The organism is Leptolyngbya sp. AN10, from assembly GCF_050565645.1.
GTDB lineage: Bacteria > Cyanobacteriota > Cyanobacteriia > Leptolyngbyales > Leptolyngbyaceae > Leptolyngbya.
This window is the reverse complement of the sequence record NZ_JBNXVP010000001.1, coordinates 341,253-397,199: the sequence shown is the minus strand read 5'-3', so window position 1 is coordinate 397,199 and position 55,947 is coordinate 341,253. Positions and strand designations below refer to the sequence as shown.

Genomic DNA, 55,947 nt, shown 5'->3' with positions numbered 1-55,947 from the left:
ACCCGTCCTAGAATCTGGAATCATCTTCAGTTCAATATGCCCTCGTCCACCGTGCTTGCCCAACGGTGTACCATCCTCACGAGTCTCCTGGTTCTCCTCTGCCTCCTCCCGCCGTGACTCCAATAGCCCCTGTTTGACAATGAATATGACTTAGCTCTTGCTGTGATGGATGGTATGGAATCACGAAGTGAACAAGGTGGATATACACTAGAGTGTTTTAAGTTTAAATCATCCTAGCTACTTATTGCCTTCGTTACTCCATCCGAACCGTATCTCTTAATCCCAACCAGTGGCGTTGTTGCATAAAGAGGGGTTGCGGAAGGGTAAGGACATGATAAGTTTCAGTTACCACACAAAAACCACGCCATGAGACCTCAATACCGCATCCGCAACTGGTCTGAGTATAACGCTGGACTCAAGCAGAGGGGAAGCCTCACCTTCTGGGTCGAGGAATGCATCCTGGAGCAGTGGGTGGTCGAAGATTTGAGTGGCAAACCCGGTGCATCCATCCTCTACAGTGACCTTGCCATTCAAACGATGGCGACAGTCAAAGCCGTCTATCGTCTGGCGGGACGGCAATGTCAAGGATTTCTTGAATCGATTTTCGAGTTGATGGAGATTGACTTACCTGTACCCGACCACAGTACGCTCTCACGCAGAGTCGGGAAACTTTCCATTGACTTACCCGTGCTGCCGAAGGAGGGCGCTCGTCATGTCGTGGTGGATTCAACTGGGGTGAAAGTTTACGGGGAAGGGGAATGGAAAACTCGCCAACATGGGGTGAGTAAGCGGCGCACGTGGCGCAAGTTGCACCTGGGAGTGGATGAGGCAACGGGGGAGATTTTGGCAGCGGTCGTGACGACCAATAATGTGGCAGATGGTGAAGTGCTTGAAGATATCTTGGAGCAGATTGAGGATGAGATTGAACAGGTTTCAACCGATGGTGCTTATGACCATCGGCATTGCTATGACGAGATTGATGCCAGAGGAGCTAAAGCCGTAATCCCCCCGCGCAAGGATGCCAAAATCTGGCAGCATGGCAATCGTAAAGGCAAGCCACACCAACGAGATGAGAACCTGCGCTCGATTCGTAAGCATGGACGCAAGCGTTGGAAGCGTGACTCTGGTTATCATCGTCGCTCGATTGCTGAAACCACCATGTTTCGTTTCAAAACGATCTTTGGAGGCAATCTCAGTGCGCGTCAATTTGACAATCAAGCAGTAGAACTATTCATCAAATGTGCTGCGCTCAATCGGATGATTCAGATCGCTAAACCCGATAGCTACAAGGTTGAAGCTTAATACCAAAACGACCTTAAGTGGATCTGACCGTTTCTCTAATCATGCAACAAAGCCGCTGCTTTCGATAACTTGACAACAGTACCTCTAACTGAGGAGCAATCTCTTGAAGTTCCTCATTGGTGACCCAAATTGGATGTGCTTGAACTCCTGCTAAATAACTGTTGATTCGATTGTGTTGTTGTAGCTTAAAGGCAACAAATCGCTCAAATGCGCGTGCAAATCGCTCACTCGCCTTACGAAAGTAGATTTCCCGTGCTTCTGAGATCTCTCGATTGATCCGTTTTTCTCGGAGCAATTTGCGTAATCGGTCGTTATACCCGCTGCTTTGTAGCGCTGTCATCGCAGCTTGCATTGCTGCAAAAACTTCGGGATCAACCTTGAATGGCATCTGTGTGTGATCTAGATTGCGATCGCAAAACTCTGAGAGAAAGAGCGCCCTTGGTTTTTCTGTTGTTTCAATAATCGTGCGTTTGGTCAGACTGTGATCCCACGCATGACCCCATTCATGTGCCAGCGCCCCAATTCCACCCGTTCTCGATAGGTTAGTAACGTGTAGGTTGGGTTCATAGTGAGCAAGAGCTTGTCTTCCTCTGGCTCCGATTGCGAGTCCCATCTGGTTTAGCGATACTTGTTGGTCGCTTAATCCAGTAACATCAGCTAAATCCGCAAATGCGTCGGCAGCTTCTTTAAGATGAAGCCGACGCTCCCGGTCAGGAACTGAGTTGCCAAATTGAATGCCCCTCAGCCCAAAGTGATTTAGTAAAAGCTCAACGTCGTAGTTTGCAAAACTTCGCCCTCCTTGTCGTTTAGCCATCGTGACGTATTGTTCAGTTTCGTTGAATTTTGGAATTGGGGGTTTGGACGAATTTGTCGCTTTGCCAGCTAAGATTGCGAGTACTTGGGATTGAATTGAACTATCGGCAGACATTTGTTCAAGAAATGTGTTGATCTTTGCTCCAACATCGGTTGACCGATAGTGCCGATGACTAAGTTTGACCTGAACTTTTTTCTGAAAGGGCACAAGTGTATTGGCGACCGGATTAAACACATCACCGATCCGGAGTGTGACGATTTTTTGCCCAATCCAGAAACACGCAGTTTGGAGAACTTGCCAAGCATTGCTTTGTTGAGCTTGTGCTTCGAGTAGCATTTTGAGTTGGCAATACGTGGAATAATACTGGTGGCGATACTCTGCGGGCGTTTTTGGGGCGGGGGAATCTGGGTCTCGCTGTTGTCGCCGAAGCGCCGCTCGCTGTGCTATTGCGATATTGCGATCACTACAAGGTTTGGGCGGAAAGCTTTTGAGAACAAGAAATGCAGCAAGATGAGAGAGCGCAGTGTCTTCGGTCAAGGTTTGCTCAAACTGTGGCGGTTCGTACTTGAGCAGGTTATCGCGGGTAATCAAATGTTCGGCAATGCCGTCTGCTTCTGCTTGTTGCAGCGATCTCCAAGCATTGTGGCGATGACGTGCGGCATTCGCAAAATCCTCGCCAGCATTTGGAACTGTAGAAGAGCGAGCAAATTCATAATGAGATGTGGACATTCGATTAGGGCTGGGGTGGAAGGTTTATAGGTCTAAGGAAGGACTGTATGGATGTAGTGAAGTCGTTCCACAAGCTGGTTGGGTTCAGGTTCTAAATCAGTAGGTTTTGCAAATTATCTCAAGCTTTTCTAACCATCCCCGTATTCCAACTGATAAGGCAATTATCGTGCATTGGAAAGTTCGATCGAACTTTTCATTGCTGTGTGTTTGAGGAACTGGTGATTGAAGCTCAAACAATCGAACCATTCTGTTGCTGAGTCAATCGAACTACAGGAAGTCCGAACTAGGAAACCGTGCCGATGTGCTTTACATCGGCACGGTCTTTCTTAAAGATCCGGGTTATGTTTCGTTTATCGGGCAATTTCAGAGACACAGATTTTTAGAATTGAGATTACTCTTCCTTTCCGTAGTGGACGTAAAGTAAACCTTTTGCTTTTCGGGTTAGGAAGTAAGTTTTCTCTTTTCCTTCGACTTTTGTTAGTAGTCCTGCTGTACAGAGATGATCTTCGTTGGTTTGAGTTTCTAGGGCTATCCAGTCTCCGGCTTCGATACACTTGATCAAGAGTCCTGCTAGAAAAGCCTCTGTTTCTGAGACGTTGTTTAAGTTGAGCGTTGTGAGCATCCCCCAGGGATGGCTTGTCGGGCGGTTAAAATCTGATGGTTTCATGACAATATACAGTTCTATAGGTATGTTAGTCGAACAATGCTGCTAGCGATTCTTGCTGAAGAATTCCGATTGTTGCTGCTGACTTTGCGTCAATCAAACAAATACACATTTGCTTATTGTTCTCGATTGTGACCAGTTTTCGGCGATCTCTGCTAGATTCTACTATCTGTTGACATAACATTCGACGATCTAGTCCACCTTTGTACATTTTCTTGCAATCTGGCTCTGTGAGATAATTCGTGTTTGAGCTGGATTGCTTTGTAGATTTTGACTTCAATGAGAAGCAATCGATAGTGATAGATTGAAAAGATAGAAGGACAGGGTTGAACCTGCATGACAGCTTTGTTACGTTTTCCCATTCTCCGAAATATCCTCGTAACGACTTTTTTTCGGGTTCGCAGCCGTTATCTGCGTGTTACTCCACCATGACGTAGTTTACTCTAGCCTGGGAGACAGAGCAGAGCCTACAAACTCAAGCGCTTCTGGAGATGCCAGATATTGTTAATTTTTTGGAGCGCCAACCTTCTGTAGTACTGGGAACGTATCTGTCGCGACCTTACGCTGCGTCTAATTCCGCCACCTTCTATCTTTCGCGGAGTTCAGATGTCGTTAGAACTCACTGCTACTTAGAATGTCTCGGTCGAGACATTTTACCAATGCAGCAATTCGCTGCATTGGTTGTGAAATCCCAGTGTAGATTTGCGTTTGGAACAACCAGTTGCCAAGACCTCGTCTTGCGCTATGCGGTTAGAGGCTTTTGACTTGCTAGCGGAATTCTGTGCCATTCTTGCGCAGTAAATAACTATCACTGATGCTTTTTAGAATGACTCTGCCTAATTCCATTGTTTCCCGTTCGATTTGGGGACGAACAACGACTCCTTCACGCAGATGAAGTCCTTTTCCTGAAATCGTTTCCGTTCCGGTTGTGTAGTATTGGAGAATATCATTGCTAAACTTGCCTCGATACAAGACCGGAACTCTTTCAAGCTTTAGTTTTTGGCATTCTGCTTCAAGCTCATGATCATCTAAAAAACGACTTCGGTTTCGCTCCCCCAGGTAGACATCAAATACTCGGAATCCGATTTCTGCTTGATTGGTATTTGCCCCGTAGCCAAGGTCTTGGATCTTTCTTCCGAAGACTTCACCCAGGATAATGTAGGGTGTGTTTCTCCTCGGATAGATGGCTTTGACTTTTTCTGCAATTTGGTACTGGTTTACGACTTCCATGTAATAGTTGCCGTCGTTGCCTTCTAATTCAAACGCGAGTCCTTTGTGAGCTAACTCTTTTGACGAAACGATTACCCTATCATCTGGTAGAATAGCGACCTGCATCCAGATCCCGTGAACTTTTTCAGTCATAACGACGGGTTCCCCTTCCCAAAGGGTATTAGGATGACTCTTGATGTTTTCGATATCATATTTTAAGCAAGCTTCGATGCCTGCATTAAAGATCTTTCCTTTGAGTTCTGGGGGAATCGGGGGACTAAATTTTGTAATTCCTAGTAGCTCGGTCACGTCTTCGCCCTCGCTCACTGAGAAGATCCCGCTACGATCGCTGCATCCTTCGGGAACATAAAGTTGCCATTGATTGTGACACTTCGTTAATGGATAGACGATTCCCTGACTCACAATTCCTCTTAGTCGAACCGCTGAGACTCGGTTTGCTTCTTTTCCTCCGAGTTTTCCACTTAGATCAAGCTGTTCGATCAGGGGGTCTGGCAAAACCGACTGTTCAGGAATGTAAACCGCAAGATCTCCCGTTTGGTATTGCCCCTTTTTCACGCACGAGCGGTAATCGTTGATTCGTGCAAGCTGCAAAGCGGTTGCCTGTGGATGGTCTTCGATGGTAATTCTTTGAATTTTGACAGCAAAGGTACTCATTGGTGATTGTTGAATGGATAAAATGGGTGTGATCGGGGTAGGTTGAACTAATTCATCCGTTTCGCAAGGCTGAGAAGGTGCTGATGCTCTTCTTGAGAAAAGCCCTCAGGAAAATGTTCGTGAATAAATAGTAGTAATACTGGAATTTGTTGAGCCACGTCTTCTTCGTCCGAGATGACGAGTCCGGGACTAGCATCAAGTTGCTCGACAAAATCATCAATAAAGCTTTTCAGTTCATACTCGGTGTCGTAGGACTGAAGTTGTTTTGCAAGATGCGGTCGATGCTTTTTGATCCAGTTGCATGCAGCATCAGGATCGATTGAGACTTCAAACCCAATCTTTTTTGTTTTTCTACCTGACTTATTGATATTTGCCAGATAGTCGAATAGTCCTTTGATCTGAGGATTTCTTTCTTTGAAAAAGGTTGCAACTTGGTCTACATCTGGACAATAGTCATCGCCCCAAGAGCAGCGATCGAGAGCAAGAATTGCCTTATCGCTGGCTTGTTCGAACCATTGAGCAGCATCAAACTCGACGCTTTGTCCGTAATCATCGGTGCGGCATTCTGCTTTAATTGTTAGATTCATCTTTGTGTATGGTCAATTTTTGCGTGTGCTGGGTTTTAGCTTGCGATAACTTGAGCAACCCGGATTCTTCAAATATTTAGAGCTAGCAACGACGCAGCGTCGTCTGTAGCGTTTGGGTGAGCTAAAACTGATCGAGTGCAAGTTGAATAACGGTTGCTACAACGGTGCTAGTACAAAGTTATGTCTTTACTCAAGAAGCGGCGGTCGCCGTGATAGCAGCAACAGTGTGAAAATTTCATCACCGTCGTCTTTATTCGTTTGAGTTTCGTTTGAGCGATATTTTGGTCCCGGTTGCTGCCATAATGATAGTTGTTGCAGCAACTCCAGGTTTCTCCCAGGGATTGCCAAAGAACCAACCAGCAGAAATACTGGCGATTCCGCCAATTAATCCAATTAGAAAAATAGCAGTCTGTGCGCTGGTGCTAGTTCGAAGTTTGATCTCTAATCTCATTGCATTTCCTCTAACATTTCTCGAAGTTATCTACCTTACTGCTACGGCATTCTTTTCCATTCAGTCCTTGAATTGTTGTTCAAAAAGAAAAGGCTGAAACCACGTCTCTGTTGATTCAATTTCAGCAGGTAGTCTGTTTGTGGTGATGTACGCTGCAATCCAGACCCGGTGATGACTTGGTTTAGGAGCAAGCAGTTGGTGACGCTGTAAATGATCGAGCACAATGATCGTGTTGCAAGGTTGAGGTTGATCCTCTTTTTTTCCTTGAACAGCAAAGCCTTCTCCATCGATAACCCAGAGAATCGTAAAGTTCTTTTTAATGTTTGGGTCGGTGTGCCAGCCCAGTGATCTTGATCGAACAAAGTGAATCAAATGCCGTTTCCTTCCAAGGTAGAAGTGCGAAGAATCGACAGCAGCATTAACGAGAGCATCTTTGTTATATTGTTCGCTGCTTACTGCGGTCAGTTCGTTGACAGGTAGCTGCGTCGAAGCTGCCCACTGGCAAATAATTGCGCTCATCCCTTTGTTTGTACGAAGTTGAATAAAAAAAGTCTAGGTTTTGCGGGTATGAATCAGATCTGCTTCTAGATCAAGATTCGAGAGTTTCTCGATCCAGAAGTCTGTTTGATTCATGCGTAAGCAGTCGGAAATGTGTTTTACTTGGTGTTCCACCTGATATTCAATCCCCGTTTCCTGGAAGCCTTTGCCGCCAGACCGATAAGCCCGCGCGAAATATTTTCGCGCTTGATACATTGACTCACATCGGATTTTGGCAGTTGGTTTTGTGCAGCCTTCTTCTACGTCCCATGCAAACAAGAAATAAATTGGGCGATCGCTCAAACGGTTGACGTGAAACTGAATGTCTTCGTAACGTTCGTAGCTTTGCCCTCCAAAATAACCACTTTCAAGAAACTGGTCCCTTAAATTCCAGGCATCGCGGCTTGTTAGTTTAAGAACATCACGAAAGCCTAAGTCCTCCGCGCTTTCAATTCGCCTCCATCCGCGTTGCTTGCTGCACCAAACCAGCTTTTGAACGACTCGTTCAGGACTTTCGATCCACATTTCAACGTAGCTATTGATATCTTCTGGTTTCATGGTTGTTGATTTTGGTTATCTCGATTTTCTTTTCCAGTAATGCAGAACGCTGTTGCAGTAGCTTAAGAACTTCTTCGAGTGCAAATTCTAGGTCAGCGTCGTCTTGCTTGTAATTTCGACGTTCATCTGTCGCATGCTTTCCTCCTGAAAATGGGGCGATGAATTAGGCGAGTTAGTACCAACGTTCATCTTCCTGCCAAATTCTTCCCAAAAACTCCACCAAGCTTCCGAAAACAGAAGAGGGAGAGCTTTTGCATAGCCAGGTGGCACAAATGCGCCTAAGCTATATTCTTCTTCCAAATTTGCCTCAACTTCTGCTGCCTCAAACGGTTCAATTCGAAGATGTCCTTGGTGTAGATAAGTTTGACTAACTTCTTCGGTGGTTAATCCTTTTCCGTTTGCGTCAATTATTTCGCCTGCTTGATTGCGGCAAGCGAAATGGCAGACATTTCCGGCTTCATCGATAAAGCCGATCAGTTCATATCCTTTAGCACGGTGAAGCTCGATCGCAAAAATGGCACAACAGCCGGTTAAGGCTAAGTGGATGATGCCTGTGAAGAGCTTGACATCAACAGGACTATTCGGCAGCGATGACGCATTGGTGTTCATAATTTTATTTCACAGCGATTGAGTCTATACCTCGTTATGCCATAGCTGATGACTAATCGAGTTCCCATTATTATCTAACACGCTGATTTTTTCTTCAGGTCGCCCTTTTTGGTAAACCAGTTGTTTTGCTTCAGCCCAAGTGGTAGCAGATTGTTGATGTTCTGGAGTAGATTGATACCGACTTGCTCGCCAAATGACGATAAACGGAGGACGCAACGGTGAGCCTGAGTGCTGCCAGTTGAGTTCTGGGAAGTCATGAATGACGTGTGGATTATCGCAGTTCAGTTCAAAAATGACATCAGAATCGCGATCGCAAATAACTTTGGTGTCGGCAAATCGCCCGTCCACCTGCAGATCCGACAAGGGTCGTTCGCAGACTCGGTCTAAAATGTCGTCGAGTGTTTCATTGGAGTGGTATAAGACTGAAATTAAGCCTTGTTCTGGGTGGTTTGTGACTGAAATGAGAATGGGTTTTGATTCTGGCTGCATACAAATTTCAACCGATTTGTGGCGTTTTGCTGGTTTAACAAAGCGATTGCTCCTAGCGCTAGATTCCTCCAGACCAAGCTTCAAAGGCAATTTTAAGATCTCCCTTGCGAATCAACCGCTTTCACCACTTTGCCAAGCTTTCAAGCGCCGAATTTCACCAGTAAGTCTTTTTTAGAGGTAGCTTACACTTCACTTTTTCGCCCATTTATCCAGATCTGAACTAGTTCAATAGCGGCTTTCAGATCTGTTCGTTTTTCCGATCGAGGAGCGATGTTTGATCCTTTTGCTCCTGCGGTTATTTCATAAGTGATCTCGTCTGTTTGTTCAATTCGGCATTGCCAGACTCCAACTTGAAATGGAGCGATTTCTGCAAATTCAATCTTGTTTCTTCCATACACCTGCTCAAATAGCTTTTGCAGTAAAGATAGCCGTGAGTTTTCTGCTAAAGCCATTGTTCCACGGCGTTTCTCATCAATGCATTCTAGGTTGCCCACCCAGTATTCTTTTTGATCTAGAGCTTCTGCTGTAATTTGCCATCTGTCTGACTCGAGGACATGAATTAGTAGAAATTCTTTCCAGGTTGGTTCGGGTCCAGCAATTTGATGCGCTATTTTGCTGGTGGTTAAAGATTCGATTGGCAGCCAAAGGTCTTTCCAGTTCTCTATTTCAGATGCTGGAATACAGACGTGTAGCCCAGAATAGTAGCGATTAATCTGCCAATTATTTGCGATCGCCATGGGTGGAATGAATACTTTTCGAAGCCGATTTTGCTTGCCGCGCAGCGTAAAGTCAAGAACTTCGACAGTTTTAGTTCCAAAGCCGTCATAATTTGAGGGTGCGTCTGTAATGAACTGGTTGGAGATTTTCATTTTAAGCCTCTGGGTTTAGCTGATCTTTCCGTGTTCAAAAGCTCTATCGTGCTACTGATAGCTGTGATGAATCTAGATAAATGTGCTGCCTTTTGATAGCAGAAAGACAGAAGACAATGGCGAGATAGATTGGGGCATTTCAGCTTAAGTCTTGTCGCTGAATAAGCAGGGTGAATGAAAGCGTTTTAGTTGTTGTTAGATGATGCATAAACCTAGAAACACTATCTTCTGTAAATGTTTGTGCTAGTTCTCGCCTGATTCCTTTTTCCAAGAGGTTTGTGGCATAACGCTCAGGATCTAATCCGTTGTGGTGTGACATTCGTTGAATGAATTGAGCAAATTCGGGTGCAATCTTGATTTGCATGAGGTTTTACATCGATGGTTTAGTAATTCGGTTAATTGATTCAACGAGAATGGGTTACACCTTGATATGACGGGCAGAGCAACACAGTAAGCTGCTCTGCATGAATACTTGAACAACGATTCTGCTTCATAAAAACTGCTTTTCTTGACCTATTCGCGCCTTGCGGAAGCAAGCAAAATCTGGTTTTAGATAGCAGTGTAGATCTTTATCAGCGAGTTCCAGTTCCCCCAGTTCCCTCCGGAGGCTTGTTTGGTTGTGGCTCAAATGTTGTTGCTTGTGCCGTTTGGTCAAGTCGTAGCTGCGACTTTTCAAGATGTACTTGAGTGGGTAGAGACAGGGAAAGCACGATTGCTGTTCCAATTACACTTAGCAATCGGTATGCTGAGCGGGTATTTTTTGACATTGAAAGCACCATAGATCTAACAAGTTGGCTTGTGAACTTGTAGGTTTTACGGCAGAAAGAGATCGCTTTCGCATTTTTCTAATCTTTCTGGAATCGTCGCATTACAGCAGTCTTTGATGGAATTCGTCTTTTAGTGTTGATTCTTGTCTTGTTTTGAGATCAAGATAATCTTGTCAAGTCCTTGCCAGAATCAACCATTAATTTTTGGGTAGATCGAGCGTATTTCACAATGTGATTGCAGCAACATTCTTCAATCTCAATCTCTCTCTCATCTGAATAAGTTGGAAGTCCAATGACGGGTGGTCCGGTAGCTAGAAGTGGCATATACCAACCAGGTCGTCACTCGAGAAAACCTCTGCGCCGATTTTGTTACTCTCTTCGATTTATTCTAGTAGTTTCATTGCGTAAGATTTTACGAATTGAGTTGTTTTTTTAGCTGTCGCTCTGCTTCATCACAGCATTGCAATCCCAGAAGCTGGGCGATACTATCTCGACCGCAGCGAATCGGCATCGCTTTGATGCGGTTGCGATTAGCGGTAATTTCAACTCTTCCACCGTCGATCATGCTTTGAACCCAGGTTTTTTGTTCTTTGAACTCAGAAGCTTGAATTAAATTCGATAGTGTTGAAGCGTCAACGTCAGATTTGTGACGAATTTTTCGGGCATTCCTGTTACGAGGGGAGATTTCCATAGAATTTTTTGTTTTTTGATCGAGTTAAGGGTGCTTATTGGCTTTGTTGAGACTGTGGACTGGAGTTCTCCATTCCTTCAGACTGAATTTCGGAGTCGATGATCCTGTGCGGCATGATTTCCTGGAATGTAAATGGCGTTGTAGGTTTCATTTCGTGTGCTTTCGCAATCGTAAAAGGTTGCTTTTCCAACGCATAAACTGGCTGCTTGCACTTCTGACTTGAAGTGGTCGAATTGGGTGCGTGTACAAGCGATGCGCGATCTGTTCGGGACTTAGATCGCAGCGATCAAGTTTGAGAATCATTCGGATGTATCTTTAGATAGTGAATTTTACGATAACTAAAAGTCAAATTTGAACCGATAGCAGTCGTGGACTGCGGCTTTTAATCTGCTTCAGAGCGCTCCATGATTTTGGTTTTACTTTACTTTTACTGTTTGATCAATCTGATTTTGCATTGTTTTGAAACGAGAAGTCGGACTATAGTAGATATACTTCGATTGAGAAGTAGCTTTGTGATGCTGGCAGGCAGACAAGGGGTGCAGATTTCTGCACCCTCTTTCAAAAGAATTAGAAGGCTTCAAAGCCGATTGTGCCACCCTTTGAAAGTGGAGATTCGTCTTCAGCATACTTTCTCACTTGCTGCAAATCTTGAGCAATCCGGTTGCGAACATCTTGCAGCAAATTTAGGGTGATCGGGTGATTTTGACTAACAGCAACTGCAATTGCGCTTTGCGCCAGTTCCTTGATTTGTGCTCCGGTTAAATTGTTGACTTGAGAGAGTAAGTCTGGATCATTAATTCCGTTGCTTGGGAAATACATTCGGGCGCAATTTAGTGCATAGTCATCTTGAAGTTCTCCAACTTCGATAATGCGATCAATACGTCCTGGTCGCTTGAGAATGCGCGGTTCTAGTCGTTCCGGAAAGTTTGTGGTCATTACGACATAACATCCTTTTGAGTTAACCGGAGTATCAACACCATCGAGCCAGTTGAGCACACTTGAGCATCCTTCGTACTCTCGCAAACAGGCTTCAGCGTCTTCAATGATCACGATCGTCGGTTTCGTTTGTTTAGCTGCTTTGTGCATATGTTGGGCAACTGCTTTTAAGTTGGTGCCAAACACTACAGAGACTTGTCGCTCTTCGACATAGCGTTTAGCCAGTTGGATTGCAATCGATGTTTTACCTGTTCCAGGAGGTCCAACAAGCATGGCTTTTCGCACTCCTGGCATCCCGAAGCGCGTGTACTGAGAAACGTTACTGAAAAAGTGTCGAATCTCTTCATCGAGTATAGACATGGCTGGATGAAAGATTTCGGTTGTTGGCAGTTGTTTTAACGGAGTATAAATCGCGCCGTTCGAGGTTGCTTCAACTTTGCTGATCCCTTTTGGGATGGCATGAGCTAGCTTCATTCGCTTGCGCCGAATATCGAGCCAGCGTGACCAACCGCTTCGAGTTGCAGCTGCGAGCTGAATGATCTCAGCTGCACGTCCTGCGCCAACCTGAAATCGTGCAATAAATAACGAATCACCTGTGGTTAAGGTAATTTTGTACATTCCGGTGCTCGATTGATACGTCTGCTTTCTTTTTGGTTGATCATTCATGCCGTGAATGATCGGCAGAATTAGCTTAGTACTGATCGGCAGAATTTCATTCACCTTAATAGCCCGTCGACTGCGTTGAGAATGAGCAGCGGTTTCTAGATAATCGATGTCCGATCTTTGCTCTACTGGAATAAATTCACTACAGTGATAAGCGGACTGAACGTAGTTGATTAATTCAATCGCGATCATTTCAGTTTTAGTTGCCATAAACTGTCCCTCGGTAAACCATCATGACAATCGTTCCGGTCGGAACGCAGGCTGTTTAACTTAGTCCGCCTGGTTTTTTGAAGGCTCCTAGTGGGAGTGTCAGTCGTCGACGATATTTGCTTCTTGTGCTGGATTTTCCCGCACGCTCTGCGCTAACGAAGAGAATTCCCGGTTTAATGAAAAATCGCTCGATTCTAACCTCGGTCTAGATTACCGCTAGACCAAGGTTGGAATCGAGCTGTAATTGCTCAAAAATCTTCTTTGCTATCTTCAAATTTGGCAGTTTTGAAGATTTCTACGCAGTTTCTGCTAGCGTTGAAAGCTTAGGGCGGTAGCGCGGAAGTGGATGAATTCGATCCGCTCCTCGAAATTTCCAGGCAGATCGAGCCAGTAGTTCATAAGAGCGAAGATATTCTACGGTTTTGGGACAGGCTTCAGGATTAATAAACAATCGACTGGGTCTGCCCTGAGTGCGAATGATTAGTTTGGCTCGTACTAACGCTGTAATTTGCTTACTAACGGTACTGGTGGACAAGTCAATTTTTTGGGAAACTTCGCCTACACAAAGACCCGGATGGTCAGCAATACAAATGAAAACTTCTACCATACTAATAACAATCGGTTTTTCCCGAAGTTTGAAGTGTTCCATTTCTCCTCCTTTCCGTAGCATTGTGGGCAATAGGCGGGATTTGTATTTTTGCTATTATCTGTGTTGATTGAATGCTGTGTTAGAGGGTTGCACCCCGCAGTTAAGTTTTTGTTTTGCTGACTAAGACTCAAATCCTGTAATTTCATGTGGAGAAACTGAAGTGGCAGCGATAAGTTGTTGGTTGTAATATCGTGGGATATCAAACAAGATTGCCGCTTCTTTCATGCCTTCTAAAAAATAGATGAGGTCGCTATTTCGATCGAAGAATTGTTGCGTTCCGTTGGAGAAGATCAGCGTGAGCTGGCTATTTTCGGCTCCCCATTGTAGAACTAATCCCCATTTGTGCAGGATTTTTAGTAGGGTTCCAATCTTTTCAGATTGTTCCTGAGTGGGAGTCAAGTCGACTTCGACAAATGAGCGAACAGGTTTGCAGTCACGCCGAAACCACGTTGCGCCTTCGCGAACAAGCCGCTCCATTTTCAAGTTGTGTTCTTTCTGGATTTGGCTCGCAATTTCTTCTGTGAGTGCTCGATTGCGGTGGGGGTTAATTTCGGGAAGTGTGATTTGAAGATAATGTTCGTTTAAGTGAGAGTTGACTTGGATCGACGGATATCGGTTTAGATCCAAGAGATCTTGAGTTACTTCTTGAGACGGAACCTTCAAAAACCGAATGCGAATCTCTGACGGCTGTTGCAAGCTGTCTAACATGACCAAAATATCTGGCATGATAAAAACTTGGGAGTCGAGATTAATTGGCATAGTTGTTTTCTCAGGTGTTGACGCAGGAACCGGTAGCCCTTTTCTGAAATCGAGGCAGATCTTCTCAGGGATAAGTTAATATAGCCAAATTAATCAAGATCAGACTGCCTATCTTAGATTTTTGGTTTCTTCTTTTGGAAAATTATGTTAATCCTAGCTTGCTCGACGCAGTCAAACTATCCTCCAACTGGAGGGAGTTTGAGTTATAGAAAGTCACGACACAAGGTCAAGTTTGATATTTTGGCTTCCATCCGTGAGTGATGGCTTGTTTCAACCAAGAAAGCGGGTGTTTGATCGGGGATTTTGATACTTGAAATGCAGCTAGTGCGTTCCAAACGACCTGCTCGGAGTGCGATCGCAGCAGGGCTTGAAGTTCATCGTCAGGTTCAATGTCGAGATTAGCAATTTCGGCTTCGGGGTCAAAATTGGGGGGAGGACTGCTGGCAATGGCGAGGATTGATAATTCGGTTGCCGGGCGTTTCCAGCCAAAATCCTGTTCGGCAAGGTGAAAGAAACTGCCAATGCTGTAGGTTGCCTTCGAAGAGCGACACACCTGACGAATATTCCAGCCACATTGTCGTGATGGCGAGTGTTCCTCCATCAGGGAGATGGCCGTTTCTTCACCGTAATGGTTTTTGAGCGCAATCAGCAGTGTTCGGTAGGTTTCATAAGTATTTTCTCCGGCAGAACGACGCGGAATAAAGTCAAGTGCATCTTTGACCCAAGCATCGGTGCGCCGAGAGTCATAATGAGGATAGTTCGTTGGATTGGATCCAGATTTGCGTTCTTGAAATCGTACTTCCACAGATGGGTCAGTTAGCGTGACTTCTGGATTTACATCTTCACCTTTTATCTGCTGGTTGCGCTTTGAGACCCACTCCATCCAGCGTTCGTCGGATAGTCCAAGAGGAAATCTCCCTGTTTGATCAAGTGCGTGTTCAAATGCCTCTGGAGAGTATTGATGGCGCGACCATTGCTCTAGAGACTGCAGAACCGGTTCTTGCCAAACTCCATTGCTGTGCTTGCGGCGGGCAATGCCTGCTAACCGCATTGCCCGAGCGGGATTGGTCACTTTATTGTCTGCGTCTTGTAGGATACAGAGTTTTCGTGCTAGCCGTCGCCAGTGAACTTCGGACTCAACAGGTTCACTTAAGCGAAAATAGACGTGCAGGGATTTGCTGCCAGTGTAGACAACTGCACAAGGCGATAGTCCCGTCTCAAACGTTAAGCGGTAAATCTGTTTCCATTGGTCTTGAAGATCAAGCTGGTCGATTTCGTAGAACACAATCGAACTGTGAGTAACGTGATTGTTGCTGATGCCTCCACACGGTTGATTTGGGTAGAAATGCACGGTTGCGCCCGTATGCGCTAATTCTGCAATTCGTAGAAAAGAGTATGGCTCTACTTGAGGCTCCCAAATAGAATCCCCGTTGATGTCATAACCCGCCCATTTGCACTGATTTAGGTCTAAATCGTTGTTCAGGACGATTCCGGTGAGCACGATTTGCTCTGGCTCTTCGTTACGCCATTTCCAATCGAGTGGGCATAGTTCTGGAGCTTGATCCCAAGCGAGTTTCAGCCAGATTTCTGATCCGACCATAAATCCGAGGTTGGTGAGCTGGCTAAAGCAATCGGTGAAACTGTGTAAAACCATGAAGATTGGTGCCGCTAGAATCGCGTGCTTTGTTCAGATAAAAAAGTGAAGATTTGGAGCGGTTTTAGCCTTGATCTGCTTTCATTACTCAAGAGAACAAGATGCGCTTCTCTAGTTTTAGCGCGATCAATCGACGACTGCTCTAAATCTGTAGAGTCAGTTCTGCAAATTAAATTAATTTGTGCGATTATTTGGATTGCCAAACGGCAATCCAAACTCCGGCAAGCAGCAGCACGATGAGCAGAATTGCAATTTCGGGTGAGGGCGTAATTACCCCGGCATCGATCGCATCATAAGCCGTTGGGAAATCTGGGTCAGGCACGAGAACGAATTATAAACACACTGTTAGTTTTCCCAGTTTTGGAAAAAAACTTGCGTTAGCGACGCTCAAAAATCTCTTGAGGTTTTAATGTCCGCATTGAACGCGATTTGAGCTAATTTCTTTGTTTATGTGATGACTTGCTTTAAATGCTTGTTGTTTTAGAATAAGCAATAGTGCTTTGAGTTGTTTCTGAGTAAAACTGCTCCTAATTGCAAGTCAGGTTTTTTGCTCAAATTTCACGATTTTATTTGTTTTAGCTCCTGCATAGAAAAAAGGAGAATATTTAATGTTCCAAGATGATCAGATGTATGACGACATCGAAGGTAACGAATGGTTTAATCTCAGACCTGATGAAGCAACGATTTCTTTACCAGTACCCAGGGATCATAGAATCCATAGCTCTGTCGAATGGGGACTAGAAAATACTGACGACAGCATTCGGATTATCGTCGGAGCTAATACGCTTCAGTATTTGACCTCCAAACAGCAGTCTGAGTCATCTGACGTTGTTACTCTCAACAGTCTCAATGAGCTGCGGGAATTTTTGATATCGAAAATGGAACCTGTGCCTGAGACAAAAATCTATGACACCTCGGATTCCGCCTTTAGTTTTTCTGATATTAAACTAGATGGAACAGAGGAAAAACCTGTTAGTGGGGGACGAAAAGGAATGCCACCCAAGCAGAATGTGCGGGTTCACCTGTCCCTAGAAGAGGATCGTCTCACTCTGTATCCGTCACGCTTGCACTTCGAGTTAAACGCAGCTCAGTGCAAAGATCCGCAGATTAACTGTGGGACATTCTATGTAGAATCAGAAACCCAACTGCAAGATGTGGCAAAATGTTTAGTCGAAACAAAGGAAAAAGCTGAGTCACTCGATCGACTAAAGCTTGCAAAAACAGTTTTTCATGCGCTAGAAGACAATCAGTGGTGCAACCGTACGGGAGAGTTTGTTTCTGCGACAGACAGATTCTTTGTAGAACCCGAGGTAGCTGTTGCTTTGGGAGTAGTACGCGAAACAGATACTGGAAGTTTACCGTTGCTACCCAGCGTGGGCTTTCAGAACAAGGGACCTGATCTGTGTCCCGAAAATTATCAATGCCCATTCACTCATCAACAGTATCCAGAAGAAACAATGCTACTTGAAGTGGTGTTGTCAACACACTCTCTGGAAAATTTGATGACCGACTACTATAGCCAGCGGCTGTTAAACGCGATCGAGAAAACAGAAGCCCAGGAGCCAAATTTGCGGTTTATCTCCCCTGAAAAAACAATGGAGATTGGACAGTGGATTGCCAAACTTGATTCGAATGGAATAACAACGGTTTATCCTGATCGTGAAAGTAGCGAATGTCATCAGAATGTGATTCTGCGGGGCAATCGGTATACAGGAGAACTACAACACCCCATTTCATCTGAGAATGCAGCGCAATTTAGCAAAATGACACAAGACTGGAAAAAATATCGTAGTGTGAATTGCTCAAAACCAGCATCTGACAAGACTGCTGATTTTGAGCAATAATATGGGATAGTACGGCCGCCACTGAGTACCATTATTCCAGGCTGTAAATCGCTGCTTCATTAACTTTGTTTTCGTCAGCGGCGGTCGCAATGTCTAAAAATGTTGCTTCTGGATTGCTCTGTCCCCATTCGTAGGCAGTTTTACAGCACAAACACACTGGGAGTCCTGTTGGTTGCACAGCGTATTTTGCTTCAGCATCACAATTAGCACAAAAGATGGTGCTAATTATCGCTTCGATATCATTCATTTCTATACCAGTTAAGTGAATAGTTCTACTGTATCACCCAAATCGGACGAATCTGAGTGATACAGTCTTCTTAGTCCTTTGTTGCGAGTGCTTTAAGGTGTTTCCAAGCTTTCGCACTATTAACTTTTTGTCGAGGAAGATCCTCAACGGTGATTGCACCCATGTTCATCCGTTCGACGATTTGAGCAAGATAATAAAATCGTTCTTCAGCACAGGATCTTTCGACAATCGCTTTCAGGCAGTTTTTGGTTTTGGGTAGCCGAGTTTTACTTGGTTGGTGTGGATGTTGCTCCCATTGAGCGATCGTAAATGTCAATGAGTTCCACTGTGCAAACGATGCTTCGGCTGCGTACAGCGAGTACATTCCTGCAGGATGCTGCACGGCTTGCCACCCTTCCCAAGTCATGTATTGAGTCATGATTAATTGATGAAAAACGAGTGTTAATCGGGCACGTACTAATTTGCCCATTCAACCGGGCATCCGGCTTGTGCGGCGAAATACTCAAAACATGACGGAAACTCGCGGATGAATTCCCAGCTAGCATTCTCTGTTGGGGATATGGCTGTTGTTAGAGGGACTCCTGCGAGAAGCCCATTCCATTGATCCAATTGTGACAGGCTTTGCGGCAGGGTAGGAATGACTGGCTCAACGAGAAGTTTTAGCAAGTCCGGCATTTCCTGAAGTTTTAGCACAAGAGCTGGCAGCCACGGAATCAGTACTGTATCTGGCATTGTAAAGAATGAGTTAAGCAAATCGCCCGCTAGATTTGCTAGAAACGGTGCAAAGCTAAGTGATTCGACCAACCCAGCAACATAAAGAGGAAATGTGCTGATTAACACAGAGCTAGTTCTGCGCAGGGTTGCAGCTTCGCGAACGCTTTGCTCGGTCATTTGTGACCGTAGAATACAGGCGGCATGAATTATTGCTGTTTTGGCTGGGTCTGCTACAAGCTGTTGACACTGATTAAGACTCAGATCGAACTGCTGAGCATTGAGTCCTGCTGAGGTTGCAAATCCTTCAAGCTGAATCAGGAAATTTAACATAGCGCATAGCTCTTTCGAGGCGGCTTCTTTTTCGGTACAGGTTGCTGGTAGTCTCTGGCAGTAGTACTGAAATCCTGTTCCAATAAAGTTTAAGATCCATTGCGGAATTGCTGTTGACTGACTGCGATAAAACTGAATCAGGTAACGGGTCTTCTCGAAAACTTTGGAGGCTTCACCAACTGCGGAATTTGTGATAAATTGCTGATCTGCAAAGTTGCCGAGTGTCTCTGTGAGGTGCGGGTTGTGCAGATACAGGAGACTGTCGAAAATTGTGTTGAGAACATCAACGGTGCTGGCATTCGTATTCTGGGTGATTTTCAGCAGTCGTTTTTCGATGATTTCTTCGACCGTGATTCCCTCGTAGCCTAACTTAATCAGGCTTTTTTGATTTTTCCCTACATAAATGTCCCAGCTTTCTTGAGTCGGTACAACGCCTAGCTTGCACGCGCCCATAATCGGTTTAGCTAACTCATCCCCTCCAAGATAATGGAGTCGCCAGAGGAGTTGTGAGCATTCAAGCCAGGTTGGTTGAACATTGAAGTTCAGCAGTGCTCTTCTGACCTTCTTTTCCGCAAAATTGAATCCGAGTGGAGCTAATCGATCAATCACATCTTGTGCGACTGCAGGGAGCGCTTTGTAGCCGATCGATCCACAGCGATCTGCGGCTAAAATTCGGTGGCATAAAGTTGTAATAGAGGGTGTTTGCGTCTTATTTTTATCGAGACAAGTAACCGACGCTTCAATAAAATCATTTGGCAACGGTGTGGGATGATTTCGTAGACCAGACAACAGCAGCGTATGTTCAAAAATAGCGATCGCGTCAGCAGTGCTGGCTAAATACCCATGTTTGAGGGATGCCTTGACAATTCCTGTACACCACGATGCTAATTCGATTTCGTTGAGCGGCGGGGGCGCGGGGGCTGTGATAAAGAGATCGGTCGTTGTTCTGCTTGTTTTTGCGGTGGGGTTCCGCTTTCGCCCGCCTTTCGTTTGACGATTGGCTTGCCACAGCATTTCTAGGCTGACTAAGGTGCCCGGAGCAATATTGAAACTTTCTTCGATATCGCTGAAACTCGTTGGCATCAATCCATATTGCCAACGAGTTGTGCTGGGTGCAGGAATCGTCCACATGGCTTGGCTCTGGCTACCAAACTCTACAACTGGGGTGGCTGCATGGCTTGCGCCGCAAATATAGAGGGCTTCGCACGGGTCGATATTAAACTGGTTTAAATGCTGCTTAATCCGGGTCCACATATACCGTTCGCGATCGCAGTTGTCTGCTTCGATTTCGGCTGAATAACCAAGTTGTCGAAACAAACTACCAATCCAAGTCAATGTTTGGCGGTAGGTTTCGAGGGTTGCTTGTTGTAGTGGAACCTCAAAATACTGCGTCCACCATGACCAGAAATTTTGGATCTCAACTTGACCGAGTAGAGCGGTTAAAAACGTTTGCAGCATCGGGGCTTCTTGGTCGTGTGTTAACCTCTGGCGACTGTGATGCGTGGCAAAATCGCACGATGAATCTACCAAGACCAAGTGAACTTGTTTGTTTTTTGCTGCGTATTGAATCGCTTGAAATTCTGCCGAGGCTTCAACGAGTGAGGTATTTAATTTAACTGGAAGCAATTTGGAATCGAGCGATGTGGATTCTTGGGCAATGGCTTGTAGCGTAAACGGAGGAACACATTCTGGAACTGCCTGAATCAAAGGATTTAGGTCTTCTGTTAGTTCTAGATAAATAGCTTTGGGTTTGTGCAGTTCGAGAAACTGCCGGACCGCAATCGCAGAAGCGGGTGAAAAGTGACAAATCGGCAAAATCTGAAGGGGTTCTTGCATTGCCCGTTCAACATCGCGCGTTGCCTGTTCGCTAATAGAGACAAGATCACTGTTTGGATAGGTTTTTTGAATGGCTTGAACTAGCGATTCGTGAAGCGATTGGATAGAAGTCATACGGAAGGAGGAGTAGAGGAGGGTTTTATCTGTACTGCGTGCGGTCCAAAGACTGTGAGAAATATTTCTTCGTTGTGAGTCTGTCCGACTGTGTAAAGTTGGTTCCATTCTTCGTCGCTAAAATCTAGCCCGGTTTGTGCTGCTTGTTTTTTGATCTGAACTAGCGAAATCTCTGATTTATGAGATGCATGAAAAACAAATAGCGACTCGTGTCCCCGATGGTTGATGTAGATGCTGCAAATTGAAATGGTTGCCATTTGAGTTTGACTAGCAGATTGATTTTGAGGCAAGCTAACGAAATTTGCCGTGACTGACCCCGTATCAATTTCGCTTTGGTCAATGTGAAATTCTGTGTTGTCCGCGACATCGATGAGAGTGTATTGATCGTGTTCAATCCGTTTGACGCGTGCTGTACATGAAGAGTTATCGGAGAACCGAATGATGTACTGCTTCTTGAGTTGCAGTGGTTCAGCTACTGTTTTTGTCATGATCGGATGTTCACTAAAAGGTTGACTTGCGGCGCGTTAGAACTGTTTGAGAACCGTTTCGCCTCCTTGAAAGAATTCGCTCCAACGTCCGCCTTGACTTGCGGCTAAACTAGAAATCGAACTGTTCCAGAATTTATTCATAAAGCTGACATCGCCGGGAGTTTTGCGGAGTAGCGTCGAGACAGTCGCGCTGGCAAGGCTTGTTGGGGTGATAGTGCCATTTCCAAAGAAACTGCTCGATAAAATGGCTTGTTCGACACTTCCGATTACTTCAGCGGTCGATAGACTGCTTTCTAGCTGCTGATCTTCAGGAACTGCGGCGTTCGTTTTGCGAAGAGCCTCAAACGTGTTTAACAGCAGGTGCATCAGTGGGGGTAGCGACTGAGCCGAGATTTGATGGTCCCTCAGCATCTGTTCGGTCCGGAACAGCACAATCTCTTGTTCTTTTCTGGCATCCTGCATTACGGGGATATGCAGGAAGTTGAATCGCCGCATTAGGGCACTAGAAAGCTCGTTAACGCCACGATCTTTATCGTTGGCGGTTGCAATGATATTAAAGCCTTGCAGCGCTCGTACCACTAGGTTTAACTCAGCGATCGCCAGCTCTTTTTCTGACAGAATAGAGATTAGTGCATCCTGCACGTCGGATGTGGTTCGAGTTAACTCCTCGAATCGAGCAATGCTGCCTTCGTGCATTGCAGTCAAAACGGGTGATGGAATCAGTGACTGCTCCGATTGCCCGTTTGCAATTACCATTGCAATATTCCAGTTGTACTTAATTTGGTCTTCGCTTGTACCAGCGGTGCCTTGAATTGTTCTTTCGCTATTGCCACAGATAGCCGCCGCCAGTAATTCTGAAAGCCAGGATTTTCCAGTTCCTGGCGAACCGACTAGCATCAGTCCGCGCCGACTTGCAAGCGTTGTGATTGCATTTTGCACTAGACTTGTCGGTCCAAACCATTTTTGTTTAATGCCCAGAGTGCTGTCTCCCAAAATAAATTTTTGGACTGAGAGCGGGGACATCTGCCAATTTGCTGGAGCCGAGCAGGTATCTTGTGTTAAGACTGCAAGGTCGTCCGCGTACTGAATTTCTGCGGGTTCGCGTAGGAGTGCGTTGAGTTGAGTCATAGTGGTTGCTTTAAATGGGTGCGCTGGGATTTGAAGACTGGATTTGTTGTTCAAAGAACTGGTAAGCGTTTTTCCAGTCTCTGAAGTATGTGCATTTGGACGGACTGCTATCACTTTTTGAGTCAACTTCAAACACAATCCACGGTCGTTCAGGTGATTCTACGGGTATGTGATTGAGAATTAAATATCGGGTTTCTCTGATTGCGTGGCAGTCATATCCGAACCATTGTGTTTTTCCGAGATCAAAGGAGATTGAAGTTCTGACTAGAATAATTGGAACGAGAATTGTTTTACCGCTGTACATTAAGGTATTGCGATAGCCTATCAGTTCTGGCACCGTTTGATAGCTTCCTTTATAGTCCGAAGGAAGTTCTTTCCAAGTAAGCTGAGGAATTCGAAACGGACGAAACTGAATGCGTTCAAGTGCGATCGTGCTTTGTAAACTCCAGGTACCATCGTCCCAGTGAACTTTGCATCCTGGCAATTGCTGCTCGATTAATTGAGAGAGCGTTCCTTGTGTTGCTGGACAAACCTGTGTTTCTTTGAGATGGCAGCGATCTCCTACTCTAAATGGATGAGGGTGTTGGTTGAAATTAATCACGAGTAGATGATTGAATCAGGACTGATGTGAGCGTTATTCGTGTACCGCAAATCACCGAGTTTGAGAGAGTTTACTGTGCTTTCATCGGTTCAAGAATATTTTTTAGCCCTTTGCTGCACTTGCACATCACAAGGACGCTTGAAGCAGTCGCTTCAAGCATATGCAGCCAGATTCGCTTTTTCTTCACTAGCTTAAATCTAAAGCGATTTGAGTTCAGCGGTCACTCATGCTCAGACAATCTAGATTCTGCCAATCAACCTCTTTAACCTGGCTAGTAGAGATAGATGAGAGGTTTGCAGCTCCGCAAATAATGTGAGTAATGTAAGTTTCTACAACCGCTCGTTTCGCTTGATTGCTAGCAACTTCCGAAATCTTTTGCTGAAGGACAGGCGAATGGGCTAAAACTTCTGCCACCATCTGAAATGAATTGCCGCACAAAAGCAGGTGCGTGGCGATTGCTGCATCTTGCGATTGGTCGGATCGAGAGTGAATCTGCTTCCAAAGAGCATAGACATTTCCTGCCGATTTGTATTCCCCCCAGCTAATTGAGGTGTTTTGCGGTTCCTGAGCGTGATTCATTGAAGACTCCTAACTTTCGCAACCGATTTGAACCTGTGCAAGAATTCTAAACACTCTTCAGGTGAAACTTCAAGCTCATCTGCTTCATAATCTTTGGGTTTCCACTGTAGAAAAGCAGAGACCCATTGATCGAAAACCGACAAGGGAATATGACCCGGATGAGGATTAGGTAGACAACTTTGTAAGTAAGGATAAAACCGGTTGCGAATCAGCCCCCATGGATCTTTGTATGGAGTGCCAATCTGAGTTCCGTCTTTTAAGCTGATGTCAACATTCGTAATGCTATCAACGAGAAATCCGTTTTCTTCGAGATAGATTGCAATTGGATGATCGTGTCTGAACCAGTTACCTGCTGGCTTATTGTCCTTGATACAGCAATGAAGATATTTTTGAAATTGCTCAAGTGACAGAGTTGTTTTTAGAACGGCTAGATTTGTCATGTCAGTTGATGTGGGATGTGGTTTTAAGGATGTTCACCCCAGTCTTGCGAGCGTTTTACTCTAAATTGACCAAGGCTTCTGATAGTGACTCAATTTGGCTGTAGAAGTCAGGGGTTCGGTTTTTTTTCTGGGCATCAGATGTAACCGCAGCTTCACAGGTTGCACTCAGTAGACTCATCGATTTAGGAAGCAGTAGGTGGTTTTGTTTCATCTGATGTAGAATCCGATGGAACTCAACAAGCGTTTGTGTTTGAAGTAAATAGGCTTCTTGATGAAACAGATAAACCCCGATTGCCTTTGCTGTTTCAATTTCGGTGCGAGCAAGTTGTTTTGCCCACTGATAGGCATGCTGTTCGGAAATCATCGGCAACCAGATCAAACTGGGGTAGGGGGTTCCACTCAAAACTGAGTTGAGAATATCAAGGGTTCGATCAAAGGATTGGTTCAGCGGAACCTTTTGTAGAAACTCGCGAGGAGAACCAGATATACTTGCCCATTTCAGCTCCGTTTTGATCTTCTTTAGAGCGTGAAGCAAATGAACGATCGCACTTTCAATGACAGAGTGGGAAAAAGAACATTTGGTTGTTCTAGCTTGAATTTGTTCTTCAATCTGGGTCAGGGTTTTAATGAGTGGCTCACCCTGATCTGATTGGTTGATTCGGGACTGAGCGTCTTTTAGAAAGTGCTTGAACGCCTCAATCTGAGTCGATAAATTGGCATTAGAAAGCGACATTACTAAATTAACAACGTAGTTGGACAAACCAAGCTAAACGGCTGCTTGTTGCAATAGACATCAGATTTACAGGTCGTAAACTTCTGCCGACGTGTATTCACTCTGCTTCATCTGCTGCATTCTTTTTAGTTCAGCCTTCATCACTAACTCTTGAAACTGATCGGTGAGTGTACAACACAGCTCGTTTACTCCAAATTCATTCATGGCGCTCTCGATCGCGCTTAGGATGTCCCTTAGCGATGCAATCTGTTCTTCTGCTGTTGCAGGGTAATGCTGAAATGAGCCAGGACAATCGATTTCATCGACAGAAGTGTGAGCTGTTCCATGAACGTTAACATCGGTAAGAATTGTCGATCGACAACGATCGCAGATAAAACGCATAGCAGTTTAGAAGATTATGGGCTGGAACGCTTGTTGATTCCAGTCTGATATTACAGCGATCGTTTTAGTTCGTCGATTAGTTTTTCTGGGGTCCCAGAAAAGATGGGTGTGCCTAAAGCCTTGAGTTTTTGTTTGAACCAAGAATTTACTTGGGGATAGCGTGCTGTTGTGACAGCGCCGATCGGTAAAAATTTGGTTTTGGACTCAATGATCGCTGTAATCAATCCCAAGAGCCGATCTTTGCTGCCTCCTTCTTCAAAGTCGCTGATGAGCGCAATCAAGGTGTTCGCTGGGTCTTCTACGCTTTGATAAGCGACTGAAAGTGCTTGGTGAATGTCTGTTCCCCCACCTAAACGCGTTTGAAGCAGCGCTTCAAAGGGATCTCGGATGTAGCTTGTTAAATCCACAACTCTTGTGTCAAACGCAATCAACCGCGTCCTATAAGTGGGAATTCCAGCGAAAATACTTGCCATGACGACCGCATTGACCATTGCTTCGATCATAGATCCGCTTTGATCAACCACAAGAATAAGCGCTTTCGGCGGACTCTTTTTGACAGTATGTCGAAAGAACAATCTTGCGACATATAGCTTTTGGGATTCGCTATCCCAGTTTGTTAAATTTTTCCATACCGTTTTCCAAACGTCTAGATTACGAAAGACTTTTTGTGGAGGAATACGTGGATCGATCTTCGGACTGGATGACTGCTTGAAATGCAGTTTCAAAGCTTCAGTGAGTTGGTCAACGAATTTTTTGATCAGGGCTTTCGCGTTTTGTAACAGCTCTGGGTCAAGCCTGTTGTGGAGGTGCAGCAACTTCTCGATCATCGCCATTGAGGGTTCAATGTGGTTTGCAAGCTGATCGTCTTTAAGTAATTCCAGGACATCCATCCGTTGAATCAAGTCTTCCTCGATGCGTTTTAGCGCTTCACGAATCTGGGCTTGTATCTGGTCAAAGTCGGGTCGAACTTTGGGTGAAGGCTCAAGTGAACCTCCAATGCCACTCACTTCAGATTCATCTTCTGGGATAGAGGCAGGTTCGATTGCGTCTTCTACCTCTAATTTACTGCTGGGTAAAGCGTTTTCTAGCTGTTGACAATCTTGCTGCCATTGCTGAAACGCTTGAGCTGTAACCGATGATCCACTAGATTCACTGGAGAGGTTCATCAGTAGTTTTGATAAGATGAGCGCTCTACGGGTGCAGGTAATATCAGAAGTATCGTTGATTTCAAATACGGTTTCGAATTCAGACTGCAGGTGTGGATACTTCTGAAGCAGTTTAAAGGTTGAGGTTTTCGGGGTTGTTATTTCTTTTGGTAACTCCACAGCTTTGGCAATTTCCTGGCAAACTGATGTTGTTGCAGATGTTTGAGATTGTGAAATGACTGAAAGCAGATTCCAATAAATGGCTTGTTTTCGTTGCGTTGCATTGGATTGAGTTGTTGACATGGCTTGAGCAAGAAATTTGAGTAATTGTAGATTGAATTGTGCGGTAACGATGGCTGTGTTCACTGCTGTTGCTTTCGGTTCACGCTTTTCTAAGCAACTTGCTTGCTCGTTCTTTTAGAGTACTCAATGTCGGATGAGTGTATAGGCGCTGACCGGCGAGCTGTCCGGTGTAGACTAATCCCTGTGATGTCTCAAGTGTCATCGGGTGTAGCATCCATTCTCCTGCATCAAACAGAAGAATTCCGAACAGTTTTTCAGAGTCTAAAAGTTGCTCGATTGTTACTTCCGAAACAGCATTGAGTCGCTCTGTGGCGAGCCGAACTTGTTGTCCTTCTTTTTCAACAACGTAGCGGTCTCCATCCGGCAGAATTTTGTAATCTTCTAGATAAGTCGGTTCTGCAATTGCAACTGGATGTCGATCGAGTTCGGGTAGGTTGAATGAAATAGAGGGTAAACCCTCAATCCCGAAAGTTTTTTGCGCGATTTGTAGTGGGTCAAACGTTCCAACAGCAGAAGCTTTTGATTCATCCCATAAGAGTACGCCGCTGGTGAGTATTGGCATTTCTTGAATTTGTAAAACTTGCCGTTCGCTGATTGCTTGGATGAGTTGCGCTTGATCTTTATGGAGTGCCCAAACTTCGCTGTCTGGTAAAAGTTCTGGGCGATACCGAGTTTGAGAAATCCGGACTTGTCTGAGGTTAGATCCTTTTAAGATTCCATACGCGGAATATCCGAACATCTGAGAGTGAATATGAACGGAGACTCCGAGAATATAAAGCGTTCCAGATTCGCAAACTGGCGGTTCGAGAGGTTTGGGCATCGGGCAAACTAATGCTTTGCTCCATAAATCTGCCCAGCGCTGTGTAGCTGAGTAAGCATTAACAAACGGGCTATTCATTTCCTGAAGCAAACCGCTTAGCATTGTGCCATGGTTATAAAGCTTTGGGTCCTGCATGATTTTTTCGAGCACGGGTCGAAAACTTTGAATCATGTCGCTTGTGACCCTTGCAAACCCAACCCAAGCAATCTCTTCGAGAAAGCTTTGAACGCTATTGCTAAGTGGGTGTGACGGCTGAGGCGCAGGTTTGATTCGGGAGAGATCCGTAGAACGACCGAGTGTTTGCCGAAGACTATTTAATAGAACGTCGTGTAGCGTTCCGAGCAAAGCAGATCGAATGATTGCGATCGCTTTGATGCCCATCGGGTTTTTCGAAGAAATCTGGTTGCAGAGTTCTGCTGCCAATGGAGCCAGTGGCGTAAAAGCTAGAATCTGCTGGCAGTCGCTGAGAGTTTGTTGTCCTGCGGGGCTAATACTGCTTAGTCCTTCTAGTAAGCAATGATCGATTCTTTCAATTAGGGTAAAAGCGTCGTTGATTTCAGACGATACGGGTGGGAAGGGAGATTGGATCATAATTATAGTATTTTGATTGCGATGAGCTTCAAAACCAACTCATTTCGGCAACTGGGTCAATGGGAGGAGAAGCGTTTAGCGAAGAAAGCGCTGCAAGAAACTGGCTAAACGTGCTTCCACCTGCTTTGACTTCTGATGAAGCCAGATTAAGGATACTGCTACTACCTCGAATGGAATGAGGCGTTTTCAGCGCTTGTTCGATTTGCTCTAAGCTGTAAATTTGGCACGATTCTCGCACTAAGGTTTGGATATGTTTGCAGGGTCCACTGCGTAATCCACCACAGCGTCGATTATTATTAGTCGCACAGTAATAGGTGAAGTTGTTAGCGTTGATGCCGGAAATATAAACTCGATGTTCATCAGAGCCACTTGAGACCACGCCCGAAAGCCCTTCGTTGTTAAGAACCGTATAGGGAACAGATGCAAGATTGCGGCGATGGTTCGTCAGACTGATTTGCTGTGGAAGAAGTGATGATTCCATATTTGATTAATCGGGTTTGGGTTAGGCTGCCAGTCGGCAGCCTATTTGACAACAAGGATTCAGAGTTCTCAAACGAGCAACAGATACACAGCTCCGTAGTTAGAAAAATCCGCTTGTGCTTGAATGAACTGCCTGTTGGATCAAGACTTGTACTTCACTCTTATCAATACGTCGGACTGAACGCTGGAGATTGGAACTGGATTGACTCGGTTGCACTTATTCTTTGCTGATAGGGATTTTTTCGAAAGTGAGTAATTCGATGTGAAGTCAATAGCTAAATTGCTGTAACTCAACAACAACTCTGTTCAGTACGTTGTGGTGAAGTCTGAAAGTACCCTGCGCTCTGATCTGAAACAGTGTGGTATTGGGTGGGACCGGACGATCCAGAAGGCGATCGATCAATCCAGCGAAGCCGACATTCAACGTGAGATCGCGTGTTTACAAGAACAGCAAGCCCTGCGTTCGATCAAACCCCACGGGTTTCTGGTTGAGGCATTACGCGATCCGGCATGGCAACCGTGTGATCTGGCTCAACCACCTGGACTGGTAATTGCAGCACTGCAAGACCATGGTGTGCAGTGTGTAATTTTGCTAGATCAAAAACAAGTGCCATTTGCTGACCTTCTGGAGAAATATCCGCTGAATAAACTGGAGGAAATGAGGGAGATTGTAAGCTCATCCGGTTCTCTGTGGTTCCAGCAGCGATCTGTCCTAAGATTCAGTGTCTTTCAAAGCTAATTGTGTTTGTAAGGCATCGACCATGTCAATCGCCATATCAAGTGCACTCATAATATCCTCGACTTGGTATTTCTCGATGAGTGACTGATGAATATTTGGTGTTGTTTCATCGATCAATTGACGGGCTTCGTTCAGCAGGTGAGAACTTCGCTCGAAGTTCTCGGAGGCAGTAGAGACTTTGGAGTCAGGTTGGGGCATGATGAAATCCTTTTAGTTTCAGAATTGATTTTACGGTTTAAATCGGTAGAATTCTGCCGAGGTTTTCCGGGTCAATTTCTGTGTACCGAGCAATCTGTTCTAACTCTGCCCGTGTTTCTGGTTTTCGACAAAGGGCAAGCTTGTCTAAGGTGTTGACTGGACAATCAATCTGAAAACATAAATCTGCTTTGCTAATTTTGTTATTGTCCTGATATTGTTTCAGTACCGAGTCAACAAAAAAAAGCTCGATGACTGGCTCGTTGTGCTGCGTGCGTAAGTAACTTTGAATCAGACATTAAATTTTTCCTGCTAAAGGTCTATCAGTAATATAGTGGTAGCGGCAACTGCAGTGAGTCAAGAAAGGCAGCGCATTCGGATAGCCAAGGAAAGTAACCAAAATCTCCCACTTGAATAATCTGTTCACATCCGTTTGTTTGAGCTTTTTCGATCGCATAGTGAATGTGAGCAGGATCGGCGTGAGTGTCGCCTAGAATCAGGATTTTCATGTTTTAGAGGTTGGTCGGGACGATGCTGAGTTTGGTGTGCAAGCAGAGCGGTAGTTGTGTTGGATCGGAGATACCTTCTACTCATAGACTGAGGTGGGTTTGTCTCTATATCGTTAGACTTAAGTTAGCTCGGCAGGTCATCCTGCCAGTTCACTCTTGCAGTTTTTCACACAATCAGAGGTATGAAGCATTTTTTATTGGGATGGGGACAGGCTTCTGCTTTGTCAATGCTGTTTCTATTAGGAATACCGTCGTTTGCGGACGCTCAGCAGCAGCGCAAGGTTGGCAATATCAAGATCACTTTCCACGTTGAACCAGATGATCAGGCTTCAGTCAATCAACCGACTCAAGTTTGGGTTCAGATCGATCAGAACAATCGTTTGGTGAAGCTGTCTCAATGCTCGAAATGCCGTTTGGAGCTGTTGGCTCCCGATGGGCAGCTCCTGAATCGGTTTGACTCACCTAAACTGTTCCCGCTTAATATCCCAACTCATCCATCTGCGTTTGGCACCCGTATGACCTTTGGTGCACCTGGGGATTTTAGAGTTGCGTTTATCGGAACGATTCGGGGAAAAGCCGTTCGGCAGGTTTTTGAGGTTCCAGTTCGTTAAGCTTCGGTCAACGGATGTTGTAGTTTACGGTTGCGCGGGGTTTGTGGCGGTATGGTTTGATCTACCCTAAATCTCAGGCTGTTCTTAAGGTTTAGTGGTCTCTTCCATGTTAAATCGCCGCTCACTCCTCCTCTTCCTCGTCCTTTCCTGTGGTTGTCCCGCACTCGGGGCACTCTTCATCGTCGTTAAACTCTCCCTCGTACCCACACTCCGGGCACTCCTTGAGTTCTACCTCATCTAATCGGGCTTCAGAAACTAAACACACCCTACCTTTGTCATCTGCACCGTATTTTTCCTGAACAAACTTGATTGCATCTCTTTCTGTTGCAAAGGTGTCAATCTCAATCCAAGACTGTTCTGGGTCGGGACTGGGTAGATCAACGTGATAAGTTGGCATGGCGTACTCCCTATGGTTACTTAAATTTTCTCTCAACCTGAATACCCTTACTCTCAAGTGCAAGGCAAATCACTTCGCGCTTTTGCCTCAAAATGTTCGCAGTCCACGATGAAATTAGCGCCAGCAGAGGTGGAGATCTTCCACTCACCTGGCTCTGGTTCATCGATGGACACTGAAACTCGATTGGTTTGTAGTTCTTCCAACAGTTCTATCGCCCAGTCCCATTCTGAGATCCTACCTTCAAGATAGTCGCAGCAAACAGACGGCATTTTTGCTCGACCCCGTTGCGCCAGGGTGGATTCGATCGAGGTCTCTTCGAGAGCAGCAAGGTAGAGGTAGGCGCGAATGAGAGTAGGGGTTTAATTACGTTAGAAATCTTGGATCGGCTTAGTGATAGTTCGGTCATAACATCCTCTAGAAACTAGCAGCCATCATCGCAGATTGCCACTTGAACAGCTCGAACAGTGTAACCACTTTACAGATCGCATCTTCTGCTTTAGGGTGAAGTTGGTTATCCATTGTTTTCTCCTGTCAACGCTTCTAGTTCATAGCACTCGTAGCCGTTCAGGTCGTAACCACCCTCAAGGTCTCCCGCATTGGGAACGTAGGGGGAGCAAAGACTCTCCACTCGTACAATGTGAGATGACTTTCGCACCCAGAGGAGCGGTTCGTTCAACCAGGAAACGTAGTACTCGAAACCATCTTTTTCGTATTTATAGTCCCCCGTTTCGGGTTGGTAGACCAGATCACAATTTTCAAGATGGCATCTACCACCTTGTTAGAGATGTAATCAGACTCAAAGCCAGAGTTGACCGCATTCTCGATCGCCTTGCGTAGATCCTCCTCCCATGCTTTGTAGGTTAGGTTCTCTCTATTGAGCGTAGTCTCGTTGTATAGAGCGATAAAGCAAGCGAAGTTGGAGGTCTTGCATAAGATTTTCCGTATTTCTAGTATTGAGAATATCGAACCCAGACTTTTCCCGGACTAACAGTTGGGGGAGTGGCGGGCGTTTCGGGAACTGCTTCGGGAGATGCTTTTTTTGCTTGACGAGGAGCAGACAAACGCGATGATTTTTGAGTTCGATTCTTCTGCTGTCTTGCTGCTATTTGAGTTTCTGGAGCGACTTCTGCCATCTTTTTAAGTAATTCTAGCTGTTCGCCTTCTGCTGAAGTAAGTCGCTTCATGAGAAGTTCCGCACTACTCCGATTAATGTCAAGGCATTCAGCGAGATAGCGAATGCTAATTTGCTGTTGATGTTTCAAAACGAGGCGGCTTGCCTTGAACCATTTTTCCAGTTCAATTCGGGTTTTGTGCATTGGTGTTCCCACTGTGACACTGAATGAACGGTGGCATTTGGAACAATGATATCTTCGTTCATTTTGATTTACGTAAACTGTTGTCGATCTGCAATAGGGACAAGTTGGACTTGCATTCCAACGCAGCGTTTCAAGTAACTCAATAAAATCCTGTTTTGGTTCTTGTGAGCAGAAAGGATTGTTCTCTAGCATTTTTGTTTGTGGGGTTGATCAACTGTGATTTAGAACCATCTTCGTGCAACTTGCTTTTCATGCTTTAATCCCAGCGGGCTGCACGAATTAAGGAGCGGTTCAGTAATCACGCCTGTGAGTCTAAACGGTTCACGACGTTTTTTTTTGCAACTGTTTTGTGACTAGAGTCTCAACAGTCTCGCATAGAATCTGCTTTGAGCTGAGGTTTTTTCTGTTCTGCCAAAATATAGTCTTTTTTCAGTCCTGCAAGTGTGGGGCTAGCAATTACAAACCAAAAAATAAGGAACCCCATCAAACTTCCCCACAGTGTAAAAAATCGAGATGTGTTGAGGGTTGTTCTGTAGGTTTCTTCGACTAAGAGATCGACATCGCTTGGAGAAAGCCTCTGGTATTCTCTAAGTATTCCTGGTGTGGGAACCCCGACTGTTTCAAACGTGACGCGTGCTGTTCTGGCAGAATTTGCTGCCAACTTGGGTGGAATGATGGTCACGGGTCCCGCAAAAATTGCGATCGTAATCCCCAGCGTGATCCATCGGAAAACCTTCAGTGTGGTTTTGGGGTTGCTGCTTTGTTGAGCACTGGCATAAGGGTGCGGTTTCATTGATTTTCTGGTGGATAAGTTGCTGTATTGGTTCTGCTTGTGTCATACGGCAAGATTTGACAGCTACGACAAAAAGATTTGACGTAAAACAGGTGACTCTTGAATCTGCTCGATGGCAATAACAGCAATAACGAGTCCAGCGTCCGTGTGTGAGACTTCTTTCAAATAGCGATCGTGGAATAGATTGGCTGCAACGCTAGAGTTGTTATCACAGTTTTGAGGAACTGTAATTTGTCGAAATTCAAACTGGTTGAGTCGATCAAGAACAATTACATAAGTGTAGGATGGACTGATCGAGGTTGAGGGATTACGCATGGCTCAAAGTAGTTAAATTACCATTGTGACCGGTGAGAATCCTGTAGAAACAGGACCAAGATGTAGAGAAAAAGTTTTCGGGTGAATCGAAATAGAGGAGATTAAAGGTTATTTCCAGCTATTTCCGATTTGAATATCAATTACGACTGGAATTGGTTCAAGCCATTGTTTTGCTGCTTTTAGCATACAAGCGTGTAGAATTTTGCAAATTATATTCGCTTGATCTGCTGGACATTCTAAAACTAACTCATCGTGAATCATTAGGATAAATTCAGCAGTTAGATTCTGGTCAGCCTGCTGAGATAGGAACTGATGCGCTGCCTCCTTGTAGATATCAGCATTTAATCCCTGCACTGGGTAGTTGATAATTTCGGTAACTGGTGGTTTATCTTCCCACTCCCAGTATCGAAGTCGTCCAGCTAGTGTTTGACCGATATATCGCGTTTTTCGACGCAGAGGGTGACAAATTGTAGTTTGCCACTGCTTAATTGCCGGATGTTTTTCATAGAAGTCATTGATGAATTGTTCTGCGTCACGTTGGCTAATAAAGTAGTGTGCTTTATCTTCGAGGGTCTGTTTTAGTCTTTTTGAACTCATTCGGTAGATGATGCCAAAGTTGATAATCTTGCCAATGCGACGTTCTTCGGCACTGATTTGACTGCTGGATTTATGAAAAACTACTGCTGCTGTCAACGCATGAACATCTTGTCCCTTTTGAAAAGCGGAAATGAGCGGCTGATCCTGACAAATTCGAGCTAGAATTCTGAGTTCGATTTGCGAGTAATCGGCTTTGATGATTTTATAGCCGCTTCTAGCAACAAAACACTCACGCAGGCAGCGGTCTCGCGGAATAGTTTGGAGCGGTGGATTTTTACAGGTTAAGCGTCCTGTTTTTGTACCAATCTGTAGCCAATCTGCATGAATCCGACCGGTTTTTGGATGGATGTAAGTTGGGTAAGATTCGCCAAATGGGTTGAGTTTACTGAGTTGTTGGTGTTCAAGTACTGCTTGAACGACGGGATAGTCCTGAGCAAATGGAGCCAAAGATTTGCCGCTTGTTGTTGTAATTGGAATTCCCAAGTCTTGCAGAGCAGCAAGCAGCTGTGTGTGTGAGTTTGGGTTAACTGTGTCTGTGAACTCTGGCAGTAGCGACATCTGATTGATGTTGCTTCGTCGGAGTTGTTTTACTAATTTCCAAGCCTGGGTTCGAGTTTCGTCGAACTGCTGTGCTGCTTTAAGCCAAGATTTTAGGTCAAACTGAATACCGGATAATTCTAAGCTAGCTGTGACAGCAATACAAGGAAACTCGATGTTGTGAGCAATGTTCCACTGCCGACTATTATTCTGATTTAACCGTTCCTCTAGATGGGGTTCTAGCTTTAGCGATGCATCTGCTTTATTGGCCGCATGCTGCATCTGGTTTTGACTCAGAAGACCGTGAAAATTGCCACTGGCTTGCTCTTGGCTAAACTGGAAACGCAGGAAAATGGCAACGATCGTCTGCAATGTAGTTTTTCGATTGCGCCCAGCGAGAATCAGGCGATAGGCGATTTCTGTGTCAAAGTAGGGTCCTTTAAAGCCGAGTTGAGCTGCAACGAGAAACTTTCTTTCAGTTTTAAGCGTATGCCCAATTTTGAGTGCATTTCCTTGTAGTAAAGATTTGAGCGGGTTCCACTCTGCTTGAGGAATCTGAAATAAATCAATTACTAGAACGGATTGATTAGGAACCGCAATCTGAATCAGCCGAATCCGATCGCGATGTGGATCGGGTCCTGTTGTTTCAATGTTAATGCCGAATTTATTGGTTGTTGCAGCAGTTTGTATTGCCGTTTTCAATTTTTCGCCAGTGTCGATGTAGTCATAAGGCGATGCGGGATAGGCGGATAATTCTTCAATTTTTATCATGAGACACAAGTCTGGGTCGAGGTCGCGAAATCACAAACAATAGAGAAGACTTAGCTTGAGCCTTCTCTATTGTCTGCGTTGGTTACTGACTCTGAGTTTTGAGCTTTTTGCGGAGGGTTTGCAGCTGCTTTCTTTTACGGCGAACATTTGCAGAGGCATTCGTTTGAGATTTCTCTTGCTTTCGCCCTGAAGCTTTCCAGTTGTTAAGAGCTGTCATAATTATCCTTCTTACAGCACTCTAGATGTTTCGGTAGAAACAAGTAGATCTAGGCTTTTACAAAAGATACAAGCCTGGATTTTGGAAAGATTGCTCTTGCAATGTTAGTAATTTCCGCTGGCACACTTTAGTTCGGTTGAGAATGTAGTGATATCAAGCGATACCTTTTGCGGTATTTCCACGTTTCAACACCAGTATCAGAACCTGTTCCTTTCATTGGATAGCTGATTATTAAATTTTCTAATTTCTTTAGAAAGCATTGCAGCTAAGACAGAAAGTCAGAGCCTAGAATATAACAAAAGATGAAAGTGGATTTTCTTGCATCGAGCGTCGTTGCAAGAAGATTGTGCCTTTCTATGGTTCAGAAGCGATCGTACCTTCAGCGGATCGCTTCTGTCTTTGATGATGCAATCGATAGTCAATCTCGATTGTCTCCTTATCTTCTCTTTGGTCTTATGTCTTCAACGCTAAATACTCAATTTTCGCTCTGCACTCGTGCAGTTCTCGATACGATTTCTGGACCAGATTATTCACCACATTTTGTCGAGCGCCGTAAATCGGGCTGGACTCCTTTCCTAGAAGAAGGTAGAGATTATATTATCGATGCTAGCAACTGCTATTGGTCGATCGACGGTGCTCATCGGCTGAGAAATGTTTTGCTCTACTTTCATCGTACAAAATGCAAAGCAAACGAAGATCTCACCTACCAATCACAAAAGATTCAACAAGGCTATAAGCTAACTGAATCGAGTTTGGAGTCGCCGGAAATCACTTCACATGAGCGCGATTATGTGCTGTGGCACTGGTTCATGGAACAGGTTCATCGCCCAGATGAACTAATTCTAAGAAGCTGGCGTATTCAGCCAGAGCAACCCGATTTGTGGGAAAGAGCCTACGTCAAAGCTTGTGCGATTTTGCTGCAAGCAGGCGAACAACCCGCTTGGATAGCATGCGGACTCCAAGCGAGTTTAGAACAAGCCCTGCTGACTCCGAAAGTGCAAAAATTACAAACAGATATTGAGCAACTGCGTCAAATCGAGCAGGGTCTTCACGATCAAATCTCTGTGTTGCAATCTCAACTTCTCCACGCTCAGCAACAGTTTGAACTCATACATCACCAACTTGCAGACTCAAACACTCGTCGAAAACGTTTAATTCAATCGTACTCCCAGTTTATTAATTTGACCTTGCCTTGGCTTCCTTTGGTGTTCTGGGGCAGTTGCGCGATTTCCATGCTTGTGTTGCTGCTCGGCTTTCAGGTCAGTCAGCAAATTCTGCTGAAAAGTTACCCGTGAGGTATTCATAAATTACGCAAATGTTCACCGATCGCGTGCGAATAGCACCCAATGTATTCGAGAGACGCGTTCTTTCAGATCTAAGTCAATTTATCCACACCTCTTATTTATTGGAAAAAACATTCAATGGCTAGAAGTAGAAAAAAGGTGAGACAATCGACCCCTTTGGGCTTTGGTCGTTCTCAAGGGGATAGGCAAGCAGACGTGATGCTTGAATTGCTGCTGAATGCCGCCGTCTGCCGTTTGATTTCCACGTATCCAAGAACAAATCCAGATGATTGGCTAGATCTGCTCGCATCGGAAGCTGTGTTGCTCGCGAGTCGCGAAGGTAAGGAGTTGCCGGATGGGTTTGTGGAGCGCCAGTATCTTGCCGATCAAGAACGACAGCAACGAGGACTGCCAGGTGTATTTTCTCTCGGTGCAATCGATGGGGATCGTCAGCAAAGGCAGTCTTTGTTGGAAGCAATTTCTGAGCTTATCGATGTATCTGATCCCGATTGCGAACACATTAAACCCGCTGCCGCTCTTGCGTATCAGCGTTTATTCACGTTATTCAAAGAGCAGAAATCGAGTGCTGAGCAAGCAGACGCAGATTCGAGTCGCGCTGACCAGTCTCAAACTTTACGCGATCTCGTCGAAGAATTAAATTCTCAATCTGACCCCACCGCAAGTCTGTACGATCTGATGCAACACTATTTTCCCCATCTCGCTTGGACTATAGAAATCCGGCGAGCGTCCGACTCATTTGCCATAACAGGCAAATCGCCATACCCGGATGGCATATTAAAGGAATTTTCAATTCTATTGGTAATCGGCTCGAATCGGGGGGCTGAAAATGTTTGGAAATATCAACTTGCTGTTGATTTTCACGGAAACAGACTTTATCAAATCGAAGAAGCATCTTTAGCTACACTTAAAGAACAACTGTTTGTACTCAGGCTGAAGCTTTGGCGCGAGATTACCTTATTTGTGGCTGCCTGAAAACTATTTCTAAAAAGCGAAACTGCAATCAACAACAATATCAGTCTGCAAGAGGCTTCATTATGGGAAAAGCTGGAAAAGCGCTCAACTTTGTTTTAAATCACTATGGAATCAGCCAAAATCGACTGGCAGTTACGATGGGAACGAATCGCTCAACTGTACATCAGTGGGTAAACGGTATCAGCGACCCGTTGGCGGAAGCAGTCGTTCAAGTTTTTAGTGCTCTTAAGAACTTAGATCAATCCGCAGCCGAGAAATTTATTGCACTGTATCTATATTCTGAGGAAGAATCGGATCAAGAAACTGTCTGTATTAGCTTACCGAATGATTTAGGGTCTTTCGTTCGCACGAAAAAAGACTACTCTACCTGGATACAAAATGCAATTCATTCTGCTGCACTTCTGGAAGGATGGGTATCGTCTGAAACTTTATCAGAATAATGCAGCAGATCCATTGATTTCTCAGTTAAACCACAGATTTCTGAAGAACTTCTAGCGGCTTGAAAATCTGAAGCGAATAAAATCAGGGCAAACTAATCTAGGATAATTATAACGATTAGACACTCGAGTTCATATTGTGCCCGGTTATGGCTTGCTGGGCGAGCGATAGTTTAGCTTCCAAGCAACGATCAAGTTACTCGCTTAGATCCAACTGGGGAATTCATTTATCAAGCAACGCGGCGATCGCCGCGTTGCTTTTACGATTGCTTCGGGATAGATCCGGAGATCGTTGAGTCTTTTGACAACCGTTCTGATGGGTCGTTTTCCATTCCACTAAATTACTTCAACATCTCTTGTAAAAGTTCTTGGATTTCCTTTTCGAGTTGCAGGATGTCTGATTTGATTTCCTCTAGCGGACGTGGGGGAATGTACTTGTAAAAGCACCGTTGGAAGTTAATTTCGTACCCGATACACGTTTTGCTTTTGTCAATCCAAGCATCTTTTACATGAGGTAACACTTCATCTTGAAAGTAACTGGTGATATCTTGCGTTAAGGGGACTATTTCTGTATCCCGCAGTTCGCTGTCAGGTTCGCACTCATCGTTAAGACAGTCTTGAACGTTTGCGAGAGGCTCTAAGAGTGAAAGTTGCTGTGTTTCTTTGGGTTGCTCGCTAAGTGTAGGTGTGACTTGAACAGCGTAAGCGAACGGGTTGCGATCGGTGAAAAATTTGCGAAACTGTTTTAGTTCATCCTTTTTCCAACGGTAGCTTGAGCTGTTCGCAATTTGAATCGAAACCTCGTTCCAATTAAGCCATTCTTGTTGTCCGAATCTTGCCTCAATTTGCTTGACTTCATTCTTTAGGTGTGGAAACAAGGCTAGAAAATTCGCTTTACGCTCTTCTGTCATTTGAAATGCTAGTCGCAGCGGGCGCTCAACAGTGATGCTGTGATAGCCAAACTCCTTATTGGAAAAGATTTTGCTTGTCTCGGTTTCGATAAGCTGAGTGTAGTCGTCCAGCGTTGCTTTAATATCTTCATCATTGAGATAACGCCGTTTTTCTCCGATGCTGCGTCGCAAAGGATGCCAGCGATGACGAGCATCGATTAGCTGAATTTTACCTTGTCGATGCAAGGCTTTACAGTTGGTTAAGATCCAAATGTAGGTGCCAATTCCGGTGTTTTGAAAGATTTGTTCTGGTAAGGCTACGATCGCTTCTAGATAGTCGCGTTCGATTATCCATCGGCGGATTTCACTTTCACCGCTTCCAGCCTTGCCGCTAAATAACGGAGAGCCACTGAAGACGATCGCGCATCGCGAGCCGGTGGACTTGAATTTTGCAATAACGTGCTGTAAGAAAAGCAGCGATCCGTCTGAGACTCGGGGAAGTCCTGACCCAAAGCGTCCGCTGAATCCGAGTGATTTGTGTTCTTGTAAAATAGCTGAGTGCTGTGATTTCCAATCCACTCCAAACGGTGGGTTGGACAGAAAATAGTCAAACTGCTCGCCGTTGAACTGATCGTCTGTGAGTGAGTCTCCAAATCGAATTTTTGATTCCTCTCCTCTTAATAGAGCTTCTGCCCACGCGATCGCGTGGGCGCGTGGATTAAAGTCTTGCCCATAGGTGATTAGCTGAATGTGGCGATAGTGTTGGTTTGTGTATTGTTTAGCAACCGACAGCATTCCTCCAGTTCCACAGGTTGGATCAAGTAGCGATTTGACTGGAATGGAGGTTTCTTGTTCTGCCGCAAACAGCAAATTTACCATCAAATGAACGATTTCACGTGGCGTAAAGAAGTCTCCGGTTTGTTCATTTGCGGATTGATTGAATTGGGTAATTAACGCTTCGAAGATTGCTCCCATTTGGTGGGTGTCAATCTCAGTTGGATCCAAGTTTAAGTTGTTGAACTTGCAAATTAATGGATGCAAAATTCCAGTTTGATGCAGATGGACAATTTTTGATTGGAATCCTAAGGTATTGATCAGATCCTGAATCTTTTTTGGGAAACCGCAGAGATACTCGATTATTTTTGTATCGATGCTTTCTCTGTGAGCGCTTAGTTTTTGGAAGCTCAACCCGCTCCGATTTTCCAAAGTAGGTTGGACTTCAGATTGTAGCGAGGTTTTGCCATTTAGCATACAGTCGATTCGGCGAAGAATGACCAAAGGTAGAAGAATGTCTTCGTACTCTGAGGGTCGATAGTGTCCTCTTAAGATTTCCCCGATCTGAGAAATTTGTGAATTGATCGTCGGCATAATTCGCGGCAGGTTTGTTGCCCACGGCGGCGGTCGCCGACTTCCTTTTGGAAAGAAGTACAGTCAAATTACGATGAGTGTGGGTGTGGCTAGAAGGGCGGAATGCTTTAAAGGTGCCAAGTTTGGTTTTCAAAAAGCTTGTGGAGTGCTCCGGTACTTCAGATCAATCGGAGTTGTTGACCTGTGTTGACCCGATCTAGAGCAACTTTTTTTGAATAGCTACGATTTAGTTTTTTTGCTGGACGGTTGAATGATTGGGCTTCTATTAGTGAGGGTTGTTCCACGTACAAATGAGGTAGAGGATCGTGGGTTGGTGGGATGTCGTATATCCAGCGATCAAGGTGCTTGTGTTTTCCACAGTTTGATGCCTGGTGGCGAAATCCGCTTGATCGATAAAGCGTTCCTGTATGAATATTCGGATCGCTGTAGGTTAAAACTTTTTGAATGCGATAAGGTTGTTCAAGGTTTCTCGGCGGATGATGGCGAAGCCAATCAACTTCGATTTTTCGCATCAGTTTACCCATTGCACAAGAGCCGATCGCAAGCGTGTGCTTCTGTCCTTTGGAGTCTTGAAGACTCTGGTTTTGCATCTGTGGAATCAGCCAAAATCGGAAAACCTGTAACACTTCCCAACAGCTACAGCGTTCTCCCTCGCCATATTCTCCTTTGAGTTTACGTGCAAATGGAGTTCCTACAATAATCACACCTACAACCATTTGGTCAAACATAATTTGATAAGCGAATGGACTAGCGTAGCCGGAAACTCCGGTTTTGAGATAGTGAAATCTTCGACAAACGTCGTTTGCCCAAGTTAACGATGTTCTTTGGATTTGTACTCGCTGTCGCATCGGTTGTGCCCAGCGTTGAATCAGCGCAGTATATTCTTCAGGTTTTCTCCACTCCAGTAAAGAAGTTGGAACTGAGTCAAATTGATTCAGTAAGCAGCGCTGATAATAATGCCACCATAATGATTGATTCAAATTGCTTTTTATCGAACGTGAAGTCGAGCTTGTTTTAATATTATCTTCTTGGTTGTAAGGGTGTAGAAATCTAGCTTTCTGAGTAAACATGGGTTTGTGGTTGTAATTTTGTAAGGGTGTATGGCTGTAGAATTCTTTTCAATTTATTGCAAATTTAGCTAATAGTTTTTTAAATTAAGAGTCCTGCCAAATAAGGGTTCTAGCTAGACTTATGAAAAATTTAATATTACATTTAGAATTAAAGTTGCTTTTTAAATGCTCATGTTTTATACGTAATATAAGATAAGGAAACAGCCAGTTAAAGAAAGCGTTTCGTGTTGAACTGGCTTCGAGTTTTTTCAGACAATACAATTTTTTGGAGTTTTATGGTTGACCCTCAAAACGAAAATTCGGGCGGTTATGGTCAAGATTCCTCCGAGGAAACCGGATACGGCGGAACGGGTTACGGTGGAGCAGGTTATGGTGGAACGGGAAATGCGACTAACATCCTAAATTCTCCTGGTTATGCGGCAGACCCGAACTATTTTGGCGAAAGTCAGGCTACTGCTCTAGGAGCGTTGCAGAACCCGTTAGTAACAGAACGCATTGAGAATCCATTGACTGAAAATGTGTTCGAGTTCAATCCTTTTGACACCGCTTATACCGAAACACTGTCGAATTCTAATCCTCAGGGCGCGGGCTATGGGCAGTCTGATTATGCTTCTGATGATGATCAACTCCAGATTGAACTGTAGGGTCATGATTCATCCAGATTGAAGTCTGGACTATCTTTTAGTTGTGGCAACAAATATGGTTCAGCGGGACCGACATACCCGGGTGCTGTGCTGGGTTTTTTCATGCTTAATGTTGGTTGTCCAATGGTTGTCTTTTGAGTCCGCAGCGCTTGCTCAGACAACTAGCAACCCAGGTGTTGGGACGAGTGAGTTACCAACTGTTTTGTCCTCAGTGCAGGGACCCAATGGATCTGCTGCGAATGTGTTGCTGCCGGACTGGGACAGCATTACTTTCAGTACACTGCCTGTTATTCAAGAGGGGGGGACAGTTAATCTAAGTCAGTATAAACAAGATGTTGGGTATGATCTGAGTCGAACTTGGCAAGCAGGAGCGACTCCAGATCAGTATCTTAAACTCGGAGACTTAGCAGAATCGCTTCGCCCTCAAGATTTTACGTTGGGAAACATCGCTCGGATTACAAATATAAATCTTGATCAAGTTGCTCTCAGCGGATTTTCTTTAATTGCAGTGCAAACGATCGCGGAGATCGCGGAGAAAGTTCCCTTCTTAAAAGATCTCCCGATTCGAGAAGTTGCTCCGATTGCAGCATTGATAGTTCACAAAATGGGTTCCGTTAATCAGGATCAAACGCTCGGTCAAGCGCTGGAAAAAACTCCTCAAATTGGGGAGTATCGCTTGGGAGACATTAATCTTGACCCTTACTCAGTGATGTCGATTCCGAACCTTGATGCAGTTCAAATGCACGAGTTTTCTCAGTGGGAAAATGCTTTTCTCTCAGAAATTCCAGGTTTAGGAACCGTCCCGATGACTCAATTTCCGGCTCCAATGATTACTCCGACTGGGGTAGTTGAACGGATTGATTCTGTCTATGGACCCGCTGAAACACAAAGAAATCGAACAATCTCAGGATCTCGTGAAGCTGGGTTTGCAGTTCCCTGTGAACGCAATTGCGGCTACATTGAACTCGATGATCTGGAAAACACAGGTGTTAATTCACGTTCAGCTTCCGAAGGTCACGAATGGATTTCTGGAAAATATCAGTTGGTTCCCGGTGGACATGGTGTTCTTGGCAATGTCAACAGTGGAATGGAGCCAACAGGTCGACATCCCTTTGGGGATGCGTTTAAGGTTGTTGTGTGGGAGCCAGATGAAACATCCGATACGGTAACAACCTCGATCTTTTTTCGCTATTGTCATCGGTTCTTGGGCTGCACGCCCTATTTTATCGGTCCGGTTCCATTCTTTACGTATAAGCGGGACTCGTTGATATTTGTTGGGGTTCTAGAGCCAGAATCAGCTTCGTCGACTGCTTCAGTACCGACGAATGCTGAACGTACTCCAAGAAATCCGGCTGGATCTACCCGCCAGGTTGACCCAATTCCTTGTACGACTGCAAGTAATACAACTCCCGCAACGCCACCTGGAACGCTACGCGGTGTCAACATTCGTGACTTGAATGAAGCGATCGCTTCGCGCGAAAGTTCTGGAGACTACGCTGCTACGGGCACTTATGGCTGTGATCGAGCTGGTTTGTGTGGACGACCGCTGGGACGGTATCAGTTCATGAACTATAACGAGTATGCGGCAAGTGTGATTGCTCAACGATCGGGTGGGCAAGATTTTCTAAATAAAGTTAGGGAGGGACATAATCCTTCAGAAGCGGAACTGATGCAGTTCTTTCCGCCAGCCGACCAAGAGCGGGCGCGGCAAGCCTGGTTTCAACATCTAGTAACGACTGCTTCTGAACAGATTGATCCTCAAACAAATCGTCCTTTTCAAGGAATGCGTTTGATTGAACGTGTGGCGCAGATGCACAATGGGGGGGAATACATCCCTATTGATGCAAGTCCAGTTCAGTCGTATGGGACTGATATTGTAAGACGATATCAGGCTTCTGGAGGAGGATCGACTCCGGTGTCCCAGACTTCAACTAATTTGCCCTCGGGCTGTGTTTCTGCACCTCGAACGGCTCCACGCCCTCCACAGCCCCCGCGTCGCCCAACTGGTAATGTTCAACGATCTACGCCGCCGCGTCGTCCAGCATCGAGCCGGCGGTCTACACCGCCCCGCCGTTTAGCCCAAAAACCGTCCCGAGGACGCGCAACCGGTCGGTATATTCGACCGGTCGATGCACCGATTACCAGCGGTTTTGGTTATCGAATGCATCCGATTCATAATGAGATGAGGCTGCATCGCGGCATTGATTTTGGGGCGGCTGAAAGAACGCCGATTCGGGCTGCAGATGGGGGTCGGGTTGTTGAGGTCGTCAATGACTGTCGGGTTGGAGATAATACGTGTGGTGGGGGATACGGTAACCATATTGTGGTTGATCACGGTGGCGGTCGCCAAACTCTTTATGGACACCTAGTGACTGAGAGTATTCCTTATCGAGTGGGTTCTCAAGTTAATCAGGGAGACATGATCGGACGGGTTGGATCAACCGGATGGTCAACGGGTCCGCACCTGCATTTCGAGACACTCCGAAACGGAGAAGCTGTTGATCCTGTTTCAAACTATGGTCTTTAGGAGGCAGTAAAATGTCGATTTTCAGGCGGATTTTGCGGCAGTGGCGATGGTTTGTAGCAGCAGCTTTGGCAGTGATTGTTCTTCCTGTTGTTGTTAGTCTTGCGCTACCGAAGCAAGCTGCTCGAATTCTTCCACTTGATCCGCAAGTGGTAAGTCAACCGTTACCGGTTAATTGTTTACCTGATCGAGTTCCTGGTATTTCTAATCCGTCAAATCAGCTATCTTTTGCGTTAACGGCACGAGTTTTGGCAGATGGAAACGAATATCGACTCTACCAGGTTTCTCGCAAACAACAGCCAAATGACGCGGGTTTTGAGCATTTGGTGCAAATTGTAAACGGTCAATGCCGACGACTTGCAACCAACGCGATGGGTAATGACAACTTATACTTCCATCGCATTGTCTCCATTCCTATTGCACGTCAGCTGGCGTTGGCCCGCCTACAGCAAGCGGTGTCAAAGGTCGGAGGTGCTCAAGCGTTTCAAGCTCGTTTGAGCGAGCGTTTCCGACAGCTGCCCCAGGGAGAGATTGTTCCGATTCCTGAAGAAGAGGCTTGGGCACTAGAGCAGCTTCAAATTACGTTGCCTGCAAATGTTCGTGTTGTTCCAGCGCCCCCGCGATCTGGAGGTTCTTAATGGTTCGCTTATCTCGCGGGCAGCGGCGTTTAATTTGGCTTGCTGCTGCCATTTCTGTTTTACTGCTCGTTTTAGATACCTCTGTGTAAAGAAGAAATGAAATAAAGAAAGGAGAAAAGAAATGACACACAGCTGTGTTCGTAAAAACTCTCGTTCTGCGCGTGCTCAGTCTCGCTTGAAGTGGAGCCGTGTAAGTGATTTTTCAGGGGTGGTTACTGTCGTTGCCCAGACCTTGCGGCTAGGACAGTTTCGTCAAACAGAACTGCATCGGTTTCTTGAAGCACAGCGCGTCCATCTACCTTGGGAACGGTGTGATGCCCAAATTCAGGAAACCTTAATCTCGTTTGATGATGAACTCCAGTTTGAGATTCAGCGGATTCTTTATGAGGAGTTAAGTCGTGCCTATGAGCACCACTACCCTGACTGTGGAGGCTCTCGCGGAGTTATGTTGATGCTTGCCTTGATGAAATGTTTGACTTCTTTAGAACTCGCTTTAGGTATTGATGTCCCAGATCAACGAGCGGCTGCACCAGTAGATCCATTTTGGTATGGTTAAAGAGGATGATTTATGAATGAAACGAACGCCGCTAATGCAGAAGTCTCTCAGGCAGATTCCAGTTTAGCAGGAGTCTCTGTTGAAGCTGGGAAGCCGAAGCTTCCTCCGGCAATTGGTTCAGAGGGACTCATTCCTCCCCCGACGAGACGAATGATGATGATGGTGCAGTGGTTTCGGATTGGATTGAGTCTTTTCCTAATTCTTTCGGCTCTGCTAGGGTTAATGGGATGTTCTTCACAAGCGGCAACAACCCCCTGGCGCTCTGCAACCGACGTTTTGCCCCGCGAGCTTTTGCTGGATATTGTTAAGCAACAATCGACCAATGTTCCTAATCCTGAACGAGTTGTCAATGATTCTTTGCGGGTATTTATCATCCCAGGGCGCGAAGGGCGTGTTGCTATCTTCAACTTTGATCACTCGAACTGGTGTGGGAGTGGGGGATGCTATTTTCCGGCGTACTGGTTGCGTGAGGGGAATGTTCCTTCGCAGTTTGTCTTTTCGCAGTTGTTATATCCTCGGCTTCCTTCGGGTAGACCTTTATTTGAAAAGGGTGAAGACAATGGTCAAGCGATTCCTTGTCTCTCTGTCTGGCAATCCGAAAATATTGAAATGACTCGTTTACGTCAAACCACCTACTGTTTTAACGGCACTCAATATCAGCCTGCGAGATCGAATGTTTTTGATTCACGTCAGGCATCTAAATAACGTTAAAAAAGTCCTGAGTCGTATAAATCAGGACTTTTTTAGGGTTGTGTTGTTTGCGGGACCGATCAATCAAGAGATTGAAGATCAATCATTGAATCGAGAACTTCATCTGCTTCAAAGAATCTGCTAAGGGATGGCGCGGTTGGATCAAACGGAGCTTCGTTTTTCTCAGAGAAGCTGTTTGATTGGGTTGGGGTCTTGGTTGGACTCACTTTGACAGCAGGTTTGGGGCTTGTAGGTAGCAGTACTGTAGCGTTTGCTTGTAGTTCACCGCTTGTGCTTTGGTATTGAGAGCCACAGGTATTGAGAGCCACAGCGTCTGCCGGTAGGCGGCGCAACCTCAAACCTTAAGCATAATCTGATGTACTGATAATCTGATAAAGTTGCATTCTTAGAACAACTACCTTATTACAACAAAAAAGGTCGACTTAAGCGACCTTGGTTGAGGGATAGGCGATGAAGACTAGATACTACTTGCGTCTCTGAGATCGACTGAGCGAGGAGTCGATTTGGAAGTTTGGGGTTGAGTGCGAGGATCAAACGGGGGTGAATTCAGGCTGTGTGGAATTTGACTTGCGGCAGCTTCCATTTCTTTTAAAATGTCTGAATCAGTTTTTCCCGAAGACACCCCAATCGGAGTCGAGTTTGGAATATCAACCGATGGAGTTTTACTGATTGAGGGTAACGTCGGTATCTGAAAATTGGCTTCTTCATACCTGTAGTGATCGGCATCGAGTTCTATGTGGCTAACCGGTTGGCTGCTGTTCCCTGATATAGATTCCACTGCCGTTAAACTGGGAAGGACTGCTTTTTCAGAAGTCGATCCGTTTGAATGGGCTTGTGGCGCTGTTGCTTCAACTGCTTCTGTGGTTTGAGTTGAGTGTAAGTTTTGAATTTCTTGGGGATCAATTGAGGTTGACTGTGAAGATTGCGCGGGGTGAGGGTTGGTTGTCGGGGTGAGGGTTGTGGCACTTACATAAATTGGTGTACTCGATACGGCAGGATTAAGATTATCTCCCTTAGAGTCAACGCTGTTTGTTTGATCTGGCGAGAGTACTGTTGCGTCAACTCGAACCGTTTCACTTCTGAGTGAAGCAGCGATTGCCGTGGTGTTTTGTTCTTCTAGATCTGCTGTTTTGGGGGGTGTAAAAGTAGCGGGCTGTGGTGAAGCATGGGGGGGAAGTATTTCGACCGGCTGTATGCTTGCTGTTGCAGTCTCCGATGAACGAGAAGCCACCGGCGCTTGTACAGGGATCATGTTCCGAGCAACAGAGGTCGTTTGTGGCGTAACTGGGATCGATCGTGACGCGATCGAAGACTGCGGTTGCGGATCTTGAGCGACCGAACTAACCAAGGCTGTTTCAGTATCTACAAGCGTTGACGCTAATCGAGGAGGTTCACTGGCTACTGTCGGGATGATGGATGGAGCAGCAGCACTCAGTTGAGGAGTAGCCTTATCGGTTGCGGCAATAATTTGAGTTGGAACCTCACCGGGTGAGAAGGCGTTTGTGATTGCTGCTTGAGCTAATTCTTGAACGCGGGGATTGCTAAACAGCTCTGTTTCTCTTAATTGATTGACTGCTTCTAGCGCCCGACTCCAGTCGCCTGACTCTGAAGCTTTGATTGCGACATCGAGTTGTTTTGCCTGGTTTCCCCACGCTGAGGCGAGTTGTTGAGCCTGTTGAAAGATCTCTGATTCTTCGGGAATTGCTTTGAGGGTTGTTATGGCTTCACTGATGTTTGCCTGACGATACTGCTCATTTGCTTCTCTCAGTAAATCTTTTGACCAGGCTTTTTCAAATTGAGTTGCGCTGTTGTGATATTTACTGTTAGCAGGAATTGAACTTACATCTAGAACAGCCGCTTCTAGATCCTTATTGTTTGCTTTTTCTTGTGCTTTTTCAAGTAGTTGTCCATAGACAAGCTCAATTTCCTGTGGGAGTCGTTCGCCAGCTTGCCTTTTGTCTGGCTTGATTCCAATAGAGATGAGCGCAGCGGACAGCATAATTCCGCCACTCAATGCCCAACGATTCATAGAGCCTCCGATAAAACGGTTTATTTTGTTACTGTATGAGAACATGGCGGGCGAGATTACGCGATTCACTCAAATGGAGTTTCTCTTGATTATCGCTCTTTTTATGCCAGGTATATCTTGCGAATTTTAGTAAAGCATAACAGATAACGTTTGAGAAAACCTCTTTCAGATGAGAGATTCATCACTTTTGCCATTTAGCTAAAAATATTCCGCTCTGGTTGAGATCTGCTTAAATTCTATCTTCTGGGATATGTGATCAGTCTTTTCTAAGTGATATACCCACATTGGGTGAACTGTCCGCCTGCGAAAGTTTATAAATCTTGTCTTGATTAAATGAATGCTTGTTTAAGGGTTGGAAACCTGGAGTTCACAGGTGAACAGCTTGTGGTTGCGCTGGCTCGCTATCAGATGTTGGAAAACTTTGTCAGCCAGGTGATTCTGGATGCTGTTTTAAATGAAGCGGTTAAATTAACCGAGCTTGACATTCGTCAAGCTTTGGGAATTGGCGACGATGGAGATTTTGGTCAGCGCGTTGGTGAGTGGATCAAGAAAAATCAGGTTTCGTTTGAATATTTGCAGCAAGTTGTGCTGCGACAGCTTCGGCTGGACAAACTGAAGCGTGAGCGATTTGATTCTCAGGTTGGATCAGAGTTTTTGCGACGCAAACCAGAATTCGATCAGGTTGAATTTTCTCTAATTCGCACCCATGATTCAATCTTGGCTCAAGAACTTTACTTTCAAATTCGGGACGATGCCGTTGACTTTGGACGGTTGGCTCGTAAATATTCAGAAGGAGCCGAAAAGTACACCAAAGGATGGATGGGTCCAATGCGGCTATCTGAACTGCCTCTACCCGTTCAGGATCTTTTACGAAAGCAGTCGATTGCCTCGGTGCAGGGACCTGTTTTAGTGGGAAATTCCTATTGGATTTTGCGGCTGGAGCGGTTTTTTCCAGCTCGAATGACCATGCAGGTGCGGCATGAACTGCGAGAGCAGCTTTTCGAGACTTGGCTAAAAGCCAGAACAAAGGCATTTATGTCTGATCCGAACAAGGTTGAAGTGATTAAAGCATCTATTCATCCTCATGCTTTGCAAGCGAACAATCAGGAGTGTGCATAGTATGACTGGAATAATTCAAGATCAAGACCAAATCAAAACGTTTCTTCCAAAACTGTTTGAATTGTATCCGTTTGATCAACTTTCGCCGCTGGCTGCTCGACGGGTTGCGTCGAAGGTGAGATTGAACGTTTATCGTCCTGGAGAACTGATTCTAGAAGAAGGTGTTTTACCTTCGTTCGTTCACGTACTTGTGCATGGGAAAGCTCGTATTTTGGGTCCTGCGGTTGACGATACCCCTTCGTTACAGGTTGTTGAGGATGGAGTTTTTGGCTGGGACGGATTAATTCGTCGAGTTGCGGTAGGGTCGGTCCGGGCGGCTGGACTTGAAGATGAAGTTTTTACCTTGTCGCTTCCGGCAGACGAATTTGAGCAGCTAATGCTGTCTGAACTTTTGCCCAAACTCGATCAAACTTCCCTGCTAGAGCTGTACGATATTATCTCACAATTTATTGAAACCGTTCCAATTCGGCTGAGTTTGCCAGATTTTAAGACAATTACGTCTTATATCTATGAGCATGATTTAGCAGTTGTTTTTCACTGGTTTCCGGCATCTGATCCTTTATCACCTCTTTCTGAACATTATGTTTGGTTTTTGAGTGGGGGTGCCTCTGTATCGATGCCAATTGGTGTGCCCGTACAGCATTTGTCTAAATTAATTGCGACTCGGTCTTCTGCTTTGCCAGTTCGCTTAATTGGAATTCGTCGTGCATTTGTTGCTTTGCTGTTGAACACAGGGAGTCTTCCGGAAGCGCCTGAAGCAATCGAAGCAATCCAGAAAACAGACTCGGACTCGGTTTTAAAGCTGATTGAGGGATTGATTTCGCCTGATCAGCCTCCTCCACAGCGCAAAGCAGTTTTGGAGTCTTCACGCAAAACGTTTCCGGTTCATTTATCGCGAAGTTCGGAAATCTCAGAGTATTTAATTGCCTGCTACTGGATGGTTTGTGACTTTCTTCAAGTGCCGTATCGCCCTGATATCCTACGAAAATGGTTTGCGAAAGTCAGACGAGTTGCTGACGATCGCATGAGTTTTTATGGACGAGTTGCTGAAGCGCTCGGACTACAAACTCAGCTTGTCAAATTCACTCCAACAGCAGGAGGATTAAATCGGATTAAAACTCCTAGTTTGATTACAATCGATGGGGTTCCCTCGATTTTATATGAAATTACTCAAGCGACAGCAGTAATCGGCTCGCCGATTTCAGGTTTGATTCGAGTTGCACCCGAACAAGTGGCTCCGCAATTAGAAATTGCGGAAGTGGTTTCAGGAACTCAACTTTCTCATGCTTTAGTTCTCGATCGACAAGCAACTAGCCCGATCAAGCAGTTTGGGTGGTCTTGGTTTTTGCCGTATATTCGTCCTTATCGCGGTGTTTTAATTCAGGTTCTAATTGCCTCGATTTTTGTGCAGCTTCTCGGTTTGGCAAATCCGCTATTAACACAGCAAATTATCGATAAAGTTGTGGTCAACGGCAGCGCTGGGGCGTTGCCAATGTTCGGTATTTTGCTGGTTGTCTTTACGATCGTAGAGGCGGTTTTAAGCATCTTGCGAACCTATTTGCTCAACAGTACAACAAATCGTGTTGATTTGATGTTAGGAACAGAAATCGTGCGGCATATGCTTAATTTACCGCTAGATTTCTTTCAAAAGCGACCTGTGGGCGAACTAGCATCTCGAATTTCTGAGCTTGAAAACATTCGTCAGTTTCTAACCGGAACTTTTTTAACTGTTGTTTTAGACTCTGTTTTCTCGATCATCTACATTTTTGTGATGGCTTTCTATAGCCTTTCTTTAACGCTGTGTGTGTTAGCATTCATTCCGATTATCATCGGCTTGACGGTTTTTGGTTCTCCGATTATTCAGAAGTTGATTCGCCGCAAAGCCGATCAGAATTCTCGAATGCAGTCTTACTTAATTGAGATTTTGAATGGTATTTTTACCGTCAAATCTCAGAATATGGAGAAATTAGTTCAGGCAAATTGGCGAGATCAGTACCTGGGTTATCTGGGAACTGGATTTCGCACCACGATGGTAGGCGTTAGCTTTCAGTCTATTAACAACTTTGTAAATAACCTTAGCAGCTTGCTTGTGCTTTGGGTGGGTGGAGGTTTGGTGCTGAACGGTCAGCTGACGTTAGGGGGACTAATTGCCTTTCGTATTATTGCTGGTTATGTCACTGGACCGCTCATTCGATTGTCTCGACTTTGGCAAAAGCTTCAAGAAACCAATTTGTCAATGGAACTGCTAGCAGATGTGGTTGATACTCCAATGGAGTTTGCTGAAGAAGAAGCGAATTTGTCGCTGCCGCCGATTGTCGGACGGGTTCAGTTTGAATTAATTAGCTTTGGATTTCAGTCGAGTGGTCAACTGCAATTAACAGACATTTGCCTGGATATTCCAGCGGGGTCTTTTACTGGATTAGTAGGACAAAGTGGTTCAGGAAAAAGTACCTTAGTTAAGCTACTTCCGCGTCTATACACGCCGTCCAAAGGTGATATTTATTTAGATGGCTATGATTTGAGTAAAGTGAGCTTGGTTTCATTGCGTCGACAGATGGGAATTGTACCGCAAGACCCAGTATTGTTTGATGGGACGATTCGAGATAACATCACTCTTTTTTCGGAAGTTGACGATAATGCTGTGATGGAGGCTGCCAAAGTTGCTGAAGCCCATGAATTCATTATGTCTTTGCAAAAAGGCTATGATTCTCGAACTGGTGAACGAGGTTCGAATCTTTCGGGTGGACAACGGCAACGGATTGCGATCGCGCGAATGGTTTTACAAAATCCTCGCTTGCTGATTCTTGATGAAGCAACCAGTGCATTAGACTATGAAACTGAGCGACGTGTGGTTGATAACTTAATGGAGCGATTTCGGGGACGAACGGTTTTCTTTATTACGCATCGTTTATCAAATCTACGAAATGCGGATCATATTGTTTATTTGCAGCATGGCTCTGTAATGGAGCAAGGGTCTCATGAGGAATTGATGGCGAGACGGCAGATGTACTACGCGCTGTATTCTCAACAGGTCGATGGAGTTTAAGAAGTTTATCTAGATCGTACTGGGAGGCGGTTTATGATTCGTTTTAACGTTCGCAATTTGCTTGATCGAGTTCAAAGCGGAATTCGACATACGACTCAACGTGCCGAAGCGCAAATTCAAATCGATGCGCCAGAGATGGATATGCCTCAACCTGCGGTATGGGCACGCCGAACCACCTGGGTAATTCTTGGTGGGTTGTCTTTTGGAATTGCTTGGGCGTGCTTGGCTCGAGTTGACGTGGTTGTTCCTGCACGAGGCAAGTTAGAGCCGATATCTTCGTCTCAAGCAGTCCAATCCCGCATTGGAGGCGTTGTAACCGCAGTTCGAATCCAAGAAGGGGATATCGTGCAGCAGGGACAGTTGTTAATGCAGCTCGATAAAACTCAGTTGTTGAATCAGCTGCAGTCTTTGTCTGAGCAGCGTGAGCGTTTGGTTAAGAGGGTTGCACTGCTTCGAGCAGCACGGCAAGGCGGACCGCTTGACACGACAAAGTTAGGTGGCTTGGCTATTCCGCCTGAATTAATTACTCGTGTTCAGGATCGCAATTTGTTAGTAGCTCAGTTATCCGGACAGCCTTTAGCGTTAGCGCCAGATCAGATGCAGCGGTATACTCTATTTGTTCAGCAGATTCAGGATTTGCAGGCGGTTAATCGCTTCCAAGTGGAAGCGCGGCAGGTCGAAACGGCTGGCGCAGCTTCCACTGCACAGCAAGTTAAAACTCAGCTAGAGATTGAGCAAACGCTAGTGGGTCAACTCGATCCACTAGTCCGCCAAGGCGCAATTTCTCGTACTGACTATTTGCGGCGGGTCACGGGCTTAAACGAAATTCAAGATCGGTATAATCAATCAACGGTTCAGCGAAGCCAAGGAGCACTCAACACCATGCAGGCTCAGGTCGATGGGCGACGGCTCGTAGCAGATCGATATCGAGAAGTGCAAGCATCGTTGGCGGCTCTTGATAATCAGATTGACGATACGATCAACCAAGATCAGGGGCAACTGATTCAACTCAAAGCTCAAATCCGGCAAGTCCAAGAAGACCTAAAGGCTCAAGATGTAAGATCGCCTGTGAATGGTCGAGTTTTTGATTTAGCTGTTAAACTTCCAGGATTGGTTGCCCAAGGTGGACAAGCTTTAATGAAGGTTACACCCAGTGAAACCTTAGTTGCGCGTTTGCAAGTTCCCAATACAGATATTGCTGCGCTGCGCGAAGGAATGCCTGTGGATGTGCGCTTAGATGCTTATCCGTTTACTGATTTTGGCTCAATCTCTGGCAGGGTAACGCGTATTAGCAGTGACGCGGTGCCTGCGGATCCACAGGCGCAATCGGGTAATCCAGCGGGACAAACTTTTTACCGGGTGGAAGTTGGTATAGATCGCCCGTTCTTAGAGGCAAAAGGCAAGCAGAATCCATTAACACCAGGAATGTCTTTAACGGCAAATATCAAGACCGCTTCTCGTCCTCCCATTAGTTATGTAGCAGAGCAATTCTTGAAGATTTTTGATGCTGGTCAAACAGTTCGTTGATTGCTAGGTTTAGCTTATTAGTTTAAAGGAGGAGCCATTGCCCCTCTTTTTTTATTGAAATTTTTCGCTGGATTTTCAGTTACTACTTCTGACAGACTCAAATATCACCAAATTTGCGACTCTTGACAGACCGTTTTAGGTTTATCACTTTGGAGATTCTTACTATAATCTAGGAGTCTTCTAAAAGACCGCTTTCAGTTGGGTTAAGTGATAAAACAAATGTTGGGCAGTGTAACCGTTTTGTTTCTTCTCTCATTGAAAGCATAGACATCTGTTTCTCAGATTCCAAACAAGATTTCCTTAATGTAACCGTAGATCGCTTTTGACTTTTGAGTATTCCTCGGTTGCGATCGATAAACTAGCAATTTTGTTGGTTGATTGTGTTACTTGTTTTGAGCAGATTCAAATTTTGTTAACGACATCCTTTTTTAGCTTTAGGAGCTAACGTTATTATGGCTGAAGTGAATAGCACTGGCATTTTCGATCTTTTGCGCGATTATTTTAATCGTCAGGCAGCTCCAATGAACCCTGCATCGGGTGCGGTTATCGGTACAGAGGCAAATGAAACGATTCCTGGGACTTCTGGCAATGATGTCCTGATTGGAGGGGGTGGTACGGATACGCTTACATCTGGTGCGGGTAATGATGTGGTTATTTCGGGCGACCCGGTTGTACCTCCGATTGATCCCAATGCAGTCGTACCTCCGATTGATCCCAATGCAGTCGTACCTCCGGTTGACCCCAATGCAGTCGTACCTCCGATTGATCCCAATGCAGTTGTACCTCCGATTGATCCCAATGCAGTTGTACCTCCGATTGATCCCAATGCAGTCGTACCTCCGGTTGACCCCAATGCAGTTGTACCGACGATTCTGCCTGTTGCTGCTCCGAATACGACAGTTCCTACGACTGTCTCTGATCCAGTAGGGATTGTCCCCACTCCGATTGAAACAGCACCTGTTAACGGAATGGATGGCGGTGCCCCTGCGGTTCCTCAAGGTGTTGATCCAGTGACAACCGAAGAACTTAGTAGCTTCTTTCTAGGAACTTCAGGAACCGATGTTTTACAGGCAGAGACTTCGAAGACAACTTTAGTTGCAGATGCGGGTCAAGGCGACGATCAAATTACGACGGGAGCTGGATCTGACCAGATTCAGGCTGGTGAAGGCAATGATTTTATCGATACTAATGGTGGTATTGATCATATCAATGCAGGCGGGGGAGATGACCGGATTGTGTGGAACCCGGGTGACTCCAACGATTTCGTCGACGGTGGTTCAGGTTTGGATATCAGTGAAACAACAGGCGGTGCTGACCCGGAATTTTTTACGCTTTCAATGAGTGAAACAGGTAGTGTCTTATTAGATAGAATCGGGCAAAAGCCGTTTCAACTCGATCTAGCGAATATTGAGCAGGTTGCTCTTAATGGGCAAGCAGGTATGGATCTTTTGAATGTTTCTCAACTTGAAGGATCTGGTGTTCAAGAAGTTAAGTTTGACGGAGGGGCGGATAACGATGT

Annotated in this window: 59 protein-coding genes and 1 pseudogene (1 of these 60 cut by a window edge); 17 read left to right on the top strand and 43 right to left on the bottom strand. The window is 45.2% G+C overall.

What is annotated here, in order from left to right; translation table 11 throughout:
• Positions 1–366: 366 nt before the first annotated feature.
• A complete protein-coding gene (locus tag ACQ4M5_RS02000) occupies positions 367–1,302 on the top strand; it encodes an IS5 family transposase (protein WP_430673934.1) in 936 nt (311 codons plus the stop codon).
• Positions 1,303–1,315: 13 nt separating this feature from the next.
• Here ACQ4M5_RS02000 and ACQ4M5_RS01995 read toward each other — a convergent pair whose 3' ends face one another.
• Both ACQ4M5_RS01995 and ACQ4M5_RS01990 read right to left on the bottom strand, forming a co-directional pair.
• The gene (locus ACQ4M5_RS01995) at positions 1,316–2,845 is read right to left on the bottom strand and encodes an LPD1 domain-containing protein (protein WP_430673933.1); all 1,530 of its coding nucleotides are present in this window, start codon (positions 2,843–2,845) and stop codon (positions 1,316–1,318) included.
• Positions 2,846–3,236: 391 nt separating this feature from the next.
• A complete protein-coding gene (locus ACQ4M5_RS01990) occupies positions 3,237–3,512 on the bottom strand; it encodes a hypothetical protein (RefSeq protein WP_430673932.1) in 276 nt (91 codons plus the stop codon).
• A 488-nt stretch (positions 3,513–4,000) separates the two neighbouring features.
• On the opposite strand from ACQ4M5_RS01990, the gene ACQ4M5_RS01985 reads away from it, so the two are divergent.
• On the top strand, positions 4,001–4,273 hold the full coding sequence (locus ACQ4M5_RS01985; RefSeq protein WP_430673931.1) for a hypothetical protein: 273 nt from the start codon (positions 4,001–4,003) through the stop codon (positions 4,271–4,273).
• A 4-nt stretch (positions 4,274–4,277) separates the two neighbouring features.
• Here the strand turns inward: ACQ4M5_RS01985 and ACQ4M5_RS01980 are convergent, their stop codons facing one another.
• The 16 genes from ACQ4M5_RS01980 to ACQ4M5_RS01905 all read right to left on the bottom strand — a co-directional run bounded on the left by ACQ4M5_RS01980 (position 4,278) and on the right by ACQ4M5_RS01905 (position 16,144).
• Positions 4,278–5,393 carry an RNA ligase (ATP) gene (locus ACQ4M5_RS01980; RefSeq protein WP_430673930.1) on the bottom strand — a complete coding sequence of 372 codons (1,116 nt, stop codon included), beginning with the start codon at positions 5,391–5,393 and terminating at the stop codon, positions 4,278–4,280.
• 47 nt (positions 5,394–5,440) lie between these two features.
• A complete protein-coding gene (locus ACQ4M5_RS01975; RefSeq protein ID WP_430673929.1) occupies positions 5,441–5,980 on the bottom strand; it encodes a hypothetical protein in 540 nt (179 codons plus the stop codon).
• A 250-nt stretch (positions 5,981–6,230) separates the two neighbouring features.
• Positions 6,231–6,431 (bottom strand): hypothetical protein, encoded by a 201-nt coding sequence (locus ACQ4M5_RS01970; RefSeq protein ID WP_430673928.1) that lies wholly within the window; start codon positions 6,429–6,431, stop codon positions 6,231–6,233.
• Between the two features lie 60 nt (positions 6,432–6,491).
• Entirely contained in the window at positions 6,492–6,950 is a 459-nt protein-coding gene (locus ACQ4M5_RS01965; RefSeq protein WP_430673927.1) for a hypothetical protein, read from the bottom strand.
• A gap of 33 nt (positions 6,951–6,983) precedes the next feature.
• Positions 6,984–7,526, bottom strand: a complete 543-nt coding sequence (locus ACQ4M5_RS01960; RefSeq protein ID WP_430673926.1) for a hypothetical protein — start codon at positions 7,524–7,526, stop codon at positions 6,984–6,986.
• An 87-nt stretch (positions 7,527–7,613) separates the two neighbouring features.
• On the bottom strand, positions 7,614–8,135 hold the full coding sequence (locus tag ACQ4M5_RS01955) for a hypothetical protein (protein ID WP_430673925.1): 522 nt from the start codon (positions 8,133–8,135) through the stop codon (positions 7,614–7,616).
• A gap of 24 nt (positions 8,136–8,159) precedes the next feature.
• Positions 8,160–8,624 (bottom strand): hypothetical protein, encoded by a 465-nt coding sequence (locus ACQ4M5_RS01950; protein ID WP_430673924.1) that lies wholly within the window; start codon positions 8,622–8,624, stop codon positions 8,160–8,162.
• 182 nt (positions 8,625–8,806) lie between these two features.
• On the bottom strand, positions 8,807–9,493 hold the full coding sequence (locus tag ACQ4M5_RS01945; RefSeq protein WP_430673923.1) for a hypothetical protein: 687 nt from the start codon (positions 9,491–9,493) through the stop codon (positions 8,807–8,809).
• A gap of 139 nt (positions 9,494–9,632) precedes the next feature.
• Complete coding sequence (locus tag ACQ4M5_RS01940; RefSeq protein ID WP_430673922.1) at positions 9,633–9,857, bottom strand: hypothetical protein; 225 nt, start codon at positions 9,855–9,857, stop codon at positions 9,633–9,635.
• 208 nt (positions 9,858–10,065) lie between these two features.
• Positions 10,066–10,260, bottom strand: a complete 195-nt coding sequence (locus ACQ4M5_RS01935) for a hypothetical protein (RefSeq protein WP_430673921.1) — start codon at positions 10,258–10,260, stop codon at positions 10,066–10,068.
• A 412-nt stretch (positions 10,261–10,672) separates the two neighbouring features.
• Positions 10,673–10,951: a hypothetical protein gene (locus ACQ4M5_RS01930; protein WP_430673920.1), complete on the bottom strand. Its 279-nt coding sequence runs from the start codon at positions 10,949–10,951 to the stop codon at positions 10,673–10,675.
• Positions 10,952–11,518: 567 nt separating this feature from the next.
• Positions 11,519–12,760, bottom strand: a complete 1,242-nt coding sequence (locus ACQ4M5_RS01925) for an ATP-binding protein (RefSeq protein ID WP_430673919.1) — start codon at positions 12,758–12,760, stop codon at positions 11,519–11,521.
• A gap of 295 nt (positions 12,761–13,055) precedes the next feature.
• Positions 13,056–13,409, bottom strand: a complete 354-nt coding sequence (locus ACQ4M5_RS01920) for a winged helix-turn-helix transcriptional regulator (RefSeq protein WP_430673918.1) — start codon at positions 13,407–13,409, stop codon at positions 13,056–13,058.
• A gap of 120 nt (positions 13,410–13,529) precedes the next feature.
• On the bottom strand, positions 13,530–14,168 hold the full coding sequence (locus ACQ4M5_RS01915; RefSeq protein WP_430673917.1) for a hypothetical protein: 639 nt from the start codon (positions 14,166–14,168) through the stop codon (positions 13,530–13,532).
• A gap of 226 nt (positions 14,169–14,394) precedes the next feature.
• Positions 14,395–15,822: a hypothetical protein gene (locus ACQ4M5_RS01910; RefSeq protein WP_430673916.1), complete on the bottom strand. Its 1,428-nt coding sequence runs from the start codon at positions 15,820–15,822 to the stop codon at positions 14,395–14,397.
• A gap of 187 nt (positions 15,823–16,009) precedes the next feature.
• Entirely contained in the window at positions 16,010–16,144 is a 135-nt protein-coding gene (locus ACQ4M5_RS01905; RefSeq protein ID WP_430673915.1) for a hypothetical protein, read from the bottom strand.
• A 286-nt stretch (positions 16,145–16,430) separates the two neighbouring features.
• Between ACQ4M5_RS01905 and ACQ4M5_RS01900 the strand changes: the two genes are divergently transcribed.
• Positions 16,431–17,666, top strand: a complete 1,236-nt coding sequence (locus ACQ4M5_RS01900) for a hypothetical protein (RefSeq protein WP_430673914.1) — start codon at positions 16,431–16,433, stop codon at positions 17,664–17,666.
• 31 nt (positions 17,667–17,697) lie between these two features.
• Here ACQ4M5_RS01900 and ACQ4M5_RS01895 read toward each other — a convergent pair whose 3' ends face one another.
• The 13 genes from ACQ4M5_RS01895 to ACQ4M5_RS01835 all read right to left on the bottom strand — a co-directional run bounded on the left by ACQ4M5_RS01895 (position 17,698) and on the right by ACQ4M5_RS01835 (position 28,597).
• The gene (locus ACQ4M5_RS01895; RefSeq protein WP_430673913.1) at positions 17,698–17,913 is read right to left on the bottom strand and encodes a hypothetical protein; all 216 of its coding nucleotides are present in this window, start codon (positions 17,911–17,913) and stop codon (positions 17,698–17,700) included.
• A 70-nt stretch (positions 17,914–17,983) separates the two neighbouring features.
• Entirely contained in the window at positions 17,984–18,331 is a 348-nt protein-coding gene (locus tag ACQ4M5_RS01890; RefSeq protein ID WP_430673912.1) for a hypothetical protein, read from the bottom strand.
• 38 nt (positions 18,332–18,369) lie between these two features.
• The gene (locus tag ACQ4M5_RS01885; protein ID WP_430673911.1) at positions 18,370–20,907 is read right to left on the bottom strand and encodes a DUF5682 family protein; all 2,538 of its coding nucleotides are present in this window, start codon (positions 20,905–20,907) and stop codon (positions 18,370–18,372) included.
• A complete protein-coding gene (locus ACQ4M5_RS01880; protein ID WP_430673910.1) occupies positions 20,904–21,395 on the bottom strand; it encodes a hypothetical protein in 492 nt (163 codons plus the stop codon). Before ACQ4M5_RS01880 ends, ACQ4M5_RS01885 begins: the two co-directional genes overlap by 4 nt.
• A 36-nt stretch (positions 21,396–21,431) precedes the next feature.
• Positions 21,432–22,523: an ATP-binding protein gene (locus ACQ4M5_RS01875; RefSeq protein WP_430673909.1), complete on the bottom strand. Its 1,092-nt coding sequence runs from the start codon at positions 22,521–22,523 to the stop codon at positions 21,432–21,434.
• Positions 22,524–22,533: 10 nt separating this feature from the next.
• Positions 22,534–23,124 carry a hypothetical protein gene (locus tag ACQ4M5_RS01870; protein ID WP_430673908.1) on the bottom strand — a complete coding sequence of 197 codons (591 nt, stop codon included), beginning with the start codon at positions 23,122–23,124 and terminating at the stop codon, positions 22,534–22,536.
• Positions 23,125–23,337: 213 nt separating this feature from the next.
• Positions 23,338–23,703 (bottom strand): hypothetical protein, encoded by a 366-nt coding sequence (locus tag ACQ4M5_RS01865; RefSeq protein WP_430673907.1) that lies wholly within the window; start codon positions 23,701–23,703, stop codon positions 23,338–23,340.
• Complete coding sequence (locus ACQ4M5_RS01860; protein ID WP_430673906.1) at positions 23,700–24,143, bottom strand: hypothetical protein; 444 nt, start codon at positions 24,141–24,143, stop codon at positions 23,700–23,702. Before ACQ4M5_RS01860 ends, ACQ4M5_RS01865 begins: the two co-directional genes overlap by 4 nt.
• Positions 24,144–24,198: 55 nt before the next feature.
• Positions 24,199–24,876 (bottom strand): hypothetical protein, encoded by a 678-nt coding sequence (locus ACQ4M5_RS01855; RefSeq protein ID WP_430673905.1) that lies wholly within the window; start codon positions 24,874–24,876, stop codon positions 24,199–24,201.
• A gap of 66 nt (positions 24,877–24,942) precedes the next feature.
• The gene (locus tag ACQ4M5_RS01850) at positions 24,943–25,257 is read right to left on the bottom strand and encodes a hypothetical protein (RefSeq protein WP_430673904.1); all 315 of its coding nucleotides are present in this window, start codon (positions 25,255–25,257) and stop codon (positions 24,943–24,945) included.
• Between the two features lie 50 nt (positions 25,258–25,307).
• The gene (locus tag ACQ4M5_RS01845; protein ID WP_430673903.1) at positions 25,308–26,423 is read right to left on the bottom strand and encodes a VWA domain-containing protein; all 1,116 of its coding nucleotides are present in this window, start codon (positions 26,421–26,423) and stop codon (positions 25,308–25,310) included.
• Positions 26,424–26,784: 361 nt separating this feature from the next.
• On the bottom strand, positions 26,785–28,116 hold the full coding sequence (locus ACQ4M5_RS01840) for a hypothetical protein (RefSeq protein WP_430673902.1): 1,332 nt from the start codon (positions 28,114–28,116) through the stop codon (positions 26,785–26,787).
• A 28-nt stretch (positions 28,117–28,144) separates the two neighbouring features.
• Positions 28,145–28,597, bottom strand: coding sequence for a hypothetical protein (locus tag ACQ4M5_RS01835; protein ID WP_430673901.1), 453 nt, complete (start codon positions 28,595–28,597; stop codon positions 28,145–28,147).
• 315 nt (positions 28,598–28,912) lie between these two features.
• Here ACQ4M5_RS01835 and ACQ4M5_RS01830 point away from each other — a divergent pair, with 315 nt between their 5' ends.
• Complete coding sequence (locus ACQ4M5_RS01830) at positions 28,913–29,335, top strand: hypothetical protein (protein ID WP_430673900.1); 423 nt, start codon at positions 28,913–28,915, stop codon at positions 29,333–29,335.
• On the opposite strand, the gene ACQ4M5_RS01825 is transcribed toward ACQ4M5_RS01830, so the two are convergent.
• Together ACQ4M5_RS01825 and ACQ4M5_RS01820 are read right to left on the bottom strand one after the other, a co-directional pair.
• Positions 29,309–29,533 (bottom strand): hypothetical protein, encoded by a 225-nt coding sequence (locus ACQ4M5_RS01825; protein ID WP_430673899.1) that lies wholly within the window; start codon positions 29,531–29,533, stop codon positions 29,309–29,311. The genes ACQ4M5_RS01830 and ACQ4M5_RS01825 overlap by 27 nt on opposite strands.
• 320 nt (positions 29,534–29,853) lie before the next feature.
• Entirely contained in the window at positions 29,854–30,039 is a 186-nt protein-coding gene (locus ACQ4M5_RS01820; RefSeq protein ID WP_430673898.1) for a hypothetical protein, read from the bottom strand.
• A 182-nt stretch (positions 30,040–30,221) separates the two neighbouring features.
• Between ACQ4M5_RS01820 and ACQ4M5_RS01815 the strand changes: the two genes are divergently transcribed.
• Positions 30,222–30,650, top strand: a complete 429-nt coding sequence (locus ACQ4M5_RS01815; RefSeq protein WP_430673897.1) for a hypothetical protein — start codon at positions 30,222–30,224, stop codon at positions 30,648–30,650.
• Positions 30,651–30,771: 121 nt separating this feature from the next.
• On the opposite strand, the gene ACQ4M5_RS01810 is transcribed toward ACQ4M5_RS01815, so the two are convergent.
• The 6 genes and pseudogenes from ACQ4M5_RS01810 to ACQ4M5_RS01785 form a co-directional block, all read right to left on the bottom strand.
• The gene (locus tag ACQ4M5_RS01810; RefSeq protein ID WP_430673896.1) at positions 30,772–31,047 is read right to left on the bottom strand and encodes a hypothetical protein; all 276 of its coding nucleotides are present in this window, start codon (positions 31,045–31,047) and stop codon (positions 30,772–30,774) included.
• Positions 31,048–31,994: 947 nt separating this feature from the next.
• The gene (locus ACQ4M5_RS01805) at positions 31,995–32,363 is read right to left on the bottom strand and encodes a hypothetical protein (protein WP_430674083.1); all 369 of its coding nucleotides are present in this window, start codon (positions 32,361–32,363) and stop codon (positions 31,995–31,997) included.
• A 39-nt stretch (positions 32,364–32,402) separates the two neighbouring features.
• Positions 32,403–32,555 (bottom strand): annotated as a pseudogene (locus ACQ4M5_RS01800) (transposase); the annotation flags it as partial.
• Between the two features lie 169 nt (positions 32,556–32,724).
• Positions 32,725–33,156 carry a hypothetical protein gene (locus ACQ4M5_RS01795; RefSeq protein ID WP_430673895.1) on the bottom strand — a complete coding sequence of 144 codons (432 nt, stop codon included), beginning with the start codon at positions 33,154–33,156 and terminating at the stop codon, positions 32,725–32,727.
• A 63-nt stretch (positions 33,157–33,219) separates the two neighbouring features.
• Complete coding sequence (locus tag ACQ4M5_RS01790; protein WP_430673894.1) at positions 33,220–33,471, bottom strand: hypothetical protein; 252 nt, start codon at positions 33,469–33,471, stop codon at positions 33,220–33,222.
• A 108-nt stretch (positions 33,472–33,579) separates the two neighbouring features.
• Positions 33,580–35,376, bottom strand: coding sequence for a DNA polymerase (locus tag ACQ4M5_RS01785; protein ID WP_430673893.1), 1,797 nt, complete (start codon positions 35,374–35,376; stop codon positions 33,580–33,582).
• 672 nt (positions 35,377–36,048) lie between these two features.
• On the opposite strand from ACQ4M5_RS01785, the gene ACQ4M5_RS01780 reads away from it, so the two are divergent.
• The 3 genes from ACQ4M5_RS01780 (at position 36,049) to ACQ4M5_RS01770 (ending at position 38,309) form a co-directional block, all read left to right on the top strand.
• Positions 36,049–36,888, top strand: coding sequence for a hypothetical protein (locus ACQ4M5_RS01780; protein ID WP_430673892.1), 840 nt, complete (start codon positions 36,049–36,051; stop codon positions 36,886–36,888).
• Positions 36,889–37,014: 126 nt separating this feature from the next.
• A complete protein-coding gene (locus ACQ4M5_RS01775) occupies positions 37,015–37,869 on the top strand; it encodes a hypothetical protein (RefSeq protein ID WP_430673891.1) in 855 nt (284 codons plus the stop codon).
• Between the two features lie 62 nt (positions 37,870–37,931).
• Positions 37,932–38,309 carry a helix-turn-helix domain-containing protein gene (locus ACQ4M5_RS01770; RefSeq protein WP_430673890.1) on the top strand — a complete coding sequence of 126 codons (378 nt, stop codon included), beginning with the start codon at positions 37,932–37,934 and terminating at the stop codon, positions 38,307–38,309.
• A 338-nt stretch (positions 38,310–38,647) separates the two neighbouring features.
• Here the strand turns inward: ACQ4M5_RS01770 and ACQ4M5_RS01765 are convergent, their stop codons facing one another.
• Positions 38,648–40,564: an N-6 DNA methylase gene (locus tag ACQ4M5_RS01765; protein WP_430673889.1), complete on the bottom strand. Its 1,917-nt coding sequence runs from the start codon at positions 40,562–40,564 to the stop codon at positions 38,648–38,650.
• Positions 40,565–40,722: 158 nt separating this feature from the next.
• Positions 40,723–41,544, bottom strand: coding sequence for a hypothetical protein (locus ACQ4M5_RS01760; protein ID WP_430673888.1), 822 nt, complete (start codon positions 41,542–41,544; stop codon positions 40,723–40,725).
• Between the two features lie 365 nt (positions 41,545–41,909).
• Between ACQ4M5_RS01760 and ACQ4M5_RS01755 the strand changes: the two genes are divergently transcribed.
• From ACQ4M5_RS01755 to ACQ4M5_RS01735, 5 genes are all read left to right on the top strand, one after another.
• Positions 41,910–42,278 (top strand): hypothetical protein, encoded by a 369-nt coding sequence (locus ACQ4M5_RS01755; RefSeq protein ID WP_430673887.1) that lies wholly within the window; start codon positions 41,910–41,912, stop codon positions 42,276–42,278.
• 109 nt (positions 42,279–42,387) lie between these two features.
• A complete protein-coding gene (locus ACQ4M5_RS01750; protein WP_430673886.1) occupies positions 42,388–44,805 on the top strand; it encodes a M23 family metallopeptidase in 2,418 nt (805 codons plus the stop codon).
• 11 nt (positions 44,806–44,816) lie between these two features.
• Positions 44,817–45,440, top strand: a complete 624-nt coding sequence (locus ACQ4M5_RS01745; RefSeq protein WP_430673885.1) for a hypothetical protein — start codon at positions 44,817–44,819, stop codon at positions 45,438–45,440.
• A 121-nt stretch (positions 45,441–45,561) separates the two neighbouring features.
• The gene (locus ACQ4M5_RS01740) at positions 45,562–45,996 is read left to right on the top strand and encodes a hypothetical protein (protein ID WP_430673884.1); all 435 of its coding nucleotides are present in this window, start codon (positions 45,562–45,564) and stop codon (positions 45,994–45,996) included.
• Between the two features lie 12 nt (positions 45,997–46,008).
• The gene (locus ACQ4M5_RS01735) at positions 46,009–46,701 is read left to right on the top strand and encodes a hypothetical protein (RefSeq protein ID WP_430673883.1); all 693 of its coding nucleotides are present in this window, start codon (positions 46,009–46,011) and stop codon (positions 46,699–46,701) included.
• A gap of 65 nt (positions 46,702–46,766) precedes the next feature.
• Here ACQ4M5_RS01735 and ACQ4M5_RS01730 read toward each other — a convergent pair whose 3' ends face one another.
• Both ACQ4M5_RS01730 and ACQ4M5_RS01725 read right to left on the bottom strand, forming a co-directional pair.
• The gene (locus tag ACQ4M5_RS01730; protein WP_430673882.1) at positions 46,767–47,015 is read right to left on the bottom strand and encodes a hypothetical protein; all 249 of its coding nucleotides are present in this window, start codon (positions 47,013–47,015) and stop codon (positions 46,767–46,769) included.
• 149 nt (positions 47,016–47,164) lie between these two features.
• Positions 47,165–48,736, bottom strand: coding sequence for a hypothetical protein (locus ACQ4M5_RS01725; protein WP_430673880.1), 1,572 nt, complete (start codon positions 48,734–48,736; stop codon positions 47,165–47,167).
• A 333-nt stretch (positions 48,737–49,069) separates the two neighbouring features.
• On the opposite strand from ACQ4M5_RS01725, the gene ACQ4M5_RS01720 reads away from it, so the two are divergent.
• From ACQ4M5_RS01720 to ACQ4M5_RS01705, 4 genes are all read left to right on the top strand, one after another.
• Complete coding sequence (locus tag ACQ4M5_RS01720) at positions 49,070–49,855, top strand: peptidylprolyl isomerase (protein ID WP_430673879.1); 786 nt, start codon at positions 49,070–49,072, stop codon at positions 49,853–49,855.
• A 1-nt stretch (position 49,856) separates the two neighbouring features.
• Positions 49,857–52,901, top strand: a complete 3,045-nt coding sequence (locus ACQ4M5_RS01715) for a peptidase domain-containing ABC transporter (RefSeq protein ID WP_430673878.1) — start codon at positions 49,857–49,859, stop codon at positions 52,899–52,901.
• A gap of 33 nt (positions 52,902–52,934) precedes the next feature.
• Entirely contained in the window at positions 52,935–54,428 is a 1,494-nt protein-coding gene (locus ACQ4M5_RS01710; RefSeq protein WP_430673877.1) for an HlyD family type I secretion periplasmic adaptor subunit, read from the top strand.
• Between the two features lie 452 nt (positions 54,429–54,880).
• Positions 54,881–55,947: the 5' portion of a M10 family metallopeptidase C-terminal domain-containing protein gene (locus tag ACQ4M5_RS01705; protein WP_430673876.1), read on the top strand. Its footprint extends 511 nt past the window's final position; only the first 1,067 of its 1,578 coding nucleotides appear in the window; the start codon lies at positions 54,881–54,883; its stop codon lies beyond the right edge, outside the window.

Excerpts from the sequence above, each read along its gene's own strand:
- ACQ4M5_RS01945 (WP_430673923.1), bottom strand. The coding sequence starts at position 9,493 with ATGAAAATCTCCAACCAGTTCATTACAGACGCACCCTCAAATTATGAC.
- ACQ4M5_RS01940 (WP_430673922.1), bottom strand. The coding sequence starts at position 9,857 with ATGCAAATCAAGATTGCACCCGAATTTGCTCAATTCATTCAACGAATG.
- ACQ4M5_RS01715 (WP_430673878.1), top strand. The coding sequence starts at position 49,857 with ATGACTGGAATAATTCAAGATCAAGACCAAATCAAAACGTTTCTTCCA.
- ACQ4M5_RS01845 (WP_430673903.1), bottom strand. The coding sequence starts at position 26,423 with ATGAACCTCTCCAGTGAATCTAGTGGATCATCGGTTACAGCTCAAGCG.
- ACQ4M5_RS01815 (WP_430673897.1), top strand. The coding sequence starts at position 30,222 with ATGAAGCATTTTTTATTGGGATGGGGACAGGCTTCTGCTTTGTCAATG.
- ACQ4M5_RS01775 (WP_430673891.1), top strand. The coding sequence starts at position 37,015 with ATGGCTAGAAGTAGAAAAAAGGTGAGACAATCGACCCCTTTGGGCTTT.
- ACQ4M5_RS01900 (WP_430673914.1), top strand. The coding sequence starts at position 16,431 with ATGTTCCAAGATGATCAGATGTATGACGACATCGAAGGTAACGAATGG.
- ACQ4M5_RS01860 (WP_430673906.1), bottom strand. The coding sequence starts at position 24,143 with ATGACAAATCTAGCCGTTCTAAAAACAACTCTGTCACTTGAGCAATTT.
- ACQ4M5_RS01895 (WP_430673913.1), bottom strand. The coding sequence starts at position 17,913 with ATGAATGATATCGAAGCGATAATTAGCACCATCTTTTGTGCTAATTGT.
- ACQ4M5_RS01840 (WP_430673902.1), bottom strand. The coding sequence starts at position 28,116 with ATGATCCAATCTCCCTTCCCACCCGTATCGTCTGAAATCAACGACGCT.
- ACQ4M5_RS01985 (WP_430673931.1), top strand. The coding sequence starts at position 4,001 with ATGCCAGATATTGTTAATTTTTTGGAGCGCCAACCTTCTGTAGTACTG.
- ACQ4M5_RS01920 (WP_430673918.1), bottom strand. The coding sequence starts at position 13,409 with ATGGAACACTTCAAACTTCGGGAAAAACCGATTGTTATTAGTATGGTA.
- ACQ4M5_RS01850 (WP_430673904.1), bottom strand. The coding sequence starts at position 25,257 with ATGCGTTTTATCTGCGATCGTTGTCGATCGACAATTCTTACCGATGTT.
- ACQ4M5_RS01825 (WP_430673899.1), bottom strand. The coding sequence starts at position 29,533 with ATGCCCCAACCTGACTCCAAAGTCTCTACTGCCTCCGAGAACTTCGAG.
- ACQ4M5_RS01855 (WP_430673905.1), bottom strand. The coding sequence starts at position 24,876 with ATGTCGCTTTCTAATGCCAATTTATCGACTCAGATTGAGGCGTTCAAG.
- ACQ4M5_RS01725 (WP_430673880.1), bottom strand. The coding sequence starts at position 48,736 with ATGAATCGTTGGGCATTGAGTGGCGGAATTATGCTGTCCGCTGCGCTC.
- ACQ4M5_RS01925 (WP_430673919.1), bottom strand. The coding sequence starts at position 12,760 with ATGGCAACTAAAACTGAAATGATCGCGATTGAATTAATCAACTACGTT.
- ACQ4M5_RS01975 (WP_430673929.1), bottom strand. The coding sequence starts at position 5,980 with ATGAATCTAACAATTAAAGCAGAATGCCGCACCGATGATTACGGACAA.
- ACQ4M5_RS01835 (WP_430673901.1), bottom strand. The coding sequence starts at position 28,597 with ATGGAATCATCACTTCTTCCACAGCAAATCAGTCTGACGAACCATCGC.
- ACQ4M5_RS01750 (WP_430673886.1), top strand. The coding sequence starts at position 42,388 with ATGTTGGTTGTCCAATGGTTGTCTTTTGAGTCCGCAGCGCTTGCTCAG.
- ACQ4M5_RS01710 (WP_430673877.1), top strand. The coding sequence starts at position 52,935 with ATGATTCGTTTTAACGTTCGCAATTTGCTTGATCGAGTTCAAAGCGGA.
- ACQ4M5_RS01955 (WP_430673925.1), bottom strand. The coding sequence starts at position 8,135 with ATGAACACCAATGCGTCATCGCTGCCGAATAGTCCTGTTGATGTCAAG.
- ACQ4M5_RS01745 (WP_430673885.1), top strand. The coding sequence starts at position 44,817 with ATGTCGATTTTCAGGCGGATTTTGCGGCAGTGGCGATGGTTTGTAGCA.
- ACQ4M5_RS01995 (WP_430673933.1), bottom strand. The coding sequence starts at position 2,845 with ATGTCCACATCTCATTATGAATTTGCTCGCTCTTCTACAGTTCCAAAT.
- ACQ4M5_RS01805 (WP_430674083.1), bottom strand. The coding sequence starts at position 32,363 with ATGCACAAAACCCGAATTGAACTGGAAAAATGGTTCAAGGCAAGCCGC.
- ACQ4M5_RS01980 (WP_430673930.1), bottom strand. The coding sequence starts at position 5,393 with ATGAGTACCTTTGCTGTCAAAATTCAAAGAATTACCATCGAAGACCAT.
- ACQ4M5_RS02000 (WP_430673934.1), top strand. The coding sequence starts at position 367 with ATGAGACCTCAATACCGCATCCGCAACTGGTCTGAGTATAACGCTGGA.
- ACQ4M5_RS01950 (WP_430673924.1), bottom strand. The coding sequence starts at position 8,624 with ATGCAGCCAGAATCAAAACCCATTCTCATTTCAGTCACAAACCACCCA.
- ACQ4M5_RS01875 (WP_430673909.1), bottom strand. The coding sequence starts at position 22,523 with ATGACTCAACTCAACGCACTCCTACGCGAACCCGCAGAAATTCAGTAC.
- ACQ4M5_RS01780 (WP_430673892.1), top strand. The coding sequence starts at position 36,049 with ATGTCTTCAACGCTAAATACTCAATTTTCGCTCTGCACTCGTGCAGTT.
- ACQ4M5_RS01970 (WP_430673928.1), bottom strand. The coding sequence starts at position 6,431 with ATGAGATTAGAGATCAAACTTCGAACTAGCACCAGCGCACAGACTGCT.
- ACQ4M5_RS01865 (WP_430673907.1), bottom strand. The coding sequence starts at position 23,703 with ATGAATCACGCTCAGGAACCGCAAAACACCTCAATTAGCTGGGGGGAA.
- ACQ4M5_RS01765 (WP_430673889.1), bottom strand. The coding sequence starts at position 40,564 with ATGCCGACGATCAATTCACAAATTTCTCAGATCGGGGAAATCTTAAGA.
- ACQ4M5_RS01755 (WP_430673887.1), top strand. The coding sequence starts at position 41,910 with ATGGTTGACCCTCAAAACGAAAATTCGGGCGGTTATGGTCAAGATTCC.
- ACQ4M5_RS01965 (WP_430673927.1), bottom strand. The coding sequence starts at position 6,950 with ATGAGCGCAATTATTTGCCAGTGGGCAGCTTCGACGCAGCTACCTGTC.
- ACQ4M5_RS01910 (WP_430673916.1), bottom strand. The coding sequence starts at position 15,822 with ATGGTTTTACACAGTTTCACCGATTGCTTTAGCCAGCTCACCAACCTC.
- ACQ4M5_RS01810 (WP_430673896.1), bottom strand. The coding sequence starts at position 31,047 with ATGCCAACTTATCACGTTGATCTACCCAGTCCCGACCCAGAACAGTCT.
- ACQ4M5_RS01880 (WP_430673910.1), bottom strand. The coding sequence starts at position 21,395 with ATGACAAAAACAGTAGCTGAACCACTGCAACTCAAGAAGCAGTACATC.
- ACQ4M5_RS01930 (WP_430673920.1), bottom strand. The coding sequence starts at position 10,951 with ATGGAAATCTCCCCTCGTAACAGGAATGCCCGAAAAATTCGTCACAAA.
- ACQ4M5_RS01915 (WP_430673917.1), bottom strand. The coding sequence starts at position 14,168 with ATGCCAATTAATCTCGACTCCCAAGTTTTTATCATGCCAGATATTTTG.
- ACQ4M5_RS01720 (WP_430673879.1), top strand. The coding sequence starts at position 49,070 with ATGAATGCTTGTTTAAGGGTTGGAAACCTGGAGTTCACAGGTGAACAG.
- ACQ4M5_RS01885 (WP_430673911.1), bottom strand. The coding sequence starts at position 20,907 with ATGACTTCTATCCAATCGCTTCACGAATCGCTAGTTCAAGCCATTCAA.
- ACQ4M5_RS01935 (WP_430673921.1), bottom strand. The coding sequence starts at position 10,260 with ATGTCAAAAAATACCCGCTCAGCATACCGATTGCTAAGTGTAATTGGA.
- ACQ4M5_RS01890 (WP_430673912.1), bottom strand. The coding sequence starts at position 18,331 with ATGACTCAATACATGACTTGGGAAGGGTGGCAAGCCGTGCAGCATCCT.
- ACQ4M5_RS01735 (WP_430673883.1), top strand. The coding sequence starts at position 46,009 with ATGAATGAAACGAACGCCGCTAATGCAGAAGTCTCTCAGGCAGATTCC.
- ACQ4M5_RS01790 (WP_430673894.1), bottom strand. The coding sequence starts at position 33,471 with ATGCGTAATCCCTCAACCTCGATCAGTCCATCCTACACTTATGTAATT.
- ACQ4M5_RS01960 (WP_430673926.1), bottom strand. The coding sequence starts at position 7,526 with ATGAAACCAGAAGATATCAATAGCTACGTTGAAATGTGGATCGAAAGT.
- ACQ4M5_RS01990 (WP_430673932.1), bottom strand. The coding sequence starts at position 3,512 with ATGAAACCATCAGATTTTAACCGCCCGACAAGCCATCCCTGGGGGATG.
- ACQ4M5_RS01770 (WP_430673890.1), top strand. The coding sequence starts at position 37,932 with ATGGGAAAAGCTGGAAAAGCGCTCAACTTTGTTTTAAATCACTATGGA.
- ACQ4M5_RS01820 (WP_430673898.1), bottom strand. The coding sequence starts at position 30,039 with ATGAAAATCCTGATTCTAGGCGACACTCACGCCGATCCTGCTCACATT.
- ACQ4M5_RS01740 (WP_430673884.1), top strand. The coding sequence starts at position 45,562 with ATGACACACAGCTGTGTTCGTAAAAACTCTCGTTCTGCGCGTGCTCAG.
- ACQ4M5_RS01795 (WP_430673895.1), bottom strand. The coding sequence starts at position 33,156 with ATGAAACCGCACCCTTATGCCAGTGCTCAACAAAGCAGCAACCCCAAA.
- ACQ4M5_RS01785 (WP_430673893.1), bottom strand. The coding sequence starts at position 35,376 with ATGATAAAAATTGAAGAATTATCCGCCTATCCCGCATCGCCTTATGAC.